Raw genomic sequence first — 57,671 nt, 5'->3', positions numbered from 1 at the left:
TGGGGCCGTCATCCTTGAACTGACTGGTGCCGTTATAGGCATGGTACTGCCAGTCTGACTGGGCAACCGCCAGATCCAGCTCGTTTTGACGAATGGCATTCAGGTTATATACCGAGCCACCGGTACTCTCGACCGAACACCGGATGCCGTGCTCTTTCCGGTCCATGTTAACAAGACGACAAATAGCGCCGCCTGCAGGGTAGTACACACCGGTTACCCCCCCGGTGCCAATCGTTACAAAGCGTTGCTCCTGGGCCGAAACGGTCGTTGACGCCGTTCCCAGGCTAAGTGCTGCTGCTACAGCGAATGCGGAGGCCTTAAGCTTGAGTGTCATGTGAATCATTCCTTTTTTTCATCGTTATATTAACTGCCCGCCTGTGCTCACGAGCAAGCATCGCGCTCGCTATAGAACATAGACCACTTTACCCTATAAATAAAGTATGGATTAGCTCGCTAACCAGTTGACCCAACAACAAAAAGCCCGCAAAACTGCGGGCTTTTATTTTCCGGCAACTGCGATTACTGTTTAGCAGCTCGCGCCCTGGCAACCATCCTCTCCGGCCGTAGCAGGAACCGCGCGAGAGCTGGCAGTAACCAGATGGCTCCGATCATATTCCACAGGAACATGAAGAACAGCAGGAACCCCATATCGGCCTGGAATTTGATCGGGGAGAAAATCCAGGTTACCACGCCAAGCCCAAGCGTCACGCCGGTAAACATGACCGCTTTACCTGTCGATCGCAGTGTTTCGTAGTAGGCTTCCTGAAGGGTTTTTCCCTCCAGCAGATAGGTTTCCAGTTTACTATAAATGTAGATGCCATAGTCCACACCTATACCCACGCCCAGTGCAATCACCGGCAGAGTGGCCACTTTGATTCCGATGCCGGAGACAGCCATGATCGCTTCACAAAGAATGGAGGTCAGCCCCAATGGAATAACAATGCACAAGACAGCGCGAACCGACCGGAACGTAGCATAGCACAACAGACTCACCACGCTGTAAACCAGAATAAGCATCAGGTTCTTCGCGTTGGCTATCACCTCGTTCGTTGCCGCTTCTACGCCGGCATTGCCGGCAGCCAGCAGGAACGTATGTTCGTCATTACTGTTAGCCGCCGCAAAGCCTTCTACCTGCTCTACGACCGTTTCCAGGGTTTCCGCCTTGTGATCCTCAAGGAAAACCAGCACGGGTGTCAGACTGCAGTTGGTGTTTATGAGTCCGGAAGGAGCTTCACGGATGGACGCATTGATTATGGTCTGGTTACGGGAAATTTCGTACCATTTCCAGTTGCCCTCATTAAGCGCCTTGGTCACGATCTTGGAAACATCCGCAAGCGAGGCGGTTGACTGCACACCTGCTGTGTTCTGCAATTCCCACTGCAATGAGTCCATGGCACGCAGGACGTTATACTGGGTGCATTGCTCTACAGGCGTTTCTGTCATCACCACCAGAACATCCGCACTGGTGGAATAGTTATCGATGATGAATGCGTTGTCCTGATTGTAGCGGGAATCCGCACGTAACTCCGGGGCCCCCTGATCCAGATCCCCTACTTTCAGATCCTGCTTGAAGTAAAGGCCTGCCCCCAGGCCGACTAATGCGATAAGCAAGGACACCGGTGCAACTCCGGGGTGTGCAAAATACGACATCAGGCGCCACTTGCGATCCTGCTTTTCCCCGTGGTTCTGCACATGGCGAATACCGCCTTTCGAGATCCCCAGATACGACATAATCAGTACATGCAGCACCAGATTGGTGATGATCACAAACGCCACGCCCAGGCCAGCCGCTATGGCCAGATCCCGGATAACGTCAATCTCGATAAAAAACAGCGTAAGGAAACCAAACGCATCAGATATCAGTGCGAGCATGCCGGGGATGTACAGCGCCCGGAATGCCAGACGCGCAGCCATAACCGCATCAAACCCTTTGGCTGCCTCAACGGCCATGGCATTAACAATCTGAACGCCATGACTGATGCCAATGGCAAACACCAGAAACGGCACAAGTACCGAGTATGGGTCCAACCCATACCCCAGAAGCCTGAGGGTGCCCAGCTGCAGGAACACCGCAACAATCGAGGTGAATACAGGCACCAGGGTGCCGGTAATACTGCGTGAGTACCAGAACAGCAGCAAGGTCGTGAGCAGGATTGTGATGCCTGCAAACCAGGCAATGGCCCCGATACCCTCGATCAGGTCGCCCACTTTTTTAGCAAAACCCACAATATGAATCTCAATATTGGGGTTCTGGGCTTCGTATTTTTGCCGAATCTTTTCTTCCAGCTGTCGGGAAAACGACCCATAATCCAGCGGCTCACCGGTTTCCGGGTTATTTTCGTACAAAGGTGCGTACACGATGGTGGACTTGAAGTTGTCGGAAACCAGCCGCCCCACTTCGTTCGAGCGCAGAATATTCTGACGCAGTTGCTCGAGACTCGCCGGTGATCCGTCGTAACCATCGGGAATAACCGTGCCGCCCTGGAAGCCCTGCTCGGTTACCTCCACCCATCGAACGTTGGACGTCCAGAGTGTTTTCAGGCCCGACCGATCCACTCCGTTGAGATAAAAAACCTCGTCGGTGATCTGTTTGAGCGTCTCCATGTATTCTTTAGTAAAGATATCACCGGATTTCGCCTCAACCGCAATACGCACAAAGTTGCCGAGGTTTTCCAGATCGTTCCGATGCTCCAGCATGTTGACAATATACGGGTGCTCAAGCGGGATCATTCGCTCAAAACTGGCATCCGGCTCGATTTTTATTGCGTTGTAGCCGAGGAACAGCGTTAACAGCAAAAAGCCAACGAGTATCACTGCCCGGTTATTAAAAATCAGACGTTCCAGGAACGGCTCTGCCTTGGGCGTTGTCAGGTAGTGTTTACCACTGTCATGGTTCGGGTTGGTCATTCAAAAGCCCCTTGGTTATTTGTTCGGTTGTTGCCACGTCAGGGCGTTATTGAAGGTTCCGTCCGCGCGCATCCGTAATCACCGCGCCGTTTTCACCTACAAGAAGAAGGTTGATACCAGAGACCGGAACCACACTCATGATGCCCGCCCGGTCACTCCGGAAATGTTTGCGGAACGATTCAGCGCCATCGCCACTCATCAATACCGTTCCGCCATTACCGACCAGTGTTATCCGACCGTCTTCAGCTACAGCGCCATCATTAAGCGTTGCACCGGCGTCGCTGGGAACCATCCGCCAATTTTTCCCGAGATTGGTTGAATGCAACATGTTGCCACGCAGACCAAAAGCCAGTATCTCGTTAACCTGGCCGGTTCCGATCACACCGAACAAAGACCCCTGATACGGGCTTTCCCGCCGTGTCCAGGTGTCTCCGTCGTTTACAGAGACATGTATCTGCCCGGCCTCGCCTACGATCACCAGCGCACCGCCTTTAATACGGGTGATGCTGTTAAGGTGAAACCCTTGGGCATTATCGATTTTCGGGGCCTGATCTTCCCAGGTTTTACCGCCGTCCCGGGTGCGCAGAATCATGCCATAGGCACCCACCACAAACCCGTGCTGCGGGCTTTCAAACCATACACCCAGCAGCGGGTTTACCGGGCCAACATCAAGATCTGACTGCAGGTTTTCCAGGGCAAAGAACAGGTCATCCAGCGCCCATTCCAGGTCACCCTTCTCGGACTCTGGCGCGTCTTCGATACGCTTTTCCATGGTCGCGATCTGGTCTTCTTTGCTGGCAATGGCCAGCCTGGCTGCTTCGATGCCTGTTAATTGAAGCGTCCAGGTTTCCCCGGCATCGTCTGTGTGCAGCACAACACCGCTATGGCCAACGGCCCAGCCATGGGTTTCTGAACCAAAGTCCAGAGCCGTCAGTGTGACCGAGACGGGAACCCTGGCCTGGGTCCAGCTCTGCCCGTCATCATCTGAATACAGGATGTGCCCACGCTCGCCCACAGCAACGATCCGGTCGCCGACGCGCTCCGCATCATTGAGAAGGTTCGTGGAAGCCTGGTCTGTCTGCCGGGCTGGCGTCTCGATTATATCTGTGAGCGCAAATGCCGCCGGAGCGGACCAAAGCATGGAAAGCCCGAGGCAGGCCGCCCCCAACGTCTTGCACATCAACCTTGTAGCCATTCAGTATTGCCTATTGTGTTGTTTTTTCTGTTTCTCAATGCACTGTCACTGCCTGCTACGACAGCCTGCGCGTTTTAGCGAACACTGCGACGACGCAGAGACGCCGGTGAAAAGTAGCGCTTATTCGGAATATCTTCGGTAAACACCCGGGTCCGGGCTTCTTCTGTATCCAGACCCAGCACGTGATAACGGCGAGCCTGCAGGTCGTGATACACATCCAGCGCTGTCCATACGCCCGGCAACTCGTAGTAGTTCTTGGCGATCCCCATAGTGACCCGCCATAACTCACCACGGCCGTCGTACTGGTCCAGCAGAACCGTGTTCCAGCTGTCCGCATCTACATAAAAGCGGCGCTTGTGATAAATATGCCGCGCCCCGTCTTTCAGGGTTGCCTCGACCACGTGCACTCGATGAAGCTCCCAGCGGGTAAGGTCGGGATTCAGGTGGGAAACACCCAGAATTTCAGAATAAGGCGTGCCTTTTTCGCCAATCCGATAGTTGTTGTAGGGTATGTAGACTTCTTTCAGCCCCTCATAGGACCAGTTATAACGATCCAGGGCCCCGTTGAAAATATCTGTGTCATCGGCGGTGCGAAGGTTTTCAGATGCTGCAATCGGAGAGTCATAGCCCAGGTTCGGCGCCCTGCGCACGCGACGCTGCCCGGCGTTATAGCCCCAGCCATTGCGGGGGTTAATGATCTGGTTCAGAGTTTCATGAATGAGGATCGCACCCCCTGCGAGCCGGGGCGGCGACTGGGTAAATGAGAGATAATAGAAAATGACATTATCCAGCTCACTTTCTCCCCCCTCGGGGTTGTAGTAATTAAAGAAGGCTTCCTGCTGGGATGTGACCAACGAATAGTCACCACTGCTCTGTACCGCAACCTCACTTGAGCGGCGACTGATGACGACACCACGCCAGCGGGTCAGATGGTTCCAGATAACCTGCCAGGCTTTTTGTTCATTATTCCCGTGAAGGATTGGAAAAGGGTAACCCCCAAATGCACCCTTGAGGCCCTCACCCTCGCCAACGATACGAGCATCAACCGCGTTTTCACGGGTATTCTCTGCGACCCAGTCGGGTACGGCATGGGTACGACGGGACTTGTAAACCGGAATACGGAAGCTGGTGGGGTATGTTTCAAGCATGGCACGGACACCGTCTGTCAGGTGCCCGGCATACTGATCCATATTTGATGCATCGATGGTAAACAGAACGTCATCATCGGGGAAAGGGTCGATATGGTGCTGACCGGTGCCCTCGTAGCCGGAAGGCGGCTGTGTAAGCCCCCCGGTCCAGGCAGGGATTGTTCCTGCTTCATTTCCGGCTTTGACAGAGCCAAACGGGGTTAGCTCCTGACCCAGGCGTGAAGCCTCACCGGCTGAAACCGCAGCCCAGGTTGCTGAAGATGCGAGCGAAAGGGCCAGCAGCCCGCCATATATTGCACTTTTTTTATAATTCATTGTGTACCCTGATTTCGACTGAAAGCCTGGGGGATCGACTTTTTCTTGTTACCTGCGGGAAAGGCAGGCTTTCCCACAGGTTATCCGATCCATCAAACGTGTCTATCGACCGAAAGTGCGATTTTGCACCCGGTCGTTTTCAGGGCGCCATGGCATCAACTGCCAAGGCTTTTGTGCACTACCTCATACAGGTCCGCAGACAACCCGGATTTATCGCGGATCTGCTCCAGTGACTCGCGCATCAATGAACCATAGGCTGGCGCGAACTTCTTCCAGCGCGTCAGCGGCGTCACCAAACGGGCGGCAATCTGCGGGTTGCTATCATCCAGCCGGCACACTTTGTCAGCGAGAAAGGCATAGCCTGAGCCATCAGGGTTATGGAAAGCAGCCAGATTCTGACCGGCAAACACGCCGACAACGGACCGTATCTTGTTCGGATTTTTCCAGTCAAAGGCAGGGTGCTCCAACAGTGCGTTGACCTGGGGCAACTGACCGGCACGGTCACTGGACGCCTGCACTGAGAACCACTGCTCCACCACCTGCGGGTCATCCTGGAAATGTGCATAAAACTCTTCCAGTGCCTTGCTGCGCTCGGCCGCATAATCGGAGTTAACCAGAGCCCGCAGTGCGCCCATACGATCGGTCATGTTATCGGCTTCCTGGAACTGCTGTACTGCCAGGTCGCGGCCGGTTTCATCATTAATGACTAACAACCACGACAAAGCAGTGTTTCTGAGGCTCCGACGGGCAATGGACTCAGGTGTGAGCTCATAGTTACCTGCTACTGAATTGCGGTGGTAGCAGGCAATGAGTTCTTCCCGCAGGGACGTTGCCAGATGCTGCAACACCTGCTCCCGGGCGTGGTGAATGGCAGCCACATCCGGGCTGTCCGCCAGCTCAATCAGATAGGCTTCGGAAGGCAGTTGCAGCATCTTTGCCACCAGTGCCTGGTCGAGTGTCGAGTCTCCCAGTAACGCCCGGTATGCCTCCACCAGGCGCGGTTCAATCTCAGTGCCCTCTGAGGCCCCCACCAGTGACTGGATCACATCAACTGCAAGGCGCTGACCGGCATCCCAGCGGTTGAACCCGTCCGGGTCGTGGCTCATCAAAAACACCAGCTGGTCGCGGCTCCAGGGGTATATCACCCGCACCGGCGCTGAGAAGTGCCGCAACAATGAAGGCACGGGCCTGCCGGGCAGGCCGTGGAATTCGAAAGTATGACGCGCTTCTGTCAGCTCAAGAACCTGCTCGAGGGGCGCGCTTTCGGCATCTGAAGAACCGTCCTGGATGAGAGGCAAGGCCTCGCCATTCGCGCCCAGCAGGCCCAGGGCGAAAGGTATATGCTGAGGCTTTTTATCCGTTTGGCCCGGGGTATCCGGAATCGTTTGCTCGATGGTCAGGCGGTAAACACCCTGCTCCGAATCATGGCTGTCGGAGACCGTCAGTTGCGGTGTTCCTGCCTGCTCATACCACAACCGGTATTGAGAAAGATCACGGCCGGAAGCATCCTCCATGGCTTTCACAAAGTCGTCAGTGGTGACTGCCTGGCCATCATGGCGCTCAAAGTAAAGATCACTGCCTTTGCGGAACAGCTCCGGCCCGAGCAGTGTGTGAATCATACGCACAACTTCCGCACCCTTTTCGTAAATGGTGAGGGTGTAAAAGTTGGAAATCTCCATGTACGCCGCCGGGCGCACAGGATGAGCCATGGGGCCGGCGTCTTCGGCAAACTGTGCTGTGCGCAGGAGAGTGGCATCTTCAATACGTTTTACCGTTGGCGACCCCATGTCGGCGGAAAACGTGGAGTCCCGGAACACTGTGAAGCCTTCTTTCAGGCTCAGCTGAAACCAGTCACGGCAGGTGACCCGGTTACCCGACCAGTTATGGAAGTACTCATGGGCAACAATAGACTCAATGCGCTCGAACGCAAGATCGGTTGCCGTGTCCTGACTCGCCAGAACGCAGGAGGAGTTGAAGATGTTCAGCCCCTTGTTCTCCATGGCGCCCATATTGAAATCGTCCACGGCCACGATCATGAAGATGTCCAGGTCGTATTCACGACCGTAGTTTTCCTCATCCCAGCGCATGGCCCGCTTGAGCGATGCCAGCGCATGGTCGCATTTTTCTGCGTTGCGGGGTTCTACATAAATACGCAGGTCGATGTCCCTGCCGGAACCGGTTGTAAAGCTATCCCGCTGTTCCACAAGATCACCTGCAACCAGTCCAAACAGATAGCTGGGCTTGGGAAACGGGTCTTCCCAGGTCACAAAATGGCGGCCATTCTCAAGGTCCCCCCTTTCCACGGCGTTGCCGTTGGATAACAGCACCGGGCAGCTGGCTTTATCGGCTTCAATCCGGGTGCGGTAACGGGCCATGACATCGGGGCGGTCCGGAAAGTAGGTAATGCAGCGAAAGCCTTCCGCTTCGCACTGGGTGCAGAACATACCGGATGATTTATAAAGCCCCTCAAGACGCGTGTTGTTCTGGGGCTCAATCCAGGTTACGACGGTTAATTCGAACCGGTCGGGCACGCCGGCAATAATAAGCTGCTCACCGGTCTCTTCGTACTCTCCTGCTGCCAGATCTTTTCCATTCAGTGCCACACGTTCCAGCTTCAGGCTGTCGCCGTCCAGGGTAAGGGGTGCGGCCGTTTCAGCGGAATCGGGGTTGTGGCGCACAGACAGCGTACTGTGAACCCTGGCGCCGTCGTCAAAGAGTTCGAAGCGAAGATCTACAGTATCTACCAGGTGTGCGGGTACTGTGTATTCGCTGAGGCGGATGGTTTTCGGCTGCGTAGTGCGCATTGGTTGTCTCCAGATTTCAGCGCCTAAAGCCAGCCAAAAAGGCCAGCCAGGCGTTAGCAAAACAGACAGGTAACGGATGCTTTTACGCGTCCATTACCCGGAATCGGACTTCATAACCGGTAAATTTGCGGATATTGATTACACCGGTATCGAGGATAAGGTACTGGCCTTTTATACCCTCAAGGACACCTTCTGCTTCCGGTATTTTATCCAGGTTATGGGTTTTGATTTTCTCCGGCCAGACCTGCACCGGGAAGCTCAGATCAAAGCCCTCTTCATCCACACTACGGATAGCCTCTTGCCCATGCGCCTCCCGTAGTGAGGCCACATCTTCTTCTATCAGGGCCAGTATTCGCTGGCGTTCGTGTACAAGATCCAGCTCCGGAACGTCTCCCTTGAGCATGGCACGCCAGTTGGTACGGTCGGCAACGTGTGTTTTACACGCAACTTCAACCAGCCCCGACAGATGCCGGGTAGCTACCCGGAACATGGGTATGGCTTCTACAGCACCCTGGTCTATCCAGCGTGTCGGAATCTGAGAGCCACGAGTGATTCCCACCTTCAGGCCCGACGAATTGGCCAGGTACACTACATGTTCAATCATGCAGTTGGCTTCGCCCCACTCCGGCTCCCGGCAGGTGCCCAGATGGTAATGGCACTTTTCCGGGCTCATGATGCAACTGTCACAGGCTGCCAGCTTGCGGAAACAAGGATAGCAGTACCCCTGATTAAAGCTTTTCTTCGTTACCCGGTCACAGTGAATGCAACAAATCACGCCGTCAAAATCGAAACGTACCTGTCTGCCAATCAGTTCATTCAATGACACCCGGGCATCGCCTATGGCCATCACATAGGAAACAGGATCTCCGGCTTCTGCCGGCATTTTCCGAAGCCTTCCGGTTACATCTGCAATATTGCTCAAGACCTTACCTCAAAAAACTGATCCGAATCTGCGTCACTGTCGCCGCTCTGTGAACGACGTACGGTAGGGTCGCATGCTGTACCTGCTTTGCTTCCCCGGTCGAGGTACCCCACTCGCTCTTCCTCCGGAATGTTGTGCAGATTTTCGTAATAAATCACCGCCTCCAGGCTGATCTCGCGCTGTTGCGGCGTCAATTTGCGGCCATCAGGCCACTTACCAAGCTGAACAGACTGGCGCAGGCTCTGATAAACATTCGGGTCGAGCCGTTCAATAAGTTCTTCGTAGGTCATCCTACTCTCCTGAAAACCTGCTTATAAATATTTAGTACCGCTTGACACACGCAAACGATAATGATTATCATTACTTTACCAAATGGCGATGGTCGTTTCATTTGGTCTCTCTCATCAGGAGCTATACGCTTCTTTACCGCCCCACCTTTGTGGGGTTTTTTTATGTCCGTGCATTTCCGGGAGCTGGTAAAAAAGCCGCCAGCACAAGGCCTGCCATAAACCCGCCCAGGTGCGCCTCGTTTGCCATACGCCCTAAACCAAGCGCTTCCGGAAGCGGAGTAAAGCCAATCACCATCCATACCACCGCAAAAGTAACCAGCGCCGGTGGAAACTGGAACCTGGGCCGGTTTCGCTGGCTTAGCCAGCAGTAGCCCAGAATGCCGTACACCACACCGGACAGGCCACCAAAAAATGGTCCTGAAACCACATATTGTAACCCGTTGGATAAAAGACTGGTGACTATAAAAAGTACGATCAGGCGTCTGCGGCCATCGAACCACTCAACCTGGCTGCCCAGGAACCAGAGCATAACCGCATTAAATATAATGTGCGTCCAGCTGAAGTGGAGAAAGTCAGGGGTAAAGAGTCGCCATACCTGACCACCGGCAAGCGTTGCAGAAAGTGCGTCAATGCGCTCTGCCACGCTGCCCCAGTCGTACATCCGGGGATCAATAATCAGCAGGCTGGCCGTAAGCTGGTTCGTACCTAAACCAGTCACCCAGGCCATCAAAACGCCCAGCAATATAATGCCCAGCACAACCGGTGCGTGGCGGGGGGATGGTTGCCAGCGCCCTGCCACAAACACAGGTGAGCGATTCTGCTTCGCCACCGCCTGACGCACGTCGGGCTCAGAAAGGTATCGATCAAGCGCCTCCAGAACAGGCTCAGCATGCTCAGGGTCTTCCAGCCACAGCACCTGAAACCCTCTTTCTTCACTGATCCTGTGAGGAACGCCCCTGCTGCGCAGCCACTGACTGAACCCGCCAAGGTCTGTCTCTGTATCCAACTGTTTTACGCGGTACACAACTTAATTCCCTTACGGGCACAGACTAGCCGGGCTTTACCCGGAACTCTAGCGTGCAACACTGTCTTCACTGATGGGATAGTCCGGTGAGTCACGATGGTCCCGGACCACATTGACCCAGACAAACTTATCTTTGGAAAGCTCCTGCTCACCGTCCATCCGATACGCCACCAGCCTGCCATATTTCACTGCACTGAAATCAACACACGCTACATTATGCTTAAGCGGTGCCGGCCGGCTGTCCATCCAGTAGTGGCCGACAAACACCGGAGGCGCATCTGACGGGTAGGTGATCAGCTGGCTGCGCTCTTCCTCTGTGAGCTTCCGGCTTGCCACTTCCGGCGGCAGCGGGTCTGGCTGAAACACGACATCGGAGTATGTACGTGGGTTGTCCGCCCAGAATTTTGTACGGAAAAACTCCCGGACATAGCCGTCGCGCCCGGTTATTGTCATTCCGGGTGGCAAGCGCATGTCCGTGCCGCGCAACAGGGTATCCATTACCTCTCCGGCGAATGAATTGATATCCGCAGAGGCGTGAAGAAACTCTTCATCAATGCAGGCACCGCCCTGCTCCCGCTTGAATCTCTCGATAAGCTCGCTGTCCCAGCACGCGTGCACAGCGCGAAAGTCATCTTCTTCGATAAATAGCGGCAGGGTATAAAACCAATCGAGGAAATCATTCCACTCCTGCGGATAATTCTCAAACTGGTCGAGGGTTTCCCGTATCAGCCGGTCATGGCGCGGCGTGTGCTCCCGCAACCAGGTTCGGCCGCTGCCGGGACGGGCGCGGGTGCAATACCCCAGAGCGTTGTACTCATGGTTCCCCATAACAATCCGGGCGGAACCACGCTCGACCATATCGCGCACCAGGTGCAGCGCTTCCCGGACTCTCGGGCCCCGGTCAATAATATCGCCGATAAATATGGCCTGACGCCGGCGGTGTTGGTAAACGCCGTTTACCTTGCTGTACCCCATCTGCTCAAGCAGCATGGCCAGCGTATTCCCGCAACCGTGAATGTCGCCGATAACATCGTAGCCGCGACTCGCAGTATGAATAGTTCCCGCCATGTTCAACTCGTTGTTATGTCGCTTGCCCAGCCAAGCTTATCGCGACAGGTGGCATAAAAGTTATGGTCAGTAGGATGAATCAACCGGACCTTGAAGGGTTTTTTAGCAATGCGAATGATATCCCCCGGTGCGCAGGCAATATTCATCTGTCCATCAAAGCTGATCTGTGGATAGGTTTTATTGGTTTCACCAATAACCAGTTTTATCTCGCTTTTGCCGTCTACAACAATCGGACGGCTACTGAGTGTATGGGGGAACATGGGCACTAATGCAATAGCATCCAGTTTCGGATGCATAATAGGGCCACCTGCAGACAGCGAATAAGCTGTAGAGCCGGTCGGCGTAGCAACAATGAGACCGTCCGACCGCTGGCTGTATACAAAGTGCCCGTCAATGTACAGATCAAAGCCTATCATACGTGTGGACTTACCCGGGTGCAGAACCACGTCGTTCAGCGCTGTGCCGAACCCCAGCGGTTGCCCATTACGCTCAACATTACCATCCAGAAGAAACCGGGTTTCTTCTATATACTCACCGCTCAGTACCTTGCCAAGACGCTCTTCGAGGTCTGACGGCGAGATGTCAGTCAGAAACCCCAGGCGTCCACGGTTAACGCCCAGCAAAGGTATTTTCGACTTTGCCAGCTCCCGGGCAGCGCCCAGCAGGCTTCCATCACCACCAACCACAATTACCAGATCGCAGATTTCCCCCAGAAGTTTTTTACTGGCAACCTGCAAACCATGACCTGGCAACATGCTGGCCGTGTCCTCCTCGAGGACCACGTGGTAATGGTTAGCGTTCAGGTATTGTTTGAGCTGGCGCAGTGATTCAACCACCTTGACGCTGCCCATCCGGCCAATAACGCCTATGTTTCTGAATTGATCCATGAAGCTTCCCGTAGTGTCGGAATACGACGAAAGCAGATATGCCTGCTAACGCCCAGTACAATCTGGCCTACAGTTTAACGAAAGTCACCCGGTTTCTGAAAAAGTTCTCTACGTACCCTGCTTCTCTATAACCGATGTGCTTCACAACGGTTGTCCTGGCCTGGCTTGAAGTTTCCCGGTTGGCTGATCCGTGGTAAAGGCTCACTGCACGCTTCATCACCGCTGCAGAGATGCAGACAAACCGGGTTTTCGTAATGCTCCAGCCACTGCAAATACTCCGGCTCTGAGACACCACAGCGCGCAGCAGCATAGGCTACCGGGTTGTTAAAATAGGTTGCGATATCGTCATAGGGCAGGGTCAGATGCCCCACTCCGGGATGGAATGCGACCAGAAAAACAGACTGTGCTTTCAACCGGGCCAGCACATCCGCTTCGAGTAACGCCCGATAATGCAGGTCTTCAGTCGGGGCAGGAGCGGCGTCACCGGCCCTTAAAACAGGAATATTATCCTCGTCCGACTGAGTGGAGGGAAATTTAAGGGTATTAGCACTGGCGGCTTCACGGATAACCTGAAAATGGTTATTACCGGGTGTCATATCCGGATCCCAGAGATCGGACGCATAACGCGGGTCAGGGCAAAGACTGCGGCAAACGAGGCGTATAGCACCACCGCCCATATCCGGACCTTTCGACCCGCGGACAGCCAGTTCTTCCAGGGGCAGATCCCACCGGCTGTCAGCCCGCCCCTCTTCATCAAACCAGATGCGGAAAAACACCAGAGAACGGACATGCAGATCATCGTCGAGCTCGACGAACACGGCTTTTACATCCGTTTCAGCAAGGTCAGACAGCCCTACATAGCCATCCAGGAACGCTCCAAAATCGCTGGTGCGCATCTGCCGTGCGACCTGGTTGTTCTCGATAAAGAATACCGCCGAGTGATTATCCGCTCCCAGCCCTGTCGAACCCATCACAATTCCCCCATAAAACAGAAACTCCCTGGCGGGCTACAGGTTCATAGCCCGGCCAGAGAGTTTCTTCTGCTCTGAGATAAACTGCAATGCTCGCTGATCAGATACGTGCGGCCAGTCGACTTCCCTGGTCAATTGCCCGTTTGGCATCCAGCTCTGCCGCCACATCTGAACCACCTATCAGGTGCACGGGCAGCCCGGCAGCCTCAAGACCAGCCTGCAATTCCCGTAGCGGTTCCTGACCGGCACACAGAATAACCGTATCTACCGGCAAAACCTGGTCTTCACCTTGCTCTGCGCCTTTGGGCGTAACAGTGATATGCAGACCTTCATCGTCAATCCTGCGATACGTTACACCGGGAACCATCTGCACGTTGCGATTTCTCAGGGAAGTTCTGTGAATCCAGCCGGTGGTTTTACCCAGGTTCTTACCTACTTTTGTAGGTTTACGCTGCAGCAGATAAACCTCACGCGCTGGTTCAGGAATCTCTGGCGTCATACCCTTAATACCACCCCGGTGCTCTACCGTCAGGTCTACGCCCCATTCGCGCATGAAATGCTCGGTATCCAGAGACGGGGACTCGCCCTTGTGCACAATAAACTCGGACACATCGAAGCCGATACCACCGGCACCGATAACGGCCACTTTCTGGCCCACAGGCTTACGTTCAAGCAATGCATCCAGGTACCCGATGACTTTCGGATGATCCACACCTTCAATCTCCGGGGTACGTGGTTCCACGCCCGTGGCCATCACCACCTCATCAAAGTTACCCGTCTTCAGATCATCGGCATTTACGCGGGTTTCCAGCCGTACATCCACTTCATACTTATCCAGCATTACCCGGTAATAACGCAGAGTTTCGTAAAACTCCTCTTTGCCCGGGATCAGCTTGGCAACGTTAAACTGACCACCGATTTCCTTACCGTCATCAAACAGGGTGACATTATGGCCGCGCTCTGCCGCTACCGTTGCAAACGCGAGCCCGGCAGGCCCGGCACCAACCACAGCGATGGATTTTGGAGTGGCCGTTTTCACATAGGTCAGCTCGGTTTCATTACCGGCGCGGGGGTTAACCAGACAGGTCGTCAGCTTGCCGCTGAATGTATGGTCCAGACAAGCCTGGTTGCAGCCGATACAGGTATTGATTTCTTCCGCACGGTCTTCTGCCGCTTTTTGCATCAGGTCTGCATCGGCCAGAAAAGGACGGGCCATAGACACCATGTCAGCATCGCCTTCGGCAAGGATTTTTTCGGCAACATCCGGCATGTTGATCCGGTTGGTGGTTACCAGAGGAATGCTGACTTCGTCTTTTAAACGCTTGGTGACCTTGGTGAAAGCGCCTCGGGGCACAGACGTGGCAATCGTGGGCACACGGGCTTCGTGCCAGCCAATTCCGGTGTTGATAATTGTGGCACCGGCTTTTTCAATTTCCTTCGCCAGCTGTACCACCTCTTCCCAGGTGCTGCCGTCTTCAATAAGGTCCAGCATGGACAGGCGGTAAATCAGGATAAAGTCATCGCTGACCCTTTCGCGAACGCGGCGAACAATTTCAATGGGCAAGCGGATACGGTTTTCGTAACTTCCACCCCACCGGTCGGTGCGATGGTTGGTGTGAGCGACAATAAACTGGTTAATGAAGTAGCCTTCGGAGCCCATTATCTCGACGCCGTCATAACCTGCCTTTTGCGCCAGCTGAGCACAGACAGCAAAATCCTCAATCTGCTTTTCAATACCGGCCTCATCCAGCTCCTGCGGCTTGAATGGGTTAATGGGCGCCTGAATGGCAGAAGGAGCGACCAGCGACGGAGAAAATGCATAACGACCCGCATGCAGTATCTGCATGCAGATTTTACCGTCTGCTTCATGGACTGCGCGGGTAATAACCTTGTGCTTTTCGACTTCGTCGTCGTTGGTCATTTTCGCAGCGCCCTGGAAAACGGCGCCTTCGGGGTTGGGGCCAATCCCCCCGGTCACAATCAGGCCCACTCCACCACGGGCCCGCTCTGCATAAAACTCTGCTAGCCGGTCAAAGCCGTTTTTCGCCTCTTCCAGCCCGGTATGCATGGAGCCCATCAGGGCCCGGTTACGCAGTTTGGTAAAGCCAAGATCTAATGGCTCGAGCAGGTTGGGGTACTTGGCGTAGCCTGGTGTCGCGCTGGTCATACTGGATCTCCTGATAAACGGATTAGATTGGATCCTAAGCTACCGATCCGGATTGCCTTCAACAATATCCTCAAATAACATTGTGCTATCCACAGACAACAATGCGGCGTCCACCTCCTATGCTCTCATCCAATGATCAGCCAGTTTCAGACCGGAACCCGCTCGGAGACATCAGTGTGCTCTATGTTGGCGTGCTGCTTCGTGCTGCCGAAGCTGAGGGGGTAAACGTACAGGACCTGACACAACGCTTTGAGCTTAACGAGAAAACCCTGACATCGCCGGCGGCGCGCATCAGTATTCCGCGCTTTATGCGGCTGGGTCATGCGGCGATAGAAGCCTGTAAAAACCGAGCGCTGGGGTTGCGCATGGGAGCGCTATCGCGCCCCATTGATGCGGGTATTGCCGGGCTTGCCGGCGAGTCTGCCAGCACAGCGGGCGCCGCAATACAAACGCTTATTCATTATGCTTTACTGACCAGTCGCAATAGCCGCGGCACCCCGCACTCCCTGCCCCAAAAAAGACAACTGCAGTTTTACTCGATTCAGCCTTATAACTCGTTCAATTACTTTGTGGTGGACTCTGTACTGGGCGCCTGGACACAGTTTGTGCGGACGGTGAGTGGCCACTGGGACGTTCTCGAAAAAGTAACGATCGAGTACCCGTCGATTGGCCTGGATGAGCTTTTCGAAGCCTGGTTTCGCTGCCCGGTGCACTTCGGGGCACCCATTAACAGTATAACGATCAGACAGGATATCTGGGATGCGAAAACCCTACAGGCACAACCGGCCATGCACGAGAAGCTGCTACTGCTTTGTGAGGCGGAAATGCAGGACATTGAACGTGGCTGGACAACTGCCGACCGGGTTAAACGTTTACTTACACCTCTTTTCAGAGGTGAAACGCCCAGCCTTGAAACAATTGCCTCAAAGCTGGGACTTACACCCTGGACACTGCAGCGGCAACTGTCGGCGGAACATACCGGGTTTCGGGAGCTAGTAGATAACACCAGAAAACAACTGGCCCGGGACTATATCCGGGAAACCAATATATCGTTGTCAGAAATTGCGTGGCTTCTTGGCTTTGCCAATCCAACGGCACTGCACAAGGCCTATAAACGCTGGTTCGGGCTAAGCCCTGGCGAGCATCGTAAGCAACTGCAAAAGGGGTAACGGAAAATGCTGTGGAGGCACAGATGAAAACAGGGGATACACTTTGGGGAAATAGTGGCGGAGCGGACGGGACTCGAACCCGCGACCCCCGGCGTGACAGGCCGGTATTCTAACCAACTGAACTACCGCTCCGCGCAAGCTGTAACCAATAACCTGAAAGACTTCAGGTGCTTCCGGTTGATCGGTGACAACGAATGCGCATTATAGAGAGATCGTCGGCTTTGTCAACGCTTTACAGAAGAATTTTTCTGAAAACCAATATTTTACGGTGTGTCTTCCATCGCTTCCTTGTTCCCGGCCTCTTTACGGTACTCAATGGGTGTCTTTCCCGACCAGCGCTTGAACGCCCTGTAAAAAGTACTTGGCTCAGAAAAGCCCGTAAGATAGACAATCTCGTCGATCGATTCGTTCGTTGTTGCCAGTAACCGTCTGGCAAGACGATAGCGGAAATCGGCGAGAACCTGGTTGAAGCTGCTTTCAGCCTCAGTCAGCCGGGTTCTCAGTGTGCGTGGTTTAATCCCCAGCCGGGAGGCAACTGCGTCGAGTGTTACGTCGCCACTATCCAGAAACTCGGCAATAATGCGCTCTACCTGGCCAACTATGTCTTTCTTCTCCAGGCGCGCGATCTGTTCGCTGGCAAAGCGTTCATGAAGGTCGAGAAGCTCTGGCTCTGCATGCGGTGAAGCACGGGACAGCAGACTTGCCGGAAAGTACAGTCGATTCTCTTCGGCACCAAAAACCACCTCGCATCCCAGCACGTCTGCGACATGCTCATGCCCGTCCTCACGCTCATGCTCAAACTCCACACGGGACGGGTAAAACTGGTGATCCGTGACAGACTGGAAAAATGTAATCAGACCCTGCACAAAACACTCATTAAAATGCCGGAGCTGCCGAACCTCATCGGAAGCGGCATCCGTTATCATGCAGGCATTCTCACCTTCAACAAAGAAATCTGTATTCGCGGCATCGCTCAGTAAGCGCTGATAGTTTTTGGCACGCCGCAACCCTTCACCAAAGTTCGGGCTACTGAGAAACAGGTACTCCAGAACCTGCCCTTTGTATGCGGGCAGCAACTGGCCAAGATGCAGCCCGATGTCCGGGTCACCAGATACCTCTTCTACCGCCTGCCAGAAGGCCAACTGGGCGCTGTGAGGTGTACGAAGCTTTTCAGTATAAACGTAATCTGCACTCACCCCGAGGCGGCTGAAAACGAGGTCAGTATCCATTCCCTTTGCTTTCATCGCCTCATAAATAAGGCGCAGCATAACCCCGCCATCACGTAGTTCCTGCATATAGCCCCGCTTTGTTACTGTTGGATACTGCTTTGGCCCAGTTTGCTCTACGACCACTTTCGACTAAGGTTTTACAATAATGCATATCAGGTCACAAGCCTACCGTTGTACCGGAATTCGGGTATGACCGGCACCTGTATTCTTTACCTTTATCAAGCGCGCGCCATGTTATCTTTGTTCAGGGAGTCAAGTACATGCCAGACAGGCTTATATATCGGGATACACCGCCAGCACTGTTGCCACTGTATGGCAAAGCGGTTATGCAGAGGAAAAGCCCCTCCCGAAACGGGCTTACACTGCCGGAACAGAGGGCAGTACTGCTTTGTGCGCACACATCTGTAACAGCTCTGCGCCAATATGAGCGTGTCTGCGGATTTCGCTCCGGCAACCATATGCCCATAACCTGGCCCCATATTCTCGCCTTCCCTCTGCACCTGAAGCTTCTCACCGGAAAAGCGTTCCCCCTGCCTTTGCTTGGCCTTGTACATTTGCGTAACAGCATTACACAGCACCGGCCGATTGGAATCGGCGAGCCTCTTAAACTCGAGGTTTTCTTCGGTGGGCAGGCGCACACCAACCGGGGTGTGGAGTTCGAGCTCATAACCCGGGCCGGTTCAGCGGGAACGGTGGTCTGGGAGGAGACCAGCACCATGCTCTATCGTCAGCCAGACAAAACCTCAGGGGCCACGACCAAAGCCGCGCCGCCGGAAGTAGAGATATACCCCAACACCTTTAATGTTAACGTGCCGGAAGCTACAGGCCGCCAATACGCCAGGGTCTCCGGTGACCGCAACCCTATTCATATGCACGCCATGAGCGCCAAAGCCTTCGGGTTTCCCCGGGCCATCGCCCATGGCATGTGGAGCAAAGCGCATGTTGCCGGCATTCTGGAACAACAGGCTGGCTGGCAATCAGATGCGGTACGGATAAGCTGCCAGTTCAAGAAACCGCTTTTTCTGCCAGGTACTGCACAGCTTAACTGGCGGGAATCACCAACCAACTGGGACTACCAGTTGCTGAACACTCGAGGCGATGCGCCTCACCTCAGCGGGCGGATTGACTGGCTTTAAACGGCACCCGCAGAGCTTGGTTCACTCGAGGGCGCGGCCGGCGCATCCGCCACAGGCAGTGTAAAGAAAAAGCATGCGCCTCCGCCTTCCGGACGCTCAAACCCTATTTCACCACCCTGAGCCTGAATCAGCGAACGGCATGTTGGCAAACCAATGCCCATGCCTTCTTCCTTGGTGGTATAAAAAGGCAGAAACAGGTTTTCTCCGGCGTCTTCTGCCAGGCCAGGCCCGTAATCGCGAACGGCAATACGCACGAACCCCTCTCCTGCGCGCGTGGCACTGACTTCCACCGGCAGGTCTGAGCCGATCTCACGGGACGCCTCGAGCGCATTTCGTATCAGGTTCAGTGCTACCTGCTGCACCTGAATGGGGTCAGCCACTATGTCCGGTACATCCTCAGGAATAAGCAGCTCAATGCTTCCGTCGTTATTACGGGCATCCACCTCGGCAAACTGACGCGTATCTTCCAGGAGCGCAGCTACGGACAACACATCCTTTCCGGTTGCCGGTTTTTTCATAAAGCGCCGGATGCGTCGAATAATTTCACTCGCGCGGTGGGATTGTGCTTCAATTTTATCGAGGGTTTCCTGGAGCAGGTTCAGGTTCGGATGCTCAGCGGACATCATCCGCTTGGAGACGCGGGTATAATTGGTGATTGCCGTCAGCGGCTGGTTCACCTCATGAGCAACACCCGCTGCCATTTCACCCATGGTTGTCAGACGCGATGTGTGGGCCAATTGATCTCGTTGCTCCCGCACCAACTCCCTGGCCTCTTCCAGCGCCTGCTCATTCTCCAGCTCTGCCGTTATATCCCGGAATACAACCACGGCGCCACGCAAGTCCTCACCTTCAAGCTTGGGAGTCGCACGGTATTCTGCCGGAAATCCTGTTTGATCCGCACGCAACAATCTTATATCCCGCTGATTTTCAGCAACTCCCTGGCAGCACGTAGCATGTACCGGGAGCCCGTCCGGGCATTCCGCTGCGGTAGAGAAGTGGGTCTCGAAAAAATTGCGGCCAATCAGATCTTCAACCGAGCTACGCATGATGACCCCGGCCGCCGGGTTCGCAAACTCGATGATGCCGTTCTCATCCAGGCCGTAAATGCCTTCGCTTATGGAGTTGAGGATACGGGCCTGATCGCTCTGGAGCTCGCGGTTTTGGGCCTGCAGCTCACGCTCAAGCCGAATCACCCGGGCATGGGTCTTAACCCTGGCAATCACTTCCTGGGATTGAAAAGGTTTGGATATGTAATCCGCACCACCCAGGGCAAAACCTTTAACTTTTGCTTCCAGATCGTCCAGAGCGGAAAGAAATACAACAGCAGAATCTGCCGTCTCAGGGTCAGCCTTGAGGCGTTCACAGACCTCATAGCCATCCATTTCCGGCATCATGATATCAAGCAGAATCACTTCAGGCTGATGACGGTGGGCAAGGTCCAGAGCTTTTTCGCCATCATTAGCAATTAAAAGCCGATAACCTTTGTCTTTCAGCGTTTCATAGAGGACCTTCAGGTTCTGCGGATTGTCATCCACAAGCAGAACCGTAACCTCCGGGTGTTCATTTTCAGCTTCAGTCATAGAGTAATGGGCCGGTCAAAAAGATAGGCTCATCATGCCGGCAGGATTACCGTGCGTCGATAAGGTCCTTTACGGACAGCACCATTCGCACCAGATGCGCCAGTGAATGCGTGCCCATCTTGTGCATAACCCGGGAGCGGTGAATCTCAACGGTGCGCTGACTTATTTCCAGCTCTATGGCAATAACCTTGTTCGCCTGGCCTTCAATCATCCGATCCATGATTTCGTGTTCGCGAGGCGTCAGACTCTCAACCCGGCGAATGATTTCCTGCTTTTCATCCAGGGTTCTGCGCTGCTCCAGGTCCTGCTCCAGCGCGATTTCAATTTTTTCCAGCAACGCCTCTTCACGGTACGGTTTCTGGATAAAATCCACCGCGCCTTCCTTCATGGCATCAACGGCCATAGGCACATCGCCATGTCCGGTCACAAAAATGATCGGCAAAATAGAGTTCTTTTCGTTCAGTTTTTTCTGCAATTCCATACCGTCCATGCCCGGCATACGGATATCCAATACGATGCAACCGGCCATCTCTTCTGAATAATCTGCGAGGAACGTCGCTGCATCCTCATAGGTCTGAACCTGCTTTTCATCTGACTTCAGTAATAACTCCAGTGAGTCACGAACGGCTTCGTCGTCCTCTACTACATACACGGTTTGCTGGATGTCAGTCATGGGTATGCTCTCTCCTTTCTATTTTATTGTCGCGACCGGTCAGTGGATTGACGGATCTTTCTGATCGTCCCGCGCGTGTTCTTCACGTTCATGCTCTCGCATTTCTTCAAGTCGCTGCTGGATAATGCCAAAAACGCTCTCCTTCGGGTAGTTGCCTTTACGGTCCGCTTTACCTGCAGGTCTGCCCAGTAGCAGTGTTACGGCCTCTTCAACATTTGAAACAGAGTAAACCGTAAAGCGTTTTTCCCGGACAGCCTTGACTACTTCGCTGTCCAGCATGAGGTTCTGTACATTATTAGCCGGGACAATCACGCCCTGATTGCCGTCAAGCCCGCCCTTGAGCTGACAGGTGGCAAAAAAACCTTCAACTTTTTCATTTACTCCGCCTATTGGCTGAACCTCGCCAAACTGGTTTACGGAGCCGGTAATCGCCAGATCCTGCCGTACAGGAACACTGGCCAACGAAGAAATCAAAGCGCACAGCTCAGCCAGTGAAGCGCTGTCGCCATCCACTTCGCCATAATTCTGCTCAAACGTCAGGCTGGCAGAAAGCTGCATAGGATCAGTGACGGCAAAGTGAGACGAAAGCCAGGCACTCAATATCATTACCCCTTTTGAATGAATGTTGCCGCCCAGTTTTACATCACGCTCAATATCAATGATATCACCATCTCCATAATAGCAGGTCGCAGTTACCCTGTTGGAGAGTCCGAACTCAAACCCGCCGGTTGACAGCACTGACAAGGCATTGACCTGGCCGATAACCGCCCCCTGGGTTGAGACCAGTGTGGAGCCGTCCCGGATGGAATCATAAAACTGATCCCGAATCCGGCTACTACGGTATTTGGCACTTTCCAGCGCCCTCTCTACATGCACATGCTGAATCAGTCGGGCGCCTGCCTGCCGGGCCCAGAAATCAGACTCGCGAAGGAGATTAGCAATATTGGCCGCATGCAATGAAAGTCTGTCCTGGTGCTCTGCTATTCTGGCGCTGTGTTCAATAATCCGGGCTACGGCTTTGTTGTTGCAGTGCAACAGCTTCTTGTCTTTAACAACGCTGGCAATGAATTTCGCGTACATGACCTGGCTTTCTTCCGACCGGTACATTTCGTTCTCGAAATCAGCCGTTACCCGGAACAGTTCGGCAAACTCCGGGTCATAGTCCTGCAACAGCATCCAGGTTTCACGGTCACCAAACAGCACAAGCTTCACATCCAGCGGCACACCCTCAGGTTCAATTGAAACCGTGCTTGATAATGTGAGCTCTCGCTCAAGGGAATTAATCTGAACGGTCCGGGACCGGAGCGCCCTCTTGAGCCCATCCCACACGAAGGGTTGCTCCAGCACCTTGATGGCATCCATCAATAAATAACCACCGTTCGCCCGGTGCAGGCTACCCGCCCTGATTAAGGAAAAGTCGGTAAAAATAGTGCCCTTATAGGTCACATTCTCAACGTACCCGAATAGATTGTGGTAGGTGGGGTTGTCTTCCACCACCATCGGGACCTCGTTGGTTTTCTGATGCACCACCAGATTAACCAGGTAGCGGCGGGGCATTTTTTTATCCAGGGATGCGTAAGCAATCGCAGCCTGCTCTTCATTGTCGTCAAGAAAAATGTCGAGATTCTCCACCAGATCGGCTCGCACAGCTTTAAAATGAGCCACCACATCCGGTAATTCCCGGTAGCGTTCGACCAGCTCATCAATCTGATGCCCTGAGATTTCTTCCAACGTTTCCTTGTTCAGCGCCTGCTGCTTGTCAACATACTCCTGCTCCCAGTCTGCCAGCTTCCGGACGGCTTTCCGCAGTTTTTTCTCAAGCTTGTTGATGGAGTCTTCAAACTTTTCACGCTGCGCATCTGTGAGCGCCCTGAACGTCTCAGCGGTGTGCGCTTTATCACCGTTCATCGCGATCAGCCGATACCCACCCGGCGTTGTAATATTCAGGCTCACTTTTTTCCGGCGGGCCTGGGCAGCAACCTTCTCAAGCTCATCTTCCTGCTTTTTGCCGTATTCCTCTTTCAACTGTTCCGCGCGTTCCAGGAACCTCTCGCTGTCAAAGGCCTGAGGAATCAGTTTTACCAGCCGGCCCATCAGCTTTTCCATATCCTGCTTCAGCTGCATTCCTTTCCCCGCCGGCAGCTTCAGCAGCCTGGGAACCCGCGACTCCTCAAAATTGGCCACGTAACACCAGTCATGGGTTTGCTGCTCAGTATCAACATGGTGCTCCAGGTAACGCAGCATCATGGTCCGCTTACCCAGCCCGTTACGGCCTACGGCGTACACGTTATAGCCATCATGGGGCATGGCCAGTGCAAATCGCACAGCTTCCTGGGCCCTGTTCTGCCCTACTATTTCTGCCAATGGCTCTAGCTGCCGGGTTGATTTGAATGGCAGTTGTTTCAGTACGCAGGCTTTATAAAGCTGACTCACAGACAATGACTTCAAGATTGGATCCTGTAGCTAGTAACACGTAGCCGGCCATTGTAGGTTCTGAAAATGGATCTGTCGCGCCCGGGCAATTAAATTATGCCCGCATCCAGGCTGGCAGCCACTGACAAACCCAGCTCTTCGCATTGCGCGACAAAATCGGTTTGGAATTCACCACGGCAGAGCAGCGGCTGTTGGACCACTTTCCAACGCAGCCCGGTGGTAATGCTTTCAATAGCTCGCTGTGTTCCGGTGCCGTCGTGTCCGGCACGAATGTAATAGGTAAAAGGCAGGCCCTGGGTCTTCTCCAGGCAGGGATAATAGCTTCGGTCAAAGAAGTCTTTCAGAGCGCCGCTCATGTAACCGAGATTTTCAGTGGTGCCGAGGATAATGGCATCACAGGCGAGAACATCATCCGGGCCGGCCTCCAGCGGGGCCAGCACGGTTACTTCCACATTTTCTATGTCTTCATGCCCTGCACCCTGCGCCACTGCATCACGCAGGGCGCGGGTATTCGGGGAAGGTGCATGGGCAATAACAAGCAGTTTCTTTTTACTCTCCATCACACACCTCCCGCGTGGCCTTAGAGCAGTTCGCCTTTCGCTTCTGCCGGTGCCTCTTCTTCCGGTGCTTCGGCCTTTGGTTCCGGCTTTGGCATCAGCCTTTCGCGTACACTGGCTTCGATTTCGTTGGCTATGTCCATGTTCTCTTCCAGGTACTTGCAGGCATTGGCTTTGCCCTGCCCGATCTTATCGCCATTATAGGCATACCAGGCACCCGATTTGTTCACAAAGCCTTCTTTAACGCCCATATCAAGCACTTCCGCCATGTGATAAATACCCTTGCCGTAAAGTATCTGGAATTCGGCCTGACGGAAAGGCGGCGACACCTTGTTCTTGACAACCTTAACACGGGTTTCGTTACCCACAACCTCATCACCGTCTTTCACGGCGCCGATCCGACGGATGTCCAGGCGTACGGACGAATAGAACTTCAGAGCATTACCGCCAGTGGTTGTTTCTGGCGAACCAAACATCACACCGATCTTCATACGAATCTGGTTAATGAATACCAGCAGGCAGTTGGCGTGTTTCACATTGCCCGTAAGTTTACGCAAGGCCTGCGACATGAGACGGGCCTGAAGACCCACGTGGCTGTCGCCCATCTCGCCTTCTATTTCCGCTTTCGGGGTCAGGGCGGCTACAGAGTCCACAATTATGACATCCACAGCGTTGGAGCGTACCAACATGTCTGCTATCTCAAGCGCCTGTTCACCGGTATCCGGCTGTGACACCAGAAGTTCATCTACGTCGACCCCGAGCTTTTCGGCGTATACAGGATCCAGAGCGTGCTCCGCGTCCACAAAGGCACAGGTTTTTCCCTGCTTCTGTGCTTCTGCGATGACCTGCAGGGTCAGCGTGGTTTTACCCGAGCTTTCCGGGCCGTAAATTTCAACAATACGACCGTATGGCAGGCCACCAATACCCAGTGCAACGTCAAGCCCCAGGGAGCCGGTGGACACCGCAGGAATGGCTTCACGAGGCTGATCCCCCATTTTCATGACTGCGCCCTTACCAAACTGACGCTCAATCTGGCTCAGCGCTGCGTTCAATGCTTTCTTGCGGTTATCTTCCATCAGTGCAAACCCTCTGTTGCCATAGCCGCCGGCATCGTAAGTGTCGCCCGCGGTGAAGTAATGAATCGGAACCTGTACAGCGTTCAGAACAGACTTCCTGTATATTTGAACAGTATTAAAACATACCCCGGAGAAGAGACCAACCCCCGTTCCTGTGAAACCGGTCAGGTTTGTTTCAAAAAACCGGTAACACTCTGCAGTGCAAAAAGAACCGCCTTGCGCCGCACCTGGTCCCGGTTGCCACTGAAGTGCTGTACAGACGTGACGGTTGCCTCAGGGCCTGTGCCCCAGGCAAACCAGACGGTACCGACAGGCTTGTCAGCACTGCCGCCCCCGGGGCCGGCGACACCACTGACAGCAACTGCAACGCCGGCACCTGTCGCTGCCAGAGCACCCACTACCATCTCACGGACAACCGGCTCACTGACCGCGCCGTCATTTTTCAGGGAGGCTTCACTAACCCCGAGCAAAGCCTGCTTGGCATCATTGCTGTAGGTAACAAGGCCGCCAGTTACGTACGCCGATGATCCGGCCTTGTCGGTCAGCACCTTGGCAATCCAGCCTCCGGTGCAGCTTTCGGCGGTTACCAGCATATTGCCTGTTTGCTGGAGCAAAGTGGCTAGCTGATTACCCGCCTGTTCGAGTTCGTGGTCACTGGCAGGCATAATGATCTCCTTCATTTCATCGCGGGCGTTATTTTCTTACAATCCGTGGCTTCACCCAAAGCAAGGTAATCCGGACTCGTCCATGTCAGCAGCTGAGAACGATATTTCTAAACATACCCCAATGATGCGGCAGTATCTAAAGATCAAGGGCCAGCATCCGAACGAGCTTGTATTTTACCGTATGGGTGATTTTTACGAGCTGTTCTATGACGATGCCAAAAAAGCCGCAGAACTCATGGACATCACCCTGACCGCCAGGGGCCAGTCCGGTGGCACGCCAATACCCATGGCAGGGATACCTTACCACTCTTCTGAAGGTTACATTGCCCGGCTGGTAAAGGCAGGTCAATCCATCGCAATCTGCGAACAGATTGGCGATCCGGCCACCAGCAAAGGGCCGGTGGACCGCCAGGTGGTCAGAATTGTGACCCCGGGCACCCTGAGCGATGATGCGTATCTGGAAGACCGCCGCGACAATCTGCTTGCCGCCATTTTCCATCACCGTGAACAGTTCGGATTTGCCTCACTGGATATTTCCAGTGGTCGTTTTGTGGTTTCCGAGCTGGACAATCTGGAGGCCCTTCAGGGCGAACTGCAGCGCTTACGCCCGGCCGAGATTCTCATCAGTGAGGATTTCCCTTACGAAGAGGTGCTGACCGGCCTCACGGGCATTCGCCGGCAGGGCCCATGGCTGTTCGAGGCCGACACAGCCCGCCGGGTAATCACCCAGCAATTGCAGGTTCGCGACCTCACGGGCTTTGGTTGTGAAGACCTCAACCTTGCGATTTGTGCAGCCGGCTGTCTGTTGCAGTACGCAAAAGAAACCCAGCGTACCGCCCTGCCTCATATCCGCAAGCTGACGCGTGAACGCCGCGATGAAGCGGTTATCCTGGACGCAACCAGCCGCCGCAACCTGGAAATTGACGTCAATCTCATGGGGGGGCACCAGCACACCCTGGCCTGGGTGATGGATAAAACCGCCACGTCCATGGGTGGCCGGGAGCTCAGGCGCTGGCTGAATCGTCCACTGCGGGATACCGACGTGGTTCTGCAGCGCCAGCAGGCTGTCTCTGCCCTGCTGGATGGCTTCCACTACGAGCCGGTTCACAACCTTTTGAAAGCTGTCGGGGATATTGAGCGTATTCTGGCGCGCGTAGCCCTGCGCTCTGCCCGCCCCAGAGACCTTGCGCGTCTGCGGGATGCATTCCAGACCCTGCCGGAACTGCAGGAGGTTCTGAAACCGGTCGACTCCGACCATGTTGGCACGCTGGCCCGGACCATAGGGGAATACCCGGAACTGGCGGACATGCTGGAACGCGCGATTATCGACAACCCGCCGGTGGTCATCCGGGAAGGCGGAGTCATTCGCGAAGGGTTTGATGAAGAGCTGGACGAACTGCGTAATATCAGTGAAAACGCCGGCCAGTATCTGCTGGATGTAGAAACCCGGGAACGGGAACGCACCGGTATAAGCACGCTTAAAGTCGGCTACAACCGGGTTCATGGGTATTACATAGAGATCAGCCGTGTTCAGTCTGGCAATGCCCCGGCCGACTATATACGTCGCCAGACCCTGAAAAACGCAGAACGCTTTATCACACCGGAGCTGAAGGAATTCGAGGACAAAGCCCTGAGCGCCAAAAGCCGGGCACTGGCCCGGGAGAAGGCACTGTATGATCAGGTACTGGAGTCGGTTGCAGAACAGCTGGCCCCCCTGCAGGACGCTGCCCAGGCCCTGGCCGAGCTTGATGTCATCAGCAACTTTGCCGAGCGCGCCACCACTCTGCGCTTTGTTGCGCCTGAGTTCCGCGACAGTCCTGGGCTGGATATTGAGGAAGGCAGACACCCTGTTGTGGAACAGCTTCTCGATGAGCCGTTTGTTCCCAATAACCTGTTAATGGACACACAGCGTCGGATGCTGGTTATAACCGGCCCTAACATGGGCGGTAAATCAACCTATATGCGTCAGGTGGCGCTGATTTCTCTGCTGGCCTACACAGGGAGCTTTGTGCCCGCCCAGCGTGCGGTGCTCGGCCCTCTGGACCGTATTTTTACGCGTATGGGATCTTCCGACGACATTGCCGGCGGACGCTCTACCTTTATGGTAGAAATGACCGAAACAGCCAATATTCTGCATAACGCCACCGAATTCAGTCTGGTGCTGATGGACGAGGTTGGCCGTGGGACCAGTACGTTTGATGGTTTATCCCTGGCCTGGGCGACAGCCGAACATCTGGCAAAAGAAATCCGGTGTTATACGCTCTTTGCCACCCACTATTTTGAACTCACACAGCTGGCTGACAACCTGGAGCATGCCGTAAACGTACACCTGACAGCAACCGAGCACGACGATACCATTGTATTCCTGCATAACGTGCATGAAGGGCCGGCCAGCCAGAGTTATGGCCTGCAAGTGGCAAAACTGGCCGGGGTGCCCCAAAACGTCATAGGCAACGCCCGGGCACAGCTGAAATTACTGGAAAGTGATGCAGTACCCGCGGCACTTTCCACCGCAACAGTCGCTGAGTCCGGCCAGCCGCCAGCAGGGTCCGCTCAGGTTGCGTATCAGGGTGACATGTTCGCCAGTACAGAGCCCAGCGCTGTAGAAGAGGCCCTGCAGGATCTTGATTTGGACGGGCTCGCCCCCAGAGATGCGATGAACCGGCTGTATGAACTAAAAGAACTATTGAAAAACTGACGTAAAGTTGACTTGGGTAATCAACTTATAGCGGCCCATGCTTGCGGCGGTGCGGGCTGCTCCCTACAATATCCCCATTAAAATTTAACCATGGAGCTGACAGCAGGCTCCGGATGAGATTGACCACTGAACCAGGGATCTGATTATGGCGTTTATCGTTGGCGATAACTGCATCAAATGCAAACACACAGACTGTGTGGAAGTCTGCCCAGTAGACTGCTTTTACGAAGGGCCAAACTTTCTGGTAATCGACCCCGACGAGTGTATCGACTGTGCTTTGTGTGAGCCAGAGTGCCCGGTCGAAGCTATTTTCTCGGAAGACGAGGTGCCAGCCGACCAGGAACAGTTCATAGAGCTTAACGCCGAACTGGCGGCAGAATGGCCCAACATTACCGAGAAAAAAGACCCTCTGCCAGATGCGGAAGAGTGGGATGGTGTGCCCAACAAGCTTCAGTATCTGGAAAAATAATACCGGCGCGACTGAACATCTGTATCTGAATAAAGGGGAAGCTGCGGCTTCCCCTTTATTACGTTATAAGGCCCGGAAAGCTGTCAGGGCGCAGAGCCCGCTTCATTGGCCGCTAGCCGGATCCCCATGGCAACCAAAAAGCTCCCGGTTACCCCATTAAGCAACCGCTTTACCCTGGCATTAACACCCACGCCACGAAAACGCACCACTGCCCAGGCAAGCCCACACTGCCAGAGCATCGCCAACAAAAAGTGTACCCCTGCAAGCACCATGGACTGCTGAAAGGCACTTCCTTCCGGGTTCACGAACTGGGGCAGCAATGCCATGTAAAAAAGGGCAGTTTTCGGATTCAGAACGTTGGAAAGCAGTCCTTCACGGAGCGGCACCTGCAGCGATACGGTGCGTCTGGCGCCCGGCGACGTCTGCTTGCGGATTGTATTACCACGCTTTATGGCCTGTCTTAATGAGCCCAGCCCGAGCCAGATAAGGTATAAAGCGCCGGCCCACTTCAGGGCGGAGAAAGCCCAGGAAGTCTGCACCAAAAGCAGTGAGATACCTAACGCTGACAAGGTTGCGTGGATAAACAGGCCACAGCATATTCCAAGACTCGTTACACAGCCATCCTGAAAACCGCCGCGACCGGCGTTGCGCATAACCAATAATGTGTCCACGCCCGGTGTAATGGTAAGCAGGCTGATGGCGACAAGGTAGGCGAGAAATAAGTCAGAAAACAATCAGACCTCCGCTCTGGCTACGATTTTGTCTCCAGAAGTTTACGTGCCGCGGCCGATTTGTAAAAAGCCGACAACCGGCGGCGCACAAGGGCTTCAATATACCCTTCTTCTCTGAGCACATCGATAACCGGAATCCCCCAGGCCTCCACTTCGGCCAGCACAACGTCGGGGGTTACACCAACGTCGGCGAGCAATTCCGAGAGTGGCCGCTCACCATACTCTGCAAACAAATAAGCCACTACCGCCCGGGTACAGCCCTCAAAATAATCCGTTTTACGGAATTCCAACCAGAACTCATAGCCCGGAATAACAAACTCATGAAGCTCAGTGTCTCCCAGCCCCTGCTGCAACCCTGCAAGAGTCTGATTCTCAGCATGCATCCACGCCGCCATCAAGGTATCGCGAACTTCATCGTCAGACAGTGCCCGCTGCAGGAACTGCTCACTGCGACTGATCAGGCCCGGAAGACTTTCAGCAAGCCAGGCTTTTAAACGGCGCTCAAAGGTTTCATCCAGTCCGGGCACCGCCTTGTTGGCCATACGTTTGCCAAACTTCATCATGGAGCCAACGCCCGGCACAGACTTGGTAATCAGGTTGTCTTCGTAAAGGTAATTAACCACACCCTGATACACCAGATTCGATACCAGCTCCTGATAAATCGGATGCCCCATTATTTCACTGATCACCCGCTCACGCTGATGCCTCAGCTTCAGCATTGACTCCACAAACTCTGCGGCCTGTTCACGGGTAACAATGTCGGCCAGTTTTGTCTGTTCCTGAATCTGAGCCTTCAGAACCTCCGCGGTCATGTCTCTGGCCAGTTCCGGTACCCCGGCGCCCGGCTCCATATCAACCACCACGCGCTGAATGGTTTCCATGACCCGCTCTTCCGAGCCGATGCGGTTCAGAGTCAGTCTATCGGCGTACTCAAACAGCTCACCGATCTCCTGTTTAAGAAACTTGCGCAGCTTTGCCCCTTTCAGTGAGGCAAGCTCATGCTTTACATGCAACTCAAGCAGCTTGCTGGCGGGATCAATCGGGTCTCGGGTCATAGTGCCTGCATGTCTGTATGGGTTGTCCTTATTGATGATCGGAGAAGTTGTGGGGTTCTGCGGCTAACGCCAGACATAAGCTCCCCGGACCTACATAAATACTGCTGGTGATCCCCATCTGAGAAAGGAGAAGTTCAACGCCGTTGCGCTCACAGGCGTTGCGCAACCGGTTCAGGCCGGGCAAGTCTTCGATTTCTGTCCAGCTCATACCGCAGGACAAGCTGACATAAGGAGTGAGCAGGCCAGCCTCAACCCGCGCAGCGGCATAGTCCATTACCTGTTCGGCGGCCGCTTCAAACCGGCGCGTCCTCGCCACAGGCGTACCTCCTGCACCCTGGCCAAAAATCACCGGGGTGATGTTCAGGGCTTTGCCCAGAAATGCTGCCATGCCAGACACGCTTTTATCGCCACGGCGCCGGGCTCGTTCCCGGATATAATGCAGGTCACGGGGAATAACGCAGGTGTATATCCGGTCAGAGAAGGCTTCCACTTCATTACGCAGGGCGTTCTTTGAGAGCCCCTGTTCCGCCAGCCGGAGTGTATGTGCCGCCAGCAAACCCTGGCCTGCAAAGATTTGTTTGCTATCGATAACGCGCATTGAAAACATGCCTTCACGGCCAGCGGCAGCACGCACCTTGTGGTAACTGGCCATCACCCGGTTCATGGCTTCCGTGGCATTCTGATAAATCAGATTACGACTTCTGGCAACCGTTTCGCAAATAGCAATATCAAACCGGGGAACAATTTCCTTCATGAACAGATCGTAGATCTGCTCCGTCGTATAGGCCCGGGTTTCTGCATGGCGGCCCTTTTTCAGCAGACCGCTCTGATAAAACTCCTGGGTTCTGACCGGATCGTGTTCATCGATATAGGTTTCCCCATCTATTACAGCAGTGACCGGGAGAATAAAAATATCGTGCTTTCGGGCAAACTCGTACGGCAGATCACAGGCAGAATCAACGATCAGACCAACTCTCATGCCGGTTCTCCTGCCTCAAGCTGCTGAAGGCTTTTCTCCAGAAGCGCTCTGTTGTCCTGTTGCCAGGGGTGAAAATCTCTGCGCAGATATGCCATAAACTCCGGCATGCACTGCCGCAGAATACCAGGCTTGCCCCACAGGAAGTTAAGCCCTCCGGCCCAGGTACGGAGATTCCAGAGTTTGCCATCTGTTTTCAGCAGGCTGCAGGTGTTGAGGAAGGTATACTTAAAGAAATTCCAGGTCACAAACAGATAAACAATACGGCGCAGACGCTCATCACCGACACACGCCCGGTACACATCGAATGCCACCGACTTATGCTCGGTTTCTTCTATTGCATGCCATCGCCATAACCGGGCCATAACCGGTGTTGCGCCTTCAAGCCATTCCGGATTGCTCAAAATGGCATTTGCGAGTACCGCAGTATAGTGTTCTGCACCGCATGTGCCTGCCAGCTGACGGCTGGGGGAAAGTTTGCCAACCCATGCCATATGCTTGCGGAAACGGCGGTCCAGCCTGTCGATATCATAGCCCCGGGCTTTCAGCGCTTTGTTATAGGCTTTATGTTCATGGCTGTGCAAAGCCTCCTGACCAATAAAGCCACGAATTTCAGCTTTTAGCTTGGGGTCTTCGATTTTATCCCGGTACAAGCGTACGGCATCAATAAAGTGCTGCTCGCCATCCGGGAACTGGAGCGACAAAGCATTGAAAAATGCGGTGCGGAAAGCATCATCGCCATGCCACAGGGCTTTCAGTTCCTCACTGACATCAAAGTTCAGATGCCGTGGCCTGACGGACACTCCCGGAGGAGTAGAGCTGACGGTCATGACTGCCTCCTGCTCTTATTATGGTTTGATCAGTCGTGAAACCCGGCTAAATTCCATTACTTCACGTCAGCCAAGTCTAAACTGATAAACCAGAATAAAGATAGGGTCCCTGCCCGTAATCGGGCAGGTTGTCACGAAATGACACTCGGAGGGGGGGCTGACTGGCCCCGGTACAAACCGGGGCTGTGATTCAATACTCCTCTACCTTTTTTCCCGGGGCTTCGGGATCCGGGGTAAAGCCAAGCAGCTTGGTTCGCTCAATCAGCATATAAAGAACCACGCCTATTCCAAGCCCCCAGCCTGCGCCGTAAACCGCCAGCACCACCCCCATGGTGCCTGCAATACCCCGCTCAGTATTATTTTCCAGTTGCTCCAGGCCAACCATCAAGCAGATGTAGCCGGTCAACAACAGCGTCAGAGACAAGGCAATGGGTAACACCGGCTGGAAGAAACTCACCAGAGGCAATACGAACAGCGCAATAAAACCGGTGATCCAGAAGGTACCGCCACCGCTATAGATAGAGTCCATGGCATTGCGGCCATACTTGTAACGCTCAGCCATAGTAGCCGTAACAGCCGTCCAGATCGGGCCAGCCAGGCCGGGATAAGGAGCGAAGAAGGCATGCCCGCCATTACGTATGGCCGTAACCAGGTGCACCCGGTCAATGCTGTTGTCAATATCCTCGTCTTTTCGAAGATGATCCACGCGGTTCATCAGGGACTGGCCGACCACGATGTCGCCGAAGGCAATAATATAGGCGATAACAGCTGTTGGAATGGCGTAGAGAAACACCTCCGGATTAGGAAAGCCTACGGAAAACGGCAGGTAGTTCCACAACTCGTCAAAAGCCGGTTTGGTAATGCCCCACTCAACGTTGGGCACCTCGTATTCGCCCGTGGCAAAGCCAACGATAATGGCCACAACCATGCCCGGAACCATTCCGTAATTGGCCACTTTGCGCGCAATTGAGTTGCTTTCGACAAACCCCTTGAAAGACAAAGAAAACATCAGATACAAGCACACCAGGCCGCCAACGATCAGGGATACAGGTGTGTTCGCCAAGCGCCCACCGGCTTCAATTTCCCCCATCAAGGCAGCAATACCGGCACCGATAATAATACCGCCCTTCATGGAACGAGGTATCAGGTTCACAAGTTTACTACCCAAACGGGTCACACCAAGAAACAGGAAAATGACAAACACCAGAAACTGCAGCGCGAACATCGCCTGTATTGCCTCGGGCCCCGGCTCAAAGTCACTCAAAAAGAGCAGGACGACCGGCACAGCCGGGGTTATCCAGCCAGGCACCAATGGCACTCCCAGTAATGCCGGCAACATGAAGCCAATGCCACATATAACCGCATAGGCCAGCGCTACGTCATAAGGCACACCGAGATATTTTTCCAATAAAGGAATCATAGCCAGGCTAACCACAAACATGATCAAAGCCTGAACCATCTCCGCAAATTCCCAGCGGTAGTGAATAAATGGAAGGCGAATTTTGAAAGGTCCGGCCGGCCAGAACGGCTGCTCTTCTCCATTCTTACGGTGGAACATTTGCATAGCAGAGTCTCCTTAAGCACACGCCAAACGTGTGTCGATTTATATTGTTTTTGTATTGATATCCGACAGCGCCGGGCCTGGCGCTGTCGGTCAGGAACTCAGTCCAGTTCTTTGGCCTGATCTCTCAGCAGGAACTTCTGGATCTTGCCCGTTGAGGTTTTAGGCAATTCCGAGAAAATAATGGTTTTAGGGACTTTGAAGCGAGCCAGATGTTCGCGACAGAAAGCAATAACCTCTTCCTCACTGACGTCTCCGGCTTCAGGCTTCAGAGTGACAAACGCACAGGGGGTTTCGCCCCACTTCTCATCCGGTCGCGCTACAACAGCGGCTTCCAGAATAGAGGGATGACGATAAAGCGCGTCCTCAACCTCAATGGTTGAGATGTTCTCGCCACCAGAGATGATAATGTCCTTCAGGCGATCCTTGATTTCCATGTAGCCGTCTTCATGCCATACCGCCAGATCGCCGGTATGGAACCAGCCACCCCGAAAAGCCTCCTCTGTGGCCTTCGGGTTTTTCAGATACCCTTTCATCACGGTATTGCCACGCAGGAAGATTTCACCAATGGTTTTGCCATCTTTGGGGACAGCCTCCATGGAGTTCGGATCTCCGACCATGGCGCCGGCCAGTGTGTGATAACGCACGCCCTGGCGGGCCTTCACCTTTGCGCGCTCCTCCAGGGGCAACTCATCCCACCCGGACTTCCAGGCGCAAACAGTGACCGGACCATAACTTTCTGTCAGGCCGTAAACATGGGTTATCCTGATCCCCATTTCCTCAACGGCACCGATCACCTGGGCAGGAGGTGCTGCACCTGCAACCATGGAGCGGACCTCGTGCTCAATGCCGGCCTTGGACTCAGGCGGCACGTTCAGCAAGGCGTTGAGCACAATCGGTGCTCCGCACATGTGCGTTACTTTGTGCTCTTTGATCAGTCGCAGGATCTTTTCGGGATCTACCCGGCGCAGGCAAACGTGAGTGCCCGCCATGGCGGTTACGGTCCACGGGAAGCACCAGCCGTTGCAGTGAAACATTGGCAGCGTCCAGAGATACACCGGGTGCATGCCCATCGACCACACCGCCTGGTTACCCAATGCGTTGATATAGGCGCCCCGATGATGGTACACAACGCCTTTGGGATTGCCGGTCGTTCCCGAGGTATAGTTCAGTGAAATAGCATCCCACTCATTTTCTGGTAAGCGCCACTGAAACTGCGGGTCGCCTTCCTGCAAGAAGGCTTCATAATCCAGGTCACTGACCTGCACACCTTCGCCGTATTCCGGGTCGTCCACATCAATAACCAGCGGCTTATCTTTCAGGCGGCTCACCGCGTCCCGTACAACCTCGCCGAACTCACGGTCAGCAATAATGGCTTTGGCTTCTCCATGCTCAAGCATGAACGCAATAGCTTCTGCATCAAGGCGCACATTCAGTGTGTTCAGAACCGCACCAATCATGGGGATACCAAAATGGCATTCCACCATAGCGGGAATGTTGGGCAACATGGCTGCTACCGTTTCGCCGCGACCGATGCCGCGACCTTTCAGCGCAGAGGCCAGGCGCCTGCTGCGATCATAGGTCTGAGCCCAGTTATAACGAACCGCTCCGTGGATTATGGAGGGTGAATCGGGATATACACTGGCGGTGCGCTCTATAAAATCAATCGGGGACTGGACAGCGTAATTCGCTTCGACGGGCGCGAGCCCCTGGTCAAAAATCGAGGTCATTGAGTCTTCCTCTTTGTGAGCCTGTTATTCTTGTGACGTATTCAGCAAAATTGCGGGTGCAATTATAACTTCGTATAACCCGGATAGTATTCAACATTAAATACACTAGAAACTACACTAACGTATTATAGTATAAACACTACATCACAGACTCTAGGAAAGTTCACAGACCCATGAGTGTTAGCTTACCTGATGCAGACCCACAGCCAGGCCTGATTCTAAGCAGTACCGGAACGCCTCTGCAGAGCAACCGCGCGGCCGACGAGCTGTGGAAGAGCAGCGGCCTCGACGATGCCGCCGGGCTACTCCCCCGCAACATCCTGGCATTGATTAATGCTGCACGGCGTCAGGCCCGGGCCATCGACAATGTAGAAGCCAGGTTCGGTAACACCATTCTGCTCTGGACATTCATCCCCCTCCCCCACTCAGATGAAATACTGGCACGGGGTCGGGATGCCACCGACGGGATCCGGCTGCAGGAACAAGCCATCCGCTCAAACCGCCTGTACCGCCTGATCACAGAGAACACCACCGACCTTATTTCACGGCACGCACCGGATGGACGCTTTATTGATGCCACGCAAGCGTCTTTCCGTTTGCTCGGTTACTGGCCTGAGCAAATTCGCGGCATGCTTCCGGAAAGTATCTTCCAGAGCGACAACGCCACAAAGCAGCTTGCTGAAGCCGGCAACCTCCTTCGGGACGATGGCTATGCCACTATGACTCTGGACCTGCTTCTTGCGAGCGGAAAAAAGCGATGGCTGGAGATCGCCAGCCGGGCTATACGAGAAACCTATACAGGCACTGTTGTTGAAGTTATCTGTGTATCCAGGGACATCACCGCCAGAGTGGAATCCGAAGATAACAGCCGCAGACTGGCCGATGAACTGGCACGCACATCGAGACTGGCCATGCTGGGTGAACTGGCTTCAAGTATTGCCCATGAGATGAATCAGCCGCTGGCGACCATCGTGAACTTTGCCAGTGCCAGCCAGCGCTACCTGAAAAACGCTCCGGAGAACCCACAACACCTGGAGCGTGTAGAAGATGGCCTTGAGAAAATTACCCATCATGCCAACCGCGCCTCGGAAGTTATCCGCCGCCTCCGCGCCTTTCTGCGGAAGGGCCAGAAACGATCGGCGGCTGTTGCACTGAACCAGACACTCACTAATGTTATCCGCCTGTGTCAGTGGGAGGCGGACAAGCACAATGTGACACTTGTTTTTACCCCGGCAACCAACGAGCCCAGCATCATTGCTGACCCCGTATTACTGGAGCAGGTGCTGATCAACCTGATCCGGAATGGCATCGAGGCAAACGCCGACGCCGGTAAGCAATCGTCCCGGCTGCTGCTTTCAACATCTGTGAACGCAGCCGGGGAAACACTGATCCAGGTAACGGATGAGGGTAACGGCCTTGATGAGCAGGAGTTGAGGCAGATGTTCCAGCCCTTCTTCACTCTCAAACCCCAGGGGTTGGGCCTTGGGCTTTCCATGAGCCGCTCGATTATTGAAGGTTTTGGCGGTTTTCTTGACGCCCAGCCTGTTGCGGGGGGCGGTCTTACGCTAACCTGCCGTTTCCCGCTTGGCTCAGCACACACATCTACTCCCAGATCGGAGACTGTACCCGATGACTAATACTCCTGACCCGGAAGCAACCACGGTCTACGTTGTTGATGACGACGACGGCATGCTGGAATCAACCCAATGGCTGCTGGAGTCTGTGGGTCTGAACGTGCAGGTGTACAGCGATGGCCGCAAGTTTCTCGACGCCCTCGACAACATTCAGGGCGGTTGCGTAGTGCTGGATGTGCGAATGCCGGGCCTTGGCGGTCTTAATGTTCAGGAAGAGCTGCAAAATCGGCGCCCCGGTTTACCGGTTATTTTTGTATCCGGTCATGCGGATGTTCCCATCGCGGTACGCGCCTTCAAGTCCGGCGCCTTTGATTTCATTGAAAAACCGTTCAATGAACAACTGCTGCTGGACAGCGTGCAACAGGCGCTGGCGGCGCACCAGCACTCCAGTCACCAGCAGCGTGGTGACGAGCATACCGAGGCACTTCTTGCAACGCTCACCCCCCGTGAGCGGGATGTCTTTCTGCCTATGGCGCAAGGCTATACCAGCCGGGAAATTGCAGCTGAGTTGGGTGTCAGCATTAAAACCATCGATCTTTACCGGGCTCGTGTTGTCAAACGCCTGGGCGTAGAACGGCTGCCGGATCTGACGGGTATGGCCATAGCGGCCGGGCTCCTTGACCCGCTGAACCTGCGCCAGAATCAAACCTGAACATTATTACGGGTTGCCGGGGCTGGTATACTGCGCGCCCCCCACACTCAACATCCAGCGGGCAGCAATGAAAGCACGTTCCAGCAACCATTATGATGTGATTATTATCGGTGCCGGTGCCGCCGGCCTGATGTGCGCAGCTACTGCAGGCTATCGTGGCCGCAAGGTGCTGGTGCTTGATCACGCCAACAAACCCGGTAAGAAAATCCTGATGTCCGGCGGTGGACGCTGCAACTTCACCAACCTGAACAGTACACCGGCTAACTTCCTGTCCGATAACCCGCACTTCTGCATTTCGGCTCTCAGGCGGTATACCCCCCAGGCGTTTCTTGAGCTTGTAGAGCGACACGGGATAGAGCACGAAGAAAAAGCAGCCGGCCAACTGTTCTGCAAAGAAAGCGCCAAAGACATCGTCAACATGCTGCTGGCAGAGTGCGAATGGGCCGGTGCCGACATTCGCATGAAAACCAGTGTAAACAACATTACTCAGGGCTCTGAAGGCTACCAGGTTAACACTAGCTCGGGCCCCCTCACCTGCGAATCGCTGGTTGCCGCCTGCGGCGGCCTGTCCATTCCCACCATGGGTGCAACAGGCTTCGGTTACGACCTTGCCCGACAATTCGGGCTCCGGGTCCTTCCTACCCGGGCCGGACTGGTCCCCTTCACCCTGCACCCGGAGCTGAAGCAACAACTGGCGCCGCTGTCAGGCGTCAGTTGCCCGGTGGATGCTGCCTGTAACAACCAGCATTTCCGCGAACCCATGCTGGTTACACACCGGGGTCTGAGCGGGCCTTCAATGCTACAGGTGTCCAGCTTCTGGCAGCCCGGCGACTCTCTGATCATCAACCTGCTGCCAGGTCGCGACATCCGCGAAGAACTGACCTTCCTGCGCAAGCAAAAACCACAGTCAACGGTTGCCCAATACCTCGCCCAGCACCTGCCAAAGCGTTTCGCACAGGCATTTAACGAGCTTTACGGCTGGCGTGGCCCTCTTCAGAGCTATAAAAACAGCGACATTGAGCAGATTGCCGACACGCTGGGACAATGGACGGTCAAGCCGGCAGGTACGGAAGGCTATCGTACCGCGGAGGTTACTCTGGGCGGCGTGGACACCCGCCAGCTTTCTTCAAAAACCATGGCCACGCTGGACCACCCAAACCTGTACTTCATCGGCGAGGTTGTGGATGTAACCGGACACCTGGGCGGGCATAATTTTCAGTGGGCGTGGGCTTCCGGCGTTGCCGCCGGGCAGCACGTCTGAGCACTCAGCCTCACCGCAGAATCACCAACGGCGTTTTGGCCGAGTTCAGCATATTAGTGGTTGTACTCCCCAGTAAAAAGCGGCGGATTCTGGAGTGGCCATAAGCCCCCATAACCAGAAGATCAACACTGTGTTCCGCCTGGTACTCATGGAGCGCCTGCTCCACACTGCCACTGCGAATAGCCAAGGTAATCTCTGATTCCAGTGGTGCCAGCAGAGACTCTGCCTTTTGCAACTGTTCCCAGGCCTCCGGAGTGTCACTGCCTACCTTCACCAGGTGTATTGGTATGCCCTTCAGCACCGGGCTGGTTGCCAGATGCTCTACACCACGAAAAGCGGTGGCGCTGCCATCAAATGCCAGCATGGCACTGCGGGGCTCAGTAAACGCATCCGGTACCAGAAGAATCGGGCGGCTTACGCTGCGAATAACGGTTTCCAGCTGGCTGCCAATGCGCTGATCCTGCCCCGAGCTGCTTTCGCCATGCAGCCCCATCACCATCAGGCGGGTCTGTTCCTGCATTGCTATCAGGGACTCAGTCAGATCTCCATGACGCTGCAGCTTTTTAATCTCATCAAGACCCGCATCCCGCAACCGGAAAGCGGCTTCATCGAGCATATGCCCACCGTGCACCAACGCCAGCTTTGCCCGCTTACGGTCCAGCTCCGCCAGTTCATCCAGCAGCTGCTCCCGGCCGCCCAGCGCTATGTTGCCAGCCAGATCCGGCTCTGACGGGTAGCGTTGCTTATCCAGCACGTGCAGCAGCGTCAGAGGCAGGCCCATGTGTTTACTGGCCCAGGCGGCGTAATCACACACCGCCGGTGCCGCTCCGGACCCGTCAATGCAGGCCACAACCTGAAGCGGTTCGTCGGAACCTGCGGGCGCATTCTCTGTTGCATCTTGCATATTAATGACCCATCAGCTGATCAATACCTTCCGGTTTATCATGCACGCCAAAACGGTCAACAATGGTCGCACTGGCCTGGTTCATACCAACAACCTCTACTTCTGCCCCGTCACGACGGAACTTGATAACAACCTTGTCCAGTGCACCTACGGCGGTGATATCCCAGAAGTGTGCACGGCTCACATCTATCACCACTTTATCTACCACTTCACGGAAATCAAATGAGTCGACAAACTTTTCCGACGAGCTGAAAAACACCTGCCCCATTACGTTATAGGTGCGGGTTCTGGCGGCTTCATCCAGGGTGGACTTAACTTCCATAAAGTGCCCGATCTTATTGGCGAAGAACAGGGAGGCAAGCAGCACGCCGGCAAATACGCCCAGCGCGAGGTTGTGGGTAGCAACAACCACGCACACGGTGACCAGCATCACAATGTTGGTTGAAAGCGGATGCTCTTTGAGGTTGCGTATGGACTCCCACGAAAATGTACCTATGGACACCATGATCATCACCGCGACCAGGGCCGCCATGGGAATCTGCACCAGAATATCGTCCAGTATCAGAATCATTACCATCAGGAATACGCCGGCCGTCAGCGTGGACAGCCGTGTACGCCCACCGGATTTCACGTTAATGACGGACTGCCCGATCATCGCACACCCGGCCATGCCACCAAGCAGGCCAGAGCCGATGTTGGCGATCCCCTGCCCCCGGCACTCGCGGTTACGGTCACTTTCGGTATCTGTCAGGTCGTCGACGATGGTGGCTGTCATCATGGACTCCAGCAAGCCAACCACGGCCAGCGGAATGGAGTAAGGCAGAATAATCATCAGGGTTTCGAGCGTAAGTGGCACATCCGGCCACAGGAAAACCGGCAATGTGTCGGGCAGCTCCCCCATATCGCCGACCGTGCGCACATCAATATTGAACAATACGGCAACCAGGGTAAGCGCGACAATACAGATGAGCGGAGACGGCAGCATCTTGCCTACCACCGGCAGATAGGGAAACAGGTAGATAATCCCCAGACCTGCGGCTGTCATGGCGTATACGTGCCAGGTGACACCCGTAAGCTCAGGCAGCTGCGCCATGAAAATCAGTATTGCGAGGGCGTTCACAAACCCGGTAACCACTGAGCGCGACACAAACCGCATCAGGCCGCCCAGTTTTAACCAGCCCGCCAGTATCTGGAATACACCGGTCAGGAGCGTGGCCGCCAGAAGGTATTCCAGGCCATGCTCTTTTACCAGGGTAACCATTAAAAGCGCCATGGCACCGGTGGCAGCAGAGATCATGCCCGGACGGCCGCCCACGAACGCAATAATGACCGCAATACAAAACGATGCATACAACCCCACTTTGGGGTCTACCCCTGCGATGATTGAGAAAGCAATGGCTTCGGGAATCAACGCGAGAGCAACAACAATTCCGGCGAGTAAATCGCCTTTCGTATTGGAAAACCAGTTGGCTTTCAGAGTATTGACCATAATAGTTAAAATCCGGCTGACAGCGCTTCAAAGGAAAAAATCGAATTGCCGTAAGTGGGGGCACGGCAGGGTAAAGGGCGCGAATTCTATCAAAATGTCCATGCAGGCGTAAGGCCACCTGTTCCCAGGCCATACAGGGCTGCTAAGATTCGCAGTTACCTAAAACCCTGAAGGAGTTTCACCTGGGCATGGATGATCTTGCATCCCGGTTCCTGATTGCCAATCAAACCACGCTGGACCTTGCTGTTGCACTGCTTCTGGGCGCGATTATCGGTCTTGAGCGCGGCTGGGACGCCCGCAAACAGAAATCCGGTGAGCGCATCGCGGGCATTCGTACGTTCTCCCTGATCGGCCTGCTTGGCGGTATTTCTGCTGTGCTGGCCCAGGAAATCACCGTCTGGGCGTTCCCGGTTCTTTTGCTGAGCGTAGTAGCCATGGCCATAGTGGCCTACAGTGAGCGCCTTGATCACATTCAAAACTTCAGCATAACCGGCATGATTGGCATGGTGCTGACGTTTTGCTTCGGGGCTGTCGCCGTGGCCGCAGACCCGGTTATTGCAACCACCGCCGCTGTGATTACGGCCATCATCCTTGATAATAAAGAAGAGATTCACAGCTGGGTTCATAAGCTCAAAGCCCACGAGCTGGATGCAGCCCTGAAGCTGCTTGTGATTTCCGTCGTCATGCTGCCGTTATTGCCCAATGAGAAAATGGGCCCCGGGGGAGTGCTCAATCCCCGGGAAATCTGGTGGATGGTGGTCATGATTGCTTCCATTTCCTTCGTGGGTTATTTCGCTATGCGCATGGCGGGTACCAGTAAAGGTATTCTGTTTACCAGCCTGTTTGCCGGCCTGAGCTCATCCACTGCACTGACCCTCCATTTTTCCCGTCAGGCAAAGCAACACCCGTCCCTGGACCCGCAATTTGCCAGCGGCATTCTGATTGCCTGCGGCACCATGTTTCCGCGGATTCTGGTGTACTGCTTTGTTATCAATCGTGAACTGCTGCCAAGCCTGGTCTGGCCTGTCGTCACCATGACGGTGTTGCTGTATATACCTGCCATAATTATCTGGCGCAGAAATACAGAAGCCACTGCGGTTGGCCAGCCCGCGCCCGGTCAGAACCCTCTGGATCTTAAATCAGCTCTGATTTTTGGAGTGCTGCTGACGGTTATCCTGCTCTTGGGGGACTTTCTGAAAAACTGGCTGGGCGACACCGGCGTTTATATGCTGGCAGCCACCTCGGGCATTGCCGATGTGGATGCAATCACACTGTCTCTTACGCGCATGTCCAACAACGGCCTGGCCATGAATGCGGCGGTTATGGGGATTGTTATTGCGGCGGCAACCAACAATCTGGTGAAATCCGGAATGGCCTGGATGGTTGGCAACCGGCAAACAGGGCTGTATGTGGCTGTACCCATGGTGCTTTCACTCGGGGCTGGGCTTCTTATAGCCTGGCTCCAGTAACCACGACCCGCTCCGGGAGACGCTTTTCTGATTTTGCACCCATGAAAGCCTATTCATGAAGAACCACAAAAAAACACGTATATTCTGAAGCCTGACCTATTTCTCCATAAGGGACATCTTGATGCTTTTTGCAATAATTATTGGCGGTCTGATTGGTTACACCTTTGGCAAGTTTCCCGGTTTTATTATCGGGGCAGCCATAGGAGCGTTTTTGCTAAACGCTGCAAAACGCCGCCTGATGGGCAAACTCCAGAATATTCAGTCGGGGTTTATCGAATCTGTTTTCGCAGTTATGGGTGCCCTCTGTAAAGCCGATGGCGTCGTGTCGAGAGACGAGATTCAGATGGCAGAAAACATGTTTTCGCGTTTTCGCCTGAACGCAGCCCAGCGTGAAACCGCCAAGGCGGCATTCAACCGCGGCAAATCTGAAAACTTTGATCTGGACGCCGAACTGGAGCACTTTTTACGCATCAGCGGCCGTCAGCCGGCATTTTTGCAGATGTTCCTGCAAGTGCAGGTGTCTGCAGTTGCGGCGGATGGCGTGGTGCACCCGGAAGAGCACAAAATGCTGGTGCGAATTGCCCGTGGCCTGGGGCTGCCTGAAAGCCAGGTAGACCAGCTGGAAGCTATGTTGCGCGGTGCACACGCAGGCCAGACTGGCAGTCAGCGCTCGACCGCTCAGCAAACGGAGGATGCCTACAAGGTGATGGGTGTTTCACCCTCTATCAGCGATGCCGAGCTTAAAAAGGTGTACCGCAAACTGATGAGCGAGAATCATCCGGACAAGCTGGCCGGACGCGGACTTCCGGAAAGCATGCGAGAAATGGCCGAGCAGCGCACCCAGGAAATCACCCACGCTTACGATGTGATCAAGGAATCCCGGGAAAACAGTGCCTGATCCCGGACTTGTGAACTCATACCTGAAATGACATGTTCCGGCCTTGTGCGTTCGAGTAAAGTAGCTGCTCCAGCTATGCCGCCCACCTGTCGGGCGGCCTCAAACAGCAACGGAGATGTTTCGAATGCCGGCTTCTGTGTCCCCGCAAACTGTAAGTACGTTCACCAACGATGCTCTGGGGCATGACGATGCAACGGCTCTGGCAGAGCGCATCCGCAGCCGGGAGGTGTCGGTTACCGAGCTGACCCGGGCTGCGATTGACCGGTGTCAGAAAGCCGAGCCACTGGTTCACGGTATTGTGGCGGAGCGCTATGAGCAGATGCTGAAAGCCGCAGCGGAACTGGATAAAGAAAAAAACCTGGCAGACGCTCCCTTTTTTACCGGCGTGCCTACCTTTATCAAGGACAATACCGATGTTGAGGGCATGCCCACTCGTCAGGGTTCGGATGCTGTCCCTGCGGGTTACCCCGCGCAACAAACCAGCGGTTTCGCCCGGCAAATGCTGGCTCAGGGTTTTCTGTGCCTGGGTAAAAGTACGTTACCAGAGTTTGGTTTTAACGCCTCCACAGAACCGGCCCATGATGCCCCCAGCCGTAACCCCTGGAACCTTGACTACTCTACCGGCGCTTCCTCTGGCGGCTCTGCTGCCCTGGTAGCCAGTGGCGCTGTTCCTGTTGCTCATGCCAACGATGGCGGTGGCTCTATACGCATTCCAGCCGCCTGCTGCGGTCTGGTAGGACTGAAACCCACCCGGGGGCGCGTGATCGATAACGATGCCGCCAGGTTATTGCCCATCAACATACTCAGTGACGGCGTCGTTACCCGCTCGGTCAGGGATACAGCCAACTTTATCTATGAGGCAGAACAGTATTTTCATAACCCGAAACTGCCGGCGGTTGGCAAGGTTGCAGGAGCGACTGACAAGCGCCTCCGTATTGGTCTGGTGATCGATTCAATCAATGGCCACAAAACCGACGACCTGACCCGCCAGACGGTAGAAGCCACTGCCCGTAGGCTGGAGGCACTGGGGCATACCATTGAGCCTGTCCCGATACCGGTAAACTCTACCTTCCCGGATGATTTTGCCCTGTACTGGGCGCTACTGGCCTTCGGTATGAAGCTAAATGGCCACAAGCTGACGCACCCGGGGTTCGACAAGCGTCGGGTTGACAACCTGACCCATGGCCTCGACCGCAAGTTCCGGCAAGGCTTCTGGCGTATGCCAGCGGTGCTTTGGCGCCTGCGCCGCGCCAGGTTTGATTATGCCAGTGCCATGAAGGGGTTTGATGCCGTGCTGACACCGGTGCTGGGGCACACCACGCCCAAAATAGGCCACCTCAGTCCTACTCTGCCGTTTGAAACACTGTTTGAGCGGCTGGCCCGCTATGCCAACTTCACGCCCCTCGCCAATGTTACGGGGGCGCCCGCAATATCACTCCCCATGGCTGTCACCCCGGACAATCTGCCTGTGTCCGTGCAGCTTATGGGACGCCATGGTGATGAGCGGACGCTGCTTGAGATGGCTTATGAGCTTGAAGCAGACAACCCCTGGCCCCTGCTTCCCAGCACGCATTAACTCTTGCTGAACCGCTGCTTCACGCCTTTCAGTTTCAGCCCGACCCTGTCACCAAGCACCAGCAGCGCCGGGGTCAGGAGCAGTGTCAGTATGGTTGCAAAAGCCAGCCCTCCGGCAATGGCGCTGGACAGTTGCGCCCACCACTGGGTTGAGGGTGCCCCCAGTCCCAGCGACGGTGTTATCAGGTCCACATTAATGCTCAATACCATGGGCATCAGGCCCAGTATGGTCGTGATGGCGGTGAGAAGCACCGGGCGCAGGCGCAGGCAGCTGGTTTCCAGAGCCGCCTCATACGCCGCCTTTCCGTCTTTTTTCATCTGATTGTAGGTATCGATCAGTATGATGTTGTTATTCACCACAATACCTGCCAGCGCAATGATGCCCATGCCGACCATAACAATCCCGAAAGGCTGGCCATTCAGCAGCAGACCCAGCAGTACGCCGGCCGTGGACAGTACAATGGCAGAAAGAATCAGAAAGCTCTGATACAGCGAGTTGAACTGAGTCACCAGGATGAGCAGCATCATGGCGAGGGCTACCAGAAAGGCTGTCATCAGAAAACCGGAAGCCTGCTGCTGGTCTTCGTTCTCGCCCGCAAACTTGACGGTAACACCTGTGGGAGGCTCTGGCAGTTCGGCCTGCAACGCTTTAAGAAGACGATCCACTTGCTCACCCGCTTGAACATCAGACTTGATCGTAACCGTTCTTTGGCCGTCGACCCGGGCAATTGTCCCGGTCTTTTTGCCCGGCTGCAGATCCACAAACTGCGATAACGCAACCTGACCACGCCCCGTATTGATTGTCTGGCGCTGCAGGTGATCCAGCTCACGCCAGTTGTCGGGCACCCGCACCGCAATATCCACCTCATCACGCACATCTTCAGGGCGATACGTTGCCAGCACCAGGCCGTTGGTAACCAGGCGTACAGCACTGCCGACACTGACCACATCCGTGCCAAACCGGGCTGCGGCTTCGCGATCAACCTCGAGGCGCCACTCAATACCCGGAAGGCTACGATCGTCTTCAATATCCATAAACCCGCCAAGAGCCTGCATCTGATTCTCAATCCGGTCTACATACTCATTGAGCTTGCGACTGTCACGGCTACTGACCTGTAACTCGATAGGCTTACCACTGGCGGGGCCGCCCTCCTGTTTGCGGAACTCCAGCATGATGCCCGGGATATCCTCAGTGCGTGCCAGAAAGTCGTCGAGTATTGCGTTCGCCGGCCGCCGGGTAAACCAATCCGTGAACTGGAACTGCAGCACCCCAATAACATCTGGCGCCATCTGTGAGCTGGCGCTGAGCATTGACCGGGCATACAGGGCTTTTACCTCCGGCATCCCCTGCAGACGGTTTTCGACCTCCCGCACAATGGCATCGCGCTCCCATACCGACAGGTCGCCACGGGCCCGGATCTGCACCTGGGCGGAATCCGGCTCCACACTGGGGAAAAACTCCACGCCGTAGTTGAACTTGCCATAGGCAATATAGATCAATACGACAATGCCCAGCACGCCTGCCAGGGTAGAGCCGGGCCTGGAAAGCAGCGTCGAGAGCAGCTTACGGTAGCCCTGCATAATGCGCCCACGCTCACTGGCAACCGGCGCACGGCGGCCCCCACTGACCCCGCCCAGCACCGGCAGGAACACCAGAGCCATCGCCAGAGACGCAACCAGGCAGACGATGACGGTAATGGGCAGAAACTTCATGAATTCGCCGACCACGCCCGGCCAGAACAGAAGCGGTACGAAGACTGCCAGGGTGGTTGCTGTTGAGGCGATAATTGGCCAGGCCATGCGGCTTGCGGCCTCCGCCCAGGCACCTTTAACGGTCTGCCCGTCAGACAAATTACGGTCCGCCAGTTCTGATACGACAATGGCGCCGTCTACCAGCATGCCCGCGACCAGAATAAGGCTGAACAGCACAACAATGTTGAGGGTGAGCCCCATACCCCAGATCACCAGAATACCGGTGAGAAAGGCGCCCGGGATCGTCAGCCCGACCAGCATGGCAGAGCGCGGCCCCATGGCAGCGATAATCACAATAATCACCAGCACAATGGCGGTCAGCACGTTATTAAGAAGGTCACTGAGAATATCCCGGACCTCATCGGACTGATCCATGATGTAGCGAACATCGAGGGTATCGGGCAGCTCCGGCTGCGCCCGTTTAACCAGCTCCCGCACCTGTGCCACTGTTTCAATGATGTTTGCGCCGGTACGCTTGGACACCTCCAGCACCAGCGCCGGCTCACCGTTTATACGGGCAAAACCGGTCGGGTCCTTGAAGGTGCGCTGTAACATGGCCACATCGCCAAAGGTAACTACAGTATCGCCATCAATCTTGATGGGCATCGACATAACGTCTTCAATGTTCTCGATAACGCCGGGAACTTTCAGCGCCATCCGGCCATGGCCGGTATCCAGTGAGCCGGCGGCCACCAGCTGGTTATTACGTCTGACCAGATTAGTCAGTTGGTCAAAGTCTATGCCATAGCTTTCGAGCACCTGCGGATTCACTACAATTTCCAGCAAATCCTCCCGGTCACCGGCAATCTCAACCTCCAGCACCTCAGGTATTGCTTCAATGGCATCCTGGAGATTTCGGGCAACGGTAATCAGCTCACGCTCGGACAAAGGCCCGGACAAGCCGACGGACAACACCGGGAAAAGCGACACGTTGATCTCGTTCACCCTTGGCTCATCTGCCTCCTGGGGCAGTTTGCTGCGCGCGGTATCGACTTTTTCCCGAACATCCTGCAAGGCGGTGTCCGGATCAAACCCGGCATCAAACTCCAGCATCACCGAGGCATGACCTTCTGTTGCCGTGCCGCGCATCTCCTTGATTCCTTCAAGTGAGCGCAGCTCCTGTTCCATGGGCCGCACCAGCAGGCGCTCCGCGTCTTCCGGGCTGACGCCCTCCAGGGTCATGGAGACATAAATCATGGGGATGGTGACGTCCGGGTTTGCTTCCCGGGGGATCGCCTGAAAGGCAGCTATGCCCCCCAGTGTCAGGAACAGTAATGTGAGCAACGTGGTACGGCTGCGATCTATGGCGGCAAAAATCAGCGATTGCATAGTTTACTCAGCCCCGCTCTTCGGCCGCGTTCACAGTTTCAACCTGCTCGCCTTCACTGACAAAGCCGCCACCCCGGGTAATCAACTGAATTGTGTCCGGCAGCCCCGCCACCCAGGCACCCTCGGTGGACACGCTGAGTAGCCTGACATTGCGAAAAGCAACCCGATTGTCGGCGTCCACGAATTTCACACCCGGGCGGCCATCATCCCCCAGCGAGAGGTAAGCGGGGGAGATAAAGATGGCCTGAACGTCTGGTAGCGCAACCCGAAGGTTGGCGCTGCCCCCGGCTATACGCTTCATCTCCGGATTATCGACCGCAATTTCTACGGCAAAACTCCGGGTCTCAGGGTTTGCAGCGCTGGCGACAAACGTAACTTCTCCGGTCAGGGTTTCCCCGTCCAGAGTCTGCACATACACTTTCTGCCCGGGCACAACCTGTGCCGCAGATTGCTGAGGCACCTGCCCGGTGGCTTTGAGTCGGTCGATGCGCACAATCTCATACAGAGGTGAGCCCACCTGCACCAGGCTGCCCACCTCGACACTTTTACTGTTGATCACACCTGCAAAAGGCGCACTGGGTTTGAGGTAGGAAACCGCAAGCCGGGCTGCTTTCAGTTCCGCCCGGGCGGCTGCCAGCTCGCTCTCCACACTGAGAATTTCCGATTCGGCGGCCAGATTACGGGTGCGCAATTTACGTGCTGCTGCCAGATCGGCTTCCAGCTTTTTTACCCGTGCCTGCCAGCGGTCTACGGTCGCCCCGCGCCCATCTTCCGATAAACTTAGAAGGACCTCTCCTGCGTTTACGGCGTCCCCAAGACTCACCTCTGTATTTTCGACTGTGCCTGCAACCCGTGCACTAACGGTTACCGCACGCCAGGGCTCCAGCTGGCCCTGAAGCAAAAGGCCCGGTTCATACAGCCGGGCGTCCAGGGTTGTCACCTGAACCTGCGTCAATTCCTTCGTATCGGACTTTTGCCGCTCCGGCGGTTCACTATTGGCAACCTTGAGTTCGCCGGTGGCCATCCAGATAACCAAAACAACCACAACGACAACAGACAACCCCAACGAGCCCAGTTTCAGCTTTCTCATCAACGACCTATATCCTTATTAATTGGTGATCAAGGATCCGGAAAACGACGCGGGCCAAAAGAAACAACATTAAATGGTTGCAACCGGCCGGGAACGTGGGGTAGATTCTACACAGATTCTTTTCAAGAAATCAGAGCAGATTGTCCATTATTATGAATCTCAACTCAGTCCTCATTCTCGCAATTCTAGTCCTGGTGGTCGTGGTACCGTCCGGGGGCTTTTGCGTGGATAAGCGGGTGAGATAAAGACAAACCTGACAAAGACACCAGAAACCCCCGGCACCGAAAGGTCCCGGGGGTTTCTTTTTTTACGGAAGAAAAAACAGGATTTATTAAAATGAACGGCGCACAGCACATTCTCAAAGCGTTCCACCGTCGTGACATCGACACTGTTTTCGGCTACCCGGGCGGCTGCATCATGCCGCTCTACGATGCCCTTGTGGACGATGCACGCGTGGAGCATGTGCTTTGTCGCCATGAGCAAGCCTGCGCCCTGGCCGCAGACGGGTATGCCCGGGCCAGCGGAAAACTGGGCGTTTGCATTGCAACATCCGGCCCGGGTGCCACCAACCTGATCACCGGTGTTGCCAATGCCTACCAGGATTCGATTCCCATGCTGGTTATTACCGGTCAGGTTGCAACCGGACTGATTGGTACAGATGCCTTTCAGGAGACCGATGTTCTGGGTATGACCCTTGGAATCGTCAAACACAGCTATCTGGTTGAAAACACGGATGAGCTGCCTGCCATTCTTGAAGAGGCTATGGAGCTGGCACAAAGTGGGCGCCCCGGCCCTGTGTGGATCGACATTCCAAAGAATATATTGCTCGAGGAGCCGGCAGCAGGGCCGGACAGTACCCTGAGCGAGCCATCATCGGCCGGCAGCCCCAACCTGGACGATGCAGCGGAGATGTTACGTGCTGCCCGCAAGCCCCTGTTATACAGCGGTGGCGGCATCAGCCTTGCGCATGCAGAAGACAGCTTCCGGGAGTTTGCCGAGTGCTCCGGACTGCCCGCTGTTGTGACTCTCAAAGGCATCGGCAACGCTGGCAAACATAACCCTTACAACCTGGGCATGCTGGGAATGCACGGATCCCGCGCGGCGAACCGTGCAGTCGACGAGTGCGATCTGTTACTGGTTATTGGCGCCCGACTGGACGACCGGGCCACCGGTAAGCTGGAGGGCTTTGCGCCCAATGCCAGAACCATTCACATTGATACAGATACGGCTGAATTCAATAAGCTGCGGCAGGCCGACCTGGCCATTCGCGGCGACCTGAACGCCATTCTTGGCAAACTGACTCGCACGCTCAGGGAAGCGCCTCTGACAATCAGTGATTGGCAGCAGCAGTGTCGGACCTGGGGCACAACGGGCGGATTTCAGGCGGCTGATAACGAAGAGCCACTGGCCCCGATTACCGGCCCCTCGTTCATCCGCCAGCTGTCCCGGATTGCGCCGGACGACACGGTGATAGCGTGCGATGTTGGCCAGCATCAGATGTGGGTTGCTCAGCATTACCAGTTTGATCGTCCGCGTCATCACCTGACCAGCGGCGGTCTGGGAACCATGGGGTTTGGCCTGCCAGCGGCGATCGGCGCTCAGTTCGCCAATCGTGAAAGCACGGTAATCAACGTGACCGGCGACGGCTCCTTCATGATGAATGCCCAGGAACTAGCCACAATTCGACGCTACAACCTGCCGTTAAAGCTGATCATCATGGATAACCAGTGCCTGGGTATGGTGCGCCAACAGCAGGAGCTGTTCTATAACAACCGGGAAAGCCATATTGACCTGAATGACAACCCGGATTTTGTCGCCATGGCCCGGGCTTTTGATATCCCGGCCCTGAGAATTGAACGCACGGATCAGGTTCGCCGGGGTATTGAAACCATTCTTGCCTATAACGGCCCGATGCTGCTGCACGTTGCTATTGCCCGGGAGGAGAATGTCTGGCCGGTTGTTAAGCCCGGAGGAAGTAACAGAGAAATGATCGATGAAACCCGCCGCTTCGCAGCGGACAAAAAGGAGAAAACCGCATGACCACCCAGAGTAAAACGCCAAGCTATACGATTAACTGTCGCATGAGTTACGAGGCCGCTGCCCTAGAGCGCCTCTGTCAGGTGGTCCGCGTTCGTGGTTTCCGGATTGCAAAAATGGCAGTGGAAACCGCCGATGGGGCGCTGGATATCGCTCTCACGGTTCAGGGCGCCCGCCCGGTGGCCATGCTGCAATCACAACTGGAGAAGCTGCATACGGTTGCCGAGGTTCAGCTTGCAACGCCGGTAACCGCCAGCCGCATTGCCTGACTGTTTCCGAGCCAGCAGGGCAAATCGCACCTGCCCTGCTGGCCATACAATCACATCAGTTCAACAGCCACCGCTGTGGCTTCGCCACCTCCGATGCAAAGCGCGGCAACGCCCCGCTTCAGGCCTTTTTGCTGCAAGGCATTCATCAGGGTCACCAGAATTCGCGAGCCAGAGGAACCAATGGGGTGCCCCAGCGCACAGGCTCCGCCGTACACATTCACTTTTTCCGCATCCAGGCCCAGCTCGTTAATAGCCAGCAGAGACACGACCGCGAAGGCTTCGTTGATCTCGAACAGATCTACATCGTCTTTGCTCCAGCCGGCCTTTTTCAGAACCTTGTCGATAGCTCCGACAGGTGCCAGGGTAAACTCTGCGGGCAACTGGGCATGAGTAGCGTGGGCAACAATCCTGGCCTGAGCTTTCAAACTGCGGGCCTGAGCCTCTTCAGCCGACGCCAGTACCAGAGCAGATGCACCGTCACTGATGGAGCTGGCATTAGCTGCCGTTACCGAACCGTCTTTTTTGAACGCCGGTTTCAGGTTGGGAATTTTCTCAGGGCGGGCGTTTCCTGGCTGCTCATCTGTATCGACGCTGGTTTCACCACCACGGCCGGGCACGGTTACGGCACAGATTTCCGGCTCGAACCAGCCATTGCTGATGGCTGCGTTTGCACGTTCGAGGGACTGAATGGCGAAGTTATCCATCTGTTCACGGGTAATTTTATAATCGTCGGCACTTTGTTGAGCAAACACACCCATCAGACCACCCTCGTAGGCATCTTCAAGACCATCGAGGAACATACTGTCCATCACCTGCCCATGCCCCATGCGCATGCCACCGCGGGCTTTAGGTAACAGGTAAGGCGCCTGGCTCATGTTCTCCATGCCCCCGGCAATCATGATGTTGTTGGTTCCCGCTTTAATCTGGTCGTGAGCCATAATTACTGCTTGCATGCCCGAACCGCACATTTTGTTCACCGTGGTGCAGCCAGCACTGTCAGGAATAGCCGATGCACGGGAAGCCTGACGAGCCGGTGCCTGCCCCAACCCTGCGGGTAATACGCACCCCATGACAACTTCATCAATGTCCACAGGCTGTAGCCCGCTACGCTCAATCGCTGCCTTGATGGCGGTTGCACCCAGCTGTGGCGAGCGTACAGAGCTCAAAGCTCCCATCATGCTGCCCATGGGTGTACGGGCAGAACCCGCAATCACAACGCTGTTATCACTCATATTCAAACCTCACTGATATCAGACTCGTCCCAGTACGGAGCGGGCAATAATTTCTTTCATGACTTCCGACGTGCCGCCATAAATACGCTGCACACGGGCGTCCATGAACGCTCGGGAAATGGGGTACTCGGTGGTATAGCCATACCCGCCAAAAAGTTGCAGGCAGCCATCTGCGACGCGGCACTGCATTTCTGTCGCGCTGTACTTGGCCATAGATGCTGTGGGCGCATCCAGTTCGCCGTCTTCGTACTGGCTGACACACTGCGCGACAAACGCCTTGTTTACCTGGTAATCGGTTTCCATCCGGGCAATCTCAAAACGGGTATTCTGTAACTGGGCCAAAGTCTGCCCGAACAGCTTCCGTTCGTGGCTGTAGGCTATGGTCAGGTCCAGCGCACCGCGTGCCGCTGCCACCCCCAGAGCACCAATCACCAACCGCTCCCTTGGCAGCTCCTGCATCAGATACACAAACCCTTTACCTTCCTCGCCCACCAGTGCGGATGCCGGCACACGCATGTCAGAGAAGAACAATTCGGATGTATCGCCACTGTGCTGCCCTATCTTGTCCAGGTTCCGGCCTCTGCTGAACCCCGGCAAACGGGTATCGACCAGAAACAGGCTGATGCCTTTTGCGCCGGCCGCCGGGTCGGTTTTCGCCGCAACAATCACCAGATCGGCATGCTGCCCATTGGTAATAAAGGTTTTTGAGCCGTTCAGGATGTAGTCATCACCATCGCGCACTGCACTGGTACGCATGGCCTGCAGATCACTGCCGGCACCCGGCTCAGTCATGGCAATCGCACCCACGGCTTCACCCGATACCATTTTTGGCAGCCACTGCTGCTTCTGGGCTTCATTGCCCAGATGGCTGATGTAAGGCGCGACAATGTCTGAATGCACCATCACATTGGTGGAAAGTGCACCATAACCCATGCGGGCCAGCTCCTCCCCGACAACCACGGAGTACTGGAACGGTGCACCACAGCCACCACTTTCCTCGGGGATATCCACACACAACATGCCGGCATCACCGAGTGTGTTCCAAAGCTGGCGGGGTACCTGCCCGGTTTTTTCCCACGACTCGTAATGCGGTGCAACTTCGGTTTCCAGGGCCTTGATCACTGAGGCCCGGAATAACGCGAGTTCTTCCTGGTCTACAGAGCTGGTCATTGCGCTCTCCTGTTTTTCATTGATGGCATCTGAGTGATTTCCGGAACGAGGCCGGCTGGCGATAAAATCACTTGGGGGCCATACGCAAGGCACTGTCGAGCCGGACAGTTTCGCCGTTGAGAATCGGGTTCCGCACCATCTGATCAACCATCAGACCAAACTCCTCTGGCTTACCCAGGCGCTTGGGAAACGGCAAGGTTGCCGCCAGGCTGTCCTGAACTTCCTGGGGCATACCGGACATCATGGGTGTCATGAACAAGCCGGGGGCGATGGTGTTTACGCGAATACCCTCGCGGGCAAGCTCCCGCGCCGACTGTATGGTCAGCGCAACGACGCCGCCCTTGGAAGCACTGTAGGCTGCCTGGCCAATCTGCCCTTCATAGGCCGCCACCGACGCAGTATTGATAATGACCCCACGCTCGCCGTCGGCGTTGGGCTCACGCTGCGCCATATCGGCAGCGACAAGCCTCAGGATATTGAAGGTACCTATAAGATTTACCTCAATTACCTTGCTGAAACTCTCCAGCGGCATAACACCGTTGCGTCCCAGAATCTTCGCGGCCGGACCAATACCGGCACAGTTAACCGCAATGCCACACGGGCCATGGGCTTCACGGGCTGCTGCCAGTGCTGCTTCGGCACTGTCGGGGGAACTCACGTCACAGTGCAGGAAAATGCCACCAATGTCCGCGGCCACCTTCTCACCCTGCTCTTTTTGCAGGTCCAGAATGGCTACTTTGCAGCCGGCAGCCGCCAAAGCCCGTGCTGCACCTTCGCCAAGCCCGGAGGCCCCACCTGTTACGATGGCCGGTATATTGTTGAATTCCATTGATTTCCCCCTTATCTGAGTTTTGTTATTGGCTGAATCGGGCTCACGCCACCCTTTACGTTAACGTAAACTTTAACCAATTCAGCCATGGAAATAAATCAGTCTCTGGTATTAACTGACACTTTCAACAATCAGCGCGATACCCTGGCCACCACCAATACACATGGTGATAAGACCGTAGCGCCCGCCTGTGCGCTCCAGTTCGGCAAGGGCTTTAATAATCAGTATGGAGCCGGTGGCACCGACCGGGTGCCCCATGGCGACGGCGCCACCGTTGGGGTTCACCTTGTCTGCCGGCAGGCCCAGTTCCTTACTGACCGCCAGGGCCTGGGCTGCAAAGGCCTCGTTAGACTCAATAACGTCCAGGTCTGCAATACTCAGCCCTGTCCGCTCCAGTACACTACGCACAGCCGGAATCGGGCCCAGCCCCATCACACTGGGATCAACTCCGGCAAAGGCATAACCCACAATGCGTGCGCGTGCTTTAAGGCCACGTTTTTCAGCTTCTGCCGCACTGGTCAGCACCATGGCTGCAGCCCCGTCGTTAATGCCAGAGGCGTTGCCCGGCGTTACAATACCGTCTTTGGTGAACGCCGGTTTCAGGCCCGCCAGGCTTTCTGTCGTGGTGCCTGCACGCACATGTTCGTCCTGCTCGAATACGACTTCCTTACGCCCCTGCTTTACCGTTACCGGCACAATCTGCTCTTTGAAGTAACCGCTCTCAATGGCGTGGCTTGCCCGGCGGTGGCTTTCTGCCGAGAATGCATCCAGGTCGTCGCGGGTCAGGCCATGCTTTTCGGCAATACGCTCGGCGGTCATGCCCATATGACCACTGCCAAATGGATCGCTGAGGGTGCCTAGGGTCATATCAACCGCTTTACCATCCCCCATCCGCAGTCCTTTACGCACGTTCGGCAGCACATAAGCCCCCTGGCTCATGCTCTCCGTGCCCCCGGCCAGTGCAATCTGACTGTCCCCCATCAGAATCATCTGCGCCGCACTGATAACCGACTGCACCCCGGAACCGCACAGACGGTTAACATTGAAAGCAGCAGACCCTTTTTGCAGGCCCGAATTCAGACCAATGTGGCGGGCGACGTATGCATCAGCCGGGCCGGTGGGGATAATATGCCCGAACACGGAATGGTCAATGTCTTCGGCGGGAATGCCAGCGCGGCTGATCGCCTCTTTTGCCGCACAGGTACCCAGCTCGGCCGGGCCTAACGAACTCAGACTGCCACCAAAGCCACCAATGGCTGTACGGGCACCATCAAGAATTACGACATCGGTCAGTTTCATTATTACGTCCTCTAAGTTTCAGATCGTGAAGGTTCAAAAAACGGATCATCTATTTGCCCAGCATGGAGCGGGCAATCACCTCTTTCATTATCTCAGATGTGCCGGCATAAATTGTCTGCACCCATGCATCCGCCCAGTTTAAACCATGTGCTCTGGAAATCTGCGATTCGCTGGCCGATCGTCTGGCGCTGCGGCACATAGTCCAGAGTCAGTGCCAACACTTCTTCCCTTGCGCTCACCGCCTGCCCCACATCAAGAAGGGTTTCATGAGGCACCACAAGATCGGAAAAACAGCTCCACAGCATCTCCCTGGTGTCCGGACATGGGTAACCCCGCTATTAATCTGATTGTTCAGGCAACCAGTCATTTAAAGGGTTATCCTGTTCACCGGGAATGGCCGTACAAGCCGAAAAAATTGACACAACATGCACCTGAACGACTGTAGATATGCCCAAATCGCAATCTGTAGCCCACATTGCAAATCATTACCTCCAAGCCTCAATTCGCGGCGCCGAA

At 55.0% G+C, this 57,671-nt stretch carries 46 protein-coding genes, 1 tRNA gene and 1 pseudogene (2 of these 48 only partly in view); 13 read left to right on the top strand and 35 right to left on the bottom strand.

Going from position 1 to position 57,671, the window contains the following annotated elements; translation table 11 throughout:
- The 12 genes from FFI95_RS12485 to FFI95_RS12430 form a co-directional block, all read right to left on the bottom strand.
- Window positions 1-334, bottom strand: partial view of a TAXI family TRAP transporter solute-binding subunit gene (locus FFI95_RS12485; RefSeq protein WP_144823023.1) — the 5' end (the start) only. It extends 650 nt beyond the left edge of the window; the window shows 334 of its 984 coding nt (coding positions 1-334); its start codon is at window positions 332-334; its stop codon lies off the left edge, out of view.
- Between the two features lie 185 nt (window positions 335-519).
- On the bottom strand, window positions 520-2,907 hold the full coding sequence (locus FFI95_RS12480; protein WP_144823021.1) for an efflux RND transporter permease subunit: 2,388 nt from the start codon (window positions 2,905-2,907) through the stop codon (window positions 520-522).
- A gap of 46 nt (window positions 2,908-2,953) precedes the next feature.
- A complete protein-coding gene (locus FFI95_RS12475; RefSeq protein ID WP_246069508.1) occupies window positions 2,954-4,102 on the bottom strand; it encodes a WD40/YVTN/BNR-like repeat-containing protein in 1,149 nt (382 codons plus the stop codon).
- A gap of 74 nt (window positions 4,103-4,176) precedes the next feature.
- Window positions 4,177-5,565, bottom strand: a complete 1,389-nt coding sequence (locus FFI95_RS12470) for a DUF1329 domain-containing protein (RefSeq protein ID WP_144823020.1) — start codon at window positions 5,563-5,565, stop codon at window positions 4,177-4,179.
- A 155-nt stretch (window positions 5,566-5,720) separates the two neighbouring features.
- Window positions 5,721-8,369 (bottom strand): aminopeptidase N, encoded by a 2,649-nt coding sequence (pepN, locus tag FFI95_RS12465; protein WP_144823018.1) that lies wholly within the window; start codon window positions 8,367-8,369, stop codon window positions 5,721-5,723.
- An 82-nt stretch (window positions 8,370-8,451) separates the two neighbouring features.
- A complete protein-coding gene (locus tag FFI95_RS12460) occupies window positions 8,452-9,291 on the bottom strand; it encodes a DUF2797 domain-containing protein (RefSeq protein ID WP_144823016.1) in 840 nt (279 codons plus the stop codon).
- Entirely contained in the window at window positions 9,288-9,581 is a 294-nt protein-coding gene (locus FFI95_RS12455; protein WP_144823014.1) for a YeaC family protein, read from the bottom strand. The genes FFI95_RS12460 and FFI95_RS12455 overlap by 4 nt, the downstream gene beginning before the upstream one ends.
- Before the next feature lie 160 nt (window positions 9,582-9,741).
- Window positions 9,742-10,605 carry a rhomboid family intramembrane serine protease gene (locus FFI95_RS12450; RefSeq protein ID WP_144823013.1) on the bottom strand — a complete coding sequence of 288 codons (864 nt, stop codon included), beginning with the start codon at window positions 10,603-10,605 and terminating at the stop codon, window positions 9,742-9,744.
- 48 nt (window positions 10,606-10,653) lie between these two features.
- Window positions 10,654-11,673, bottom strand: a complete 1,020-nt coding sequence (locus FFI95_RS12445; RefSeq protein ID WP_144823011.1) for a metallophosphoesterase — start codon at window positions 11,671-11,673, stop codon at window positions 10,654-10,656.
- Window positions 11,674-11,675: 2 nt separating this feature from the next.
- Window positions 11,676-12,560: an NAD(+) kinase gene (locus FFI95_RS12440; protein ID WP_144823010.1), complete on the bottom strand. Its 885-nt coding sequence runs from the start codon at window positions 12,558-12,560 to the stop codon at window positions 11,676-11,678.
- A 125-nt stretch (window positions 12,561-12,685) separates the two neighbouring features.
- The gene (locus tag FFI95_RS12435) at window positions 12,686-13,531 is read right to left on the bottom strand and encodes a hypothetical protein (RefSeq protein WP_144823258.1); all 846 of its coding nucleotides are present in this window, start codon (window positions 13,529-13,531) and stop codon (window positions 12,686-12,688) included.
- 100 nt (window positions 13,532-13,631) lie between these two features.
- The gene (locus FFI95_RS12430) at window positions 13,632-15,698 is read right to left on the bottom strand and encodes an NADPH-dependent 2,4-dienoyl-CoA reductase (RefSeq protein ID WP_144823008.1); all 2,067 of its coding nucleotides are present in this window, start codon (window positions 15,696-15,698) and stop codon (window positions 13,632-13,634) included.
- 119 nt (window positions 15,699-15,817) lie between these two features.
- Between FFI95_RS12430 and FFI95_RS12425 the strand changes: the two genes are divergently transcribed.
- The gene (locus FFI95_RS12425; RefSeq protein ID WP_144823006.1) at window positions 15,818-16,867 is read left to right on the top strand and encodes an AraC family transcriptional regulator; all 1,050 of its coding nucleotides are present in this window, start codon (window positions 15,818-15,820) and stop codon (window positions 16,865-16,867) included.
- Between the two features lie 55 nt (window positions 16,868-16,922).
- On the opposite strand, the gene FFI95_RS12420 is transcribed toward FFI95_RS12425, so the two are convergent.
- A tRNA-Asp gene (locus FFI95_RS12420) sits at window positions 16,923-16,999 on the bottom strand.
- A 131-nt stretch (window positions 17,000-17,130) separates the two neighbouring features.
- On the bottom strand, window positions 17,131-18,162 hold the full coding sequence (locus tag FFI95_RS12415) for an AraC family transcriptional regulator (protein ID WP_144823004.1): 1,032 nt from the start codon (window positions 18,160-18,162) through the stop codon (window positions 17,131-17,133).
- 392 nt (window positions 18,163-18,554) lie between these two features.
- Here FFI95_RS12415 and FFI95_RS12410 point away from each other — a divergent pair, with 392 nt between their 5' ends.
- Window positions 18,555-19,232 carry a MaoC/PaaZ C-terminal domain-containing protein gene (locus tag FFI95_RS12410; protein ID WP_246069507.1) on the top strand — a complete coding sequence of 226 codons (678 nt, stop codon included), beginning with the start codon at window positions 18,555-18,557 and terminating at the stop codon, window positions 19,230-19,232.
- Here FFI95_RS12410 and FFI95_RS12405 read toward each other — a convergent pair.
- The 6 genes from FFI95_RS12405 to FFI95_RS12380 form a co-directional block, all read right to left on the bottom strand.
- The gene (locus FFI95_RS12405; protein WP_144823001.1) at window positions 19,229-20,812 is read right to left on the bottom strand and encodes an ATP-binding response regulator; all 1,584 of its coding nucleotides are present in this window, start codon (window positions 20,810-20,812) and stop codon (window positions 19,229-19,231) included. The genes FFI95_RS12410 and FFI95_RS12405 overlap by 4 nt on opposite strands.
- A 46-nt stretch (window positions 20,813-20,858) precedes the next feature.
- Entirely contained in the window at window positions 20,859-21,485 is a 627-nt protein-coding gene (fixJ, locus tag FFI95_RS12400; RefSeq protein ID WP_144822999.1) for a response regulator FixJ, read from the bottom strand.
- A gap of 39 nt (window positions 21,486-21,524) precedes the next feature.
- Window positions 21,525-23,933: a Lon protease family protein gene (locus FFI95_RS12395; RefSeq protein WP_144822998.1), complete on the bottom strand. Its 2,409-nt coding sequence runs from the start codon at window positions 23,931-23,933 to the stop codon at window positions 21,525-21,527.
- 74 nt (window positions 23,934-24,007) lie between these two features.
- Window positions 24,008-24,478 (bottom strand): flavodoxin family protein, encoded by a 471-nt coding sequence (locus FFI95_RS12390; protein WP_144822996.1) that lies wholly within the window; start codon window positions 24,476-24,478, stop codon window positions 24,008-24,010.
- 20 nt (window positions 24,479-24,498) lie between these two features.
- Complete coding sequence (gene recA / locus FFI95_RS12385; protein ID WP_144822995.1) at window positions 24,499-25,551, bottom strand: recombinase RecA; 1,053 nt, start codon at window positions 25,549-25,551, stop codon at window positions 24,499-24,501.
- Between the two features lie 164 nt (window positions 25,552-25,715).
- Window positions 25,716-26,216, bottom strand: coding sequence for a nicotinamide-nucleotide amidohydrolase family protein (locus tag FFI95_RS12380; RefSeq protein WP_144822993.1), 501 nt, complete (start codon window positions 26,214-26,216; stop codon window positions 25,716-25,718).
- 82 nt (window positions 26,217-26,298) lie between these two features.
- Here FFI95_RS12380 and mutS point away from each other — a divergent pair, with 82 nt between their 5' ends.
- Together mutS and fdxA are read left to right on the top strand one after the other, a co-directional pair.
- Window positions 26,299-28,914 (top strand): DNA mismatch repair protein MutS, encoded by a 2,616-nt coding sequence (gene mutS / locus FFI95_RS12375; RefSeq protein ID WP_144822991.1) that lies wholly within the window; start codon window positions 26,299-26,301, stop codon window positions 28,912-28,914.
- Window positions 28,915-29,059: 145 nt separating this feature from the next.
- Window positions 29,060-29,383 carry a ferredoxin FdxA gene (gene fdxA, locus FFI95_RS12370; RefSeq protein WP_144822989.1) on the top strand — a complete coding sequence of 108 codons (324 nt, stop codon included), beginning with the start codon at window positions 29,060-29,062 and terminating at the stop codon, window positions 29,381-29,383.
- Between the two features lie 83 nt (window positions 29,384-29,466).
- Here fdxA and FFI95_RS12365 read toward each other — a convergent pair whose 3' ends face one another.
- From FFI95_RS12365 to FFI95_RS12340, 6 genes are all read right to left on the bottom strand, one after another.
- Entirely contained in the window at window positions 29,467-30,117 is a 651-nt protein-coding gene (locus FFI95_RS12365) for a LysE family translocator (RefSeq protein ID WP_186312018.1), read from the bottom strand.
- Window positions 30,118-30,134: 17 nt separating this feature from the next.
- Window positions 30,135-31,169, bottom strand: coding sequence for a hypothetical protein (locus FFI95_RS12360; RefSeq protein ID WP_144822988.1), 1,035 nt, complete (start codon window positions 31,167-31,169; stop codon window positions 30,135-30,137).
- Between the two features lie 28 nt (window positions 31,170-31,197).
- On the bottom strand, window positions 31,198-32,148 hold the full coding sequence (locus FFI95_RS12355) for a DegV family protein (RefSeq protein ID WP_144822986.1): 951 nt from the start codon (window positions 32,146-32,148) through the stop codon (window positions 31,198-31,200).
- A complete protein-coding gene (locus FFI95_RS12350; RefSeq protein ID WP_144822984.1) occupies window positions 32,145-32,975 on the bottom strand; it encodes a metal-dependent hydrolase in 831 nt (276 codons plus the stop codon). Before FFI95_RS12350 ends, FFI95_RS12355 begins: the two co-directional genes overlap by 4 nt.
- A gap of 190 nt (window positions 32,976-33,165) precedes the next feature.
- Complete coding sequence (locus tag FFI95_RS12345) at window positions 33,166-34,539, bottom strand: solute carrier family 23 protein (protein WP_144822982.1); 1,374 nt, start codon at window positions 34,537-34,539, stop codon at window positions 33,166-33,168.
- 98 nt (window positions 34,540-34,637) lie between these two features.
- Complete coding sequence (locus FFI95_RS12340; RefSeq protein WP_144822981.1) at window positions 34,638-36,266, bottom strand: acyl-CoA synthetase; 1,629 nt, start codon at window positions 36,264-36,266, stop codon at window positions 34,638-34,640.
- Between the two features lie 173 nt (window positions 36,267-36,439).
- Between FFI95_RS12340 and FFI95_RS12335 the strand changes: the two genes are divergently transcribed.
- From FFI95_RS12335 to FFI95_RS12325, 3 genes are all read left to right on the top strand, one after another.
- A complete protein-coding gene (locus tag FFI95_RS12335) occupies window positions 36,440-37,903 on the top strand; it encodes a PAS domain-containing sensor histidine kinase (protein ID WP_144822979.1) in 1,464 nt (487 codons plus the stop codon).
- Window positions 37,896-38,552, top strand: coding sequence for a response regulator transcription factor (locus tag FFI95_RS12330; protein WP_144822977.1), 657 nt, complete (start codon window positions 37,896-37,898; stop codon window positions 38,550-38,552). The genes FFI95_RS12335 and FFI95_RS12330 overlap by 8 nt, the downstream gene beginning before the upstream one ends.
- A 67-nt stretch (window positions 38,553-38,619) precedes the next feature.
- Window positions 38,620-39,813, top strand: coding sequence for a BaiN/RdsA family NAD(P)/FAD-dependent oxidoreductase (locus FFI95_RS12325; protein WP_144822976.1), 1,194 nt, complete (start codon window positions 38,620-38,622; stop codon window positions 39,811-39,813).
- 10 nt (window positions 39,814-39,823) lie between these two features.
- On the opposite strand, the gene FFI95_RS12320 is transcribed toward FFI95_RS12325, so the two are convergent.
- Together FFI95_RS12320 and FFI95_RS12315 are read right to left on the bottom strand one after the other, a co-directional pair.
- Window positions 39,824-40,717 carry a universal stress protein gene (locus FFI95_RS12320; RefSeq protein WP_144822974.1) on the bottom strand — a complete coding sequence of 298 codons (894 nt, stop codon included), beginning with the start codon at window positions 40,715-40,717 and terminating at the stop codon, window positions 39,824-39,826.
- 1 nt (window position 40,718) lies between these two features.
- Window positions 40,719-42,206, bottom strand: coding sequence for a SulP family inorganic anion transporter (locus FFI95_RS12315; protein WP_144822972.1), 1,488 nt, complete (start codon window positions 42,204-42,206; stop codon window positions 40,719-40,721).
- 188 nt (window positions 42,207-42,394) lie between these two features.
- Between FFI95_RS12315 and FFI95_RS12310 the strand changes: the two genes are divergently transcribed.
- The 3 genes from FFI95_RS12310 (at window position 42,395) to FFI95_RS12300 (ending at window position 46,149) form a co-directional block, all read left to right on the top strand.
- Window positions 42,395-43,675, top strand: coding sequence for an MgtC/SapB family protein (locus FFI95_RS12310; protein WP_144822970.1), 1,281 nt, complete (start codon window positions 42,395-42,397; stop codon window positions 43,673-43,675).
- Window positions 43,676-43,796: 121 nt separating this feature from the next.
- Window positions 43,797-44,573 carry a co-chaperone DjlA gene (djlA, locus tag FFI95_RS12305; protein ID WP_144822968.1) on the top strand — a complete coding sequence of 259 codons (777 nt, stop codon included), beginning with the start codon at window positions 43,797-43,799 and terminating at the stop codon, window positions 44,571-44,573.
- Between the two features lie 124 nt (window positions 44,574-44,697).
- Window positions 44,698-46,149 carry an amidase gene (locus FFI95_RS12300; RefSeq protein ID WP_144822967.1) on the top strand — a complete coding sequence of 484 codons (1,452 nt, stop codon included), beginning with the start codon at window positions 44,698-44,700 and terminating at the stop codon, window positions 46,147-46,149.
- Here the strand turns inward: FFI95_RS12300 and FFI95_RS12295 are convergent.
- Window positions 46,146-49,229, bottom strand: coding sequence for an efflux RND transporter permease subunit (locus FFI95_RS12295; RefSeq protein ID WP_144822965.1), 3,084 nt, complete (start codon window positions 49,227-49,229; stop codon window positions 46,146-46,148). The genes FFI95_RS12300 and FFI95_RS12295 overlap by 4 nt on opposite strands.
- A gap of 7 nt (window positions 49,230-49,236) precedes the next feature.
- Window positions 49,237-50,319: an efflux RND transporter periplasmic adaptor subunit gene (locus tag FFI95_RS12290; protein ID WP_144822963.1), complete on the bottom strand. Its 1,083-nt coding sequence runs from the start codon at window positions 50,317-50,319 to the stop codon at window positions 49,237-49,239.
- A gap of 336 nt (window positions 50,320-50,655) precedes the next feature.
- Between FFI95_RS12290 and ilvG the strand changes: the two genes are divergently transcribed.
- The gene (ilvG, locus tag FFI95_RS12285) at window positions 50,656-52,359 is read left to right on the top strand and encodes an acetolactate synthase 2 catalytic subunit (protein ID WP_144822962.1); all 1,704 of its coding nucleotides are present in this window, start codon (window positions 50,656-50,658) and stop codon (window positions 52,357-52,359) included.
- A complete protein-coding gene (locus tag FFI95_RS12280) occupies window positions 52,356-52,625 on the top strand; it encodes an ACT domain-containing protein (RefSeq protein ID WP_144822960.1) in 270 nt (89 codons plus the stop codon). The genes ilvG and FFI95_RS12280 overlap by 4 nt, the downstream gene beginning before the upstream one ends.
- A gap of 50 nt (window positions 52,626-52,675) precedes the next feature.
- Here FFI95_RS12280 and FFI95_RS12275 read toward each other — a convergent pair whose 3' ends face one another.
- The 5 genes and pseudogenes from FFI95_RS12275 to FFI95_RS15615 all read right to left on the bottom strand — a co-directional run.
- Window positions 52,676-53,857 carry a thiolase family protein gene (locus tag FFI95_RS12275; protein WP_144822959.1) on the bottom strand — a complete coding sequence of 394 codons (1,182 nt, stop codon included), beginning with the start codon at window positions 53,855-53,857 and terminating at the stop codon, window positions 52,676-52,678.
- 18 nt (window positions 53,858-53,875) lie between these two features.
- Window positions 53,876-55,027: an acyl-CoA dehydrogenase family protein gene (locus FFI95_RS12270; protein WP_144822957.1), complete on the bottom strand. Its 1,152-nt coding sequence runs from the start codon at window positions 55,025-55,027 to the stop codon at window positions 53,876-53,878.
- Between the two features lie 67 nt (window positions 55,028-55,094).
- The gene (locus FFI95_RS12265; RefSeq protein ID WP_144822955.1) at window positions 55,095-55,856 is read right to left on the bottom strand and encodes an SDR family NAD(P)-dependent oxidoreductase; all 762 of its coding nucleotides are present in this window, start codon (window positions 55,854-55,856) and stop codon (window positions 55,095-55,097) included.
- 111 nt (window positions 55,857-55,967) lie between these two features.
- On the bottom strand, window positions 55,968-57,155 hold the full coding sequence (gene bktB, locus FFI95_RS12260) for a beta-ketothiolase BktB (protein WP_144822954.1): 1,188 nt from the start codon (window positions 57,153-57,155) through the stop codon (window positions 55,968-55,970).
- Between the two features lie 49 nt (window positions 57,156-57,204).
- Window positions 57,205-57,324: pseudogene (locus tag FFI95_RS15615) on the bottom strand (acyl-CoA dehydrogenase family protein); the annotation flags it as partial.
- 278 nt (window positions 57,325-57,602) lie between these two features.
- Between FFI95_RS15615 and FFI95_RS12250 the strand changes: the two are divergent.
- Window positions 57,603-57,671: the start of an AraC family transcriptional regulator gene (locus FFI95_RS12250; protein ID WP_144822952.1), read on the top strand. Its footprint extends 945 nt past the window's final position; 69 of the gene's 1,014 nt are visible here — the first part of the coding sequence; the start codon lies at window positions 57,603-57,605; its stop codon lies off the right edge, out of view.

The organism is Marinobacter piscis (genome assembly GCF_007671655.1).
Lineage (GTDB): Bacteria > Pseudomonadota > Gammaproteobacteria > Pseudomonadales > Oleiphilaceae > Marinobacter > Marinobacter piscensis.
The sequence above is the reverse complement of the archived record's forward strand: the minus strand, read 5'-3'. Positions and strand labels throughout refer to the sequence as shown.

Bases quoted from the DNA above. Each gene is read 5' to 3' on its own strand.
- pepN (WP_144823018.1), bottom strand. From the start codon at position 8,369: ATGCGCACTACGCAGCCGAAAACCATCCGCCTCAGCGAATACACAGTA.
- FFI95_RS12280 (WP_144822960.1), top strand. From the start codon at position 52,356: ATGACCACCCAGAGTAAAACGCCAAGCTATACGATTAACTGTCGCATG.
- FFI95_RS12345 (WP_144822982.1), bottom strand. From the start codon at position 34,539: ATGCAAATGTTCCACCGTAAGAATGGAGAAGAGCAGCCGTTCTGGCCG.
- FFI95_RS12405 (WP_144823001.1), bottom strand. From the start codon at position 20,812: ATGACTGAAGCTGAAAATGAACACCCGGAGGTTACGGTTCTGCTTGTG.
- FFI95_RS12295 (WP_144822965.1), bottom strand. From the start codon at position 49,229: ATGCAATCGCTGATTTTTGCCGCCATAGATCGCAGCCGTACCACGTTG.
- FFI95_RS12290 (WP_144822963.1), bottom strand. From the start codon at position 50,319: ATGAGAAAGCTGAAACTGGGCTCGTTGGGGTTGTCTGTTGTCGTTGTG.
- FFI95_RS12335 (WP_144822979.1), top strand. From the start codon at position 36,440: ATGAGTGTTAGCTTACCTGATGCAGACCCACAGCCAGGCCTGATTCTA.
- FFI95_RS12470 (WP_144823020.1), bottom strand. From the start codon at position 5,565: ATGAATTATAAAAAAAGTGCAATATATGGCGGGCTGCTGGCCCTTTCG.
- djlA (WP_144822968.1), top strand. From the start codon at position 43,797: ATGCTTTTTGCAATAATTATTGGCGGTCTGATTGGTTACACCTTTGGC.
- FFI95_RS12360 (WP_144822988.1), bottom strand. From the start codon at position 31,169: ATGACCCGAGACCCGATTGATCCCGCCAGCAAGCTGCTTGAGTTGCAT.
- FFI95_RS12440 (WP_144823010.1), bottom strand. From the start codon at position 12,560: ATGGATCAATTCAGAAACATAGGCGTTATTGGCCGGATGGGCAGCGTC.
- FFI95_RS12340 (WP_144822981.1), bottom strand. From the start codon at position 36,266: ATGACCTCGATTTTTGACCAGGGGCTCGCGCCCGTCGAAGCGAATTAC.
- ilvG (WP_144822962.1), top strand. From the start codon at position 50,656: ATGAACGGCGCACAGCACATTCTCAAAGCGTTCCACCGTCGTGACATC.
- FFI95_RS12330 (WP_144822977.1), top strand. From the start codon at position 37,896: ATGACTAATACTCCTGACCCGGAAGCAACCACGGTCTACGTTGTTGAT.
- bktB (WP_144822954.1), bottom strand. From the start codon at position 57,155: ATGAAACTGACCGATGTCGTAATTCTTGATGGTGCCCGTACAGCCATT.
- FFI95_RS12480 (WP_144823021.1), bottom strand. From the start codon at position 2,907: ATGACCAACCCGAACCATGACAGTGGTAAACACTACCTGACAACGCCC.
- recA (WP_144822995.1), bottom strand. From the start codon at position 25,551: ATGGAAGATAACCGCAAGAAAGCATTGAACGCAGCGCTGAGCCAGATT.
- FFI95_RS12355 (WP_144822986.1), bottom strand. From the start codon at position 32,148: ATGAGAGTTGGTCTGATCGTTGATTCTGCCTGTGATCTGCCGTACGAG.
- FFI95_RS12445 (WP_144823011.1), bottom strand. From the start codon at position 11,673: ATGGCGGGAACTATTCATACTGCGAGTCGCGGCTACGATGTTATCGGC.
- mutS (WP_144822991.1), top strand. From the start codon at position 26,299: ATGTCAGCAGCTGAGAACGATATTTCTAAACATACCCCAATGATGCGG.
- FFI95_RS12275 (WP_144822959.1), bottom strand. From the start codon at position 53,857: ATGAGTGATAACAGCGTTGTGATTGCGGGTTCTGCCCGTACACCCATG.
- FFI95_RS12350 (WP_144822984.1), bottom strand. From the start codon at position 32,975: ATGACCGTCAGCTCTACTCCTCCGGGAGTGTCCGTCAGGCCACGGCAT.
- FFI95_RS12430 (WP_144823008.1), bottom strand. From the start codon at position 15,698: ATGACCAGCGCGACACCAGGCTACGCCAAGTACCCCAACCTGCTCGAG.
- FFI95_RS12425 (WP_144823006.1), top strand. From the start codon at position 15,818: ATGCTCTCATCCAATGATCAGCCAGTTTCAGACCGGAACCCGCTCGGA.
- fixJ (WP_144822999.1), bottom strand. From the start codon at position 21,485: ATGACTGACATCCAGCAAACCGTGTATGTAGTAGAGGACGACGAAGCC.
- FFI95_RS12325 (WP_144822976.1), top strand. From the start codon at position 38,620: ATGAAAGCACGTTCCAGCAACCATTATGATGTGATTATTATCGGTGCC.
- FFI95_RS12320 (WP_144822974.1), bottom strand. From the start codon at position 40,717: ATGCAAGATGCAACAGAGAATGCGCCCGCAGGTTCCGACGAACCGCTT.
- FFI95_RS12435 (WP_144823258.1), bottom strand. From the start codon at position 13,531: ATGGGTTCGACAGGGCTGGGAGCGGATAATCACTCGGCGGTATTCTTT.
- FFI95_RS12380 (WP_144822993.1), bottom strand. From the start codon at position 26,216: ATGCCTGCCAGTGACCACGAACTCGAACAGGCGGGTAATCAGCTAGCC.
- FFI95_RS12455 (WP_144823014.1), bottom strand. From the start codon at position 9,581: ATGACCTACGAAGAACTTATTGAACGGCTCGACCCGAATGTTTATCAG.
- FFI95_RS12415 (WP_144823004.1), bottom strand. From the start codon at position 18,162: ATGCAGGAACTACGTGATGGCGGGGTTATGCTGCGCCTTATTTATGAG.
- FFI95_RS12270 (WP_144822957.1), bottom strand. From the start codon at position 55,027: ATGACCAGCTCTGTAGACCAGGAAGAACTCGCGTTATTCCGGGCCTCA.
- FFI95_RS12410 (WP_246069507.1), top strand. From the start codon at position 18,555: ATGCCCATAACCTGGCCCCATATTCTCGCCTTCCCTCTGCACCTGAAG.
- FFI95_RS12265 (WP_144822955.1), bottom strand. From the start codon at position 55,856: ATGGAATTCAACAATATACCGGCCATCGTAACAGGTGGGGCCTCCGGG.
- FFI95_RS12300 (WP_144822967.1), top strand. From the start codon at position 44,698: ATGCCGGCTTCTGTGTCCCCGCAAACTGTAAGTACGTTCACCAACGAT.
- FFI95_RS12315 (WP_144822972.1), bottom strand. From the start codon at position 42,206: ATGGTCAATACTCTGAAAGCCAACTGGTTTTCCAATACGAAAGGCGAT.
- FFI95_RS12475 (WP_246069508.1), bottom strand. From the start codon at position 4,102: ATGGCTACAAGGTTGATGTGCAAGACGTTGGGGGCGGCCTGCCTCGGG.
- FFI95_RS12390 (WP_144822996.1), bottom strand. From the start codon at position 24,478: ATGGAGAGTAAAAAGAAACTGCTTGTTATTGCCCATGCACCTTCCCCG.
- FFI95_RS12310 (WP_144822970.1), top strand. From the start codon at position 42,395: ATGGATGATCTTGCATCCCGGTTCCTGATTGCCAATCAAACCACGCTG.
- fdxA (WP_144822989.1), top strand. From the start codon at position 29,060: ATGGCGTTTATCGTTGGCGATAACTGCATCAAATGCAAACACACAGAC.